The 54305-nt window shown below is 72.5% G+C and carries 54 protein-coding genes and 1 pseudogene (1 of these 55 only partly in view); 29 read left to right on the forward strand and 26 right to left on the reverse strand.

Going from position 1 to position 54305, the window contains the following annotated elements; translation table 11 throughout:
- Positions 1-399 carry the 3' portion of an esterase gene (locus D9598_RS06970; protein WP_232477002.1) on the forward strand. 654 nt of this gene lie to the left of the window's left edge, so 399 of the gene's 1053 nt are visible here — the last part of the coding sequence; its start codon lies beyond the left edge, outside the window; its stop codon occupies positions 397-399.
- A 22-nt stretch (positions 400-421) separates the two neighbouring features.
- Here D9598_RS06970 and D9598_RS06975 read toward each other — a convergent pair whose 3' ends face one another.
- Entirely contained in the window at positions 422-1996 is a 1575-nt protein-coding gene (locus D9598_RS06975) for an ABC transporter substrate-binding protein (protein ID WP_198365697.1), read from the reverse strand.
- 339 nt (positions 1997-2335) lie between these two features.
- Here D9598_RS06975 and D9598_RS06980 point away from each other — a divergent pair, with 339 nt between their 5' ends.
- The 3 genes from D9598_RS06980 (at position 2336) to D9598_RS06990 (ending at position 3287) form a co-directional block, all read left to right on the forward strand.
- Complete coding sequence (locus tag D9598_RS06980) at positions 2336-2542, forward strand: cold-shock protein (protein WP_198365698.1); 207 nt, start codon at positions 2336-2338, stop codon at positions 2540-2542.
- 181 nt (positions 2543-2723) lie between these two features.
- The gene (locus tag D9598_RS06985) at positions 2724-2951 is read left to right on the forward strand and encodes a hypothetical protein (protein WP_198365699.1); all 228 of its coding nucleotides are present in this window, start codon (positions 2724-2726) and stop codon (positions 2949-2951) included.
- A gap of 150 nt (positions 2952-3101) precedes the next feature.
- Entirely contained in the window at positions 3102-3287 is a 186-nt protein-coding gene (locus D9598_RS06990) for a hypothetical protein (RefSeq protein WP_198365700.1), read from the forward strand.
- 49 nt (positions 3288-3336) lie between these two features.
- On the opposite strand, the gene D9598_RS06995 is transcribed toward D9598_RS06990, so the two are convergent.
- The 3 genes from D9598_RS06995 to D9598_RS07005 form a co-directional block, all read right to left on the reverse strand.
- Positions 3337-3777 carry a PaaI family thioesterase gene (locus D9598_RS06995; RefSeq protein WP_198365701.1) on the reverse strand — a complete coding sequence of 147 codons (441 nt, stop codon included), beginning with the start codon at positions 3775-3777 and terminating at the stop codon, positions 3337-3339.
- Positions 3778-3870: 93 nt separating this feature from the next.
- Entirely contained in the window at positions 3871-5436 is a 1566-nt protein-coding gene (locus D9598_RS07000) for a TerC family protein (RefSeq protein WP_198365702.1), read from the reverse strand.
- 51 nt (positions 5437-5487) lie between these two features.
- Positions 5488-6138, reverse strand: a complete 651-nt coding sequence (locus D9598_RS07005; RefSeq protein ID WP_198365703.1) for a DedA family protein — start codon at positions 6136-6138, stop codon at positions 5488-5490.
- 336 nt (positions 6139-6474) lie between these two features.
- On the opposite strand from D9598_RS07005, the gene D9598_RS07010 reads away from it, so the two are divergent.
- Positions 6475-7209, forward strand: a complete 735-nt coding sequence (locus D9598_RS07010) for a phosphatase PAP2 family protein (RefSeq protein WP_198365704.1) — start codon at positions 6475-6477, stop codon at positions 7207-7209.
- Positions 7210-7252: 43 nt separating this feature from the next.
- Here D9598_RS07010 and D9598_RS07015 read toward each other — a convergent pair whose 3' ends face one another.
- The 8 genes from D9598_RS07015 to hrpB form a co-directional block, all read right to left on the reverse strand.
- Positions 7253-8254, reverse strand: coding sequence for a tripartite tricarboxylate transporter substrate binding protein (locus tag D9598_RS07015; RefSeq protein WP_198365705.1), 1002 nt, complete (start codon positions 8252-8254; stop codon positions 7253-7255).
- Positions 8255-8359: 105 nt separating this feature from the next.
- Positions 8360-9010: a thioredoxin family protein gene (locus D9598_RS07020; protein ID WP_198365706.1), complete on the reverse strand. Its 651-nt coding sequence runs from the start codon at positions 9008-9010 to the stop codon at positions 8360-8362.
- A gap of 55 nt (positions 9011-9065) precedes the next feature.
- Entirely contained in the window at positions 9066-11171 is a 2106-nt protein-coding gene (locus D9598_RS07025) for a protein-disulfide reductase DsbD (RefSeq protein ID WP_232477003.1), read from the reverse strand.
- Between the two features lie 104 nt (positions 11172-11275).
- Positions 11276-12292 carry a calcium-binding protein gene (locus D9598_RS07030; RefSeq protein ID WP_198365707.1) on the reverse strand — a complete coding sequence of 339 codons (1017 nt, stop codon included), beginning with the start codon at positions 12290-12292 and terminating at the stop codon, positions 11276-11278.
- 138 nt (positions 12293-12430) lie between these two features.
- Positions 12431-13252, reverse strand: coding sequence for an ABC transporter ATP-binding protein (locus tag D9598_RS07035; protein ID WP_198365708.1), 822 nt, complete (start codon positions 13250-13252; stop codon positions 12431-12433).
- Between the two features lie 44 nt (positions 13253-13296).
- The gene (locus D9598_RS07040) at positions 13297-14352 is read right to left on the reverse strand and encodes an iron ABC transporter permease (protein WP_198365709.1); all 1056 of its coding nucleotides are present in this window, start codon (positions 14350-14352) and stop codon (positions 13297-13299) included.
- A gap of 218 nt (positions 14353-14570) precedes the next feature.
- On the reverse strand, positions 14571-15656 hold the full coding sequence (locus D9598_RS07045) for a S1C family serine protease (RefSeq protein WP_198365710.1): 1086 nt from the start codon (positions 15654-15656) through the stop codon (positions 14571-14573).
- A gap of 125 nt (positions 15657-15781) precedes the next feature.
- Positions 15782-18280, reverse strand: coding sequence for an ATP-dependent helicase HrpB (gene hrpB, locus D9598_RS07050; protein ID WP_198365711.1), 2499 nt, complete (start codon positions 18278-18280; stop codon positions 15782-15784).
- A 233-nt stretch (positions 18281-18513) separates the two neighbouring features.
- On the opposite strand from hrpB, the gene D9598_RS07055 reads away from it, so the two are divergent.
- From D9598_RS07055 to D9598_RS07070, 4 genes are read left to right on the forward strand one after another with little or no spacing between them, the layout of a single operon-like run.
- Entirely contained in the window at positions 18514-19194 is a 681-nt protein-coding gene (locus D9598_RS07055; protein WP_198365712.1) for a response regulator transcription factor, read from the forward strand.
- 26 nt (positions 19195-19220) lie between these two features.
- Positions 19221-20672: a HAMP domain-containing sensor histidine kinase gene (locus D9598_RS07060; protein ID WP_198365713.1), complete on the forward strand. Its 1452-nt coding sequence runs from the start codon at positions 19221-19223 to the stop codon at positions 20670-20672.
- Positions 20673-20729: 57 nt separating this feature from the next.
- Positions 20730-21050, forward strand: a complete 321-nt coding sequence (locus tag D9598_RS07065) for a hypothetical protein (protein ID WP_198365714.1) — start codon at positions 20730-20732, stop codon at positions 21048-21050.
- A gap of 42 nt (positions 21051-21092) precedes the next feature.
- Positions 21093-22244 (forward strand): YbfB/YjiJ family MFS transporter, encoded by a 1152-nt coding sequence (locus tag D9598_RS07070; protein ID WP_198365715.1) that lies wholly within the window; start codon positions 21093-21095, stop codon positions 22242-22244.
- 43 nt (positions 22245-22287) lie between these two features.
- On the opposite strand, the gene D9598_RS07075 is transcribed toward D9598_RS07070, so the two are convergent.
- Positions 22288-23289 (reverse strand): enoyl-CoA hydratase/isomerase family protein, encoded by a 1002-nt coding sequence (locus D9598_RS07075; RefSeq protein WP_232477004.1) that lies wholly within the window; start codon positions 23287-23289, stop codon positions 22288-22290.
- Between the two features lie 115 nt (positions 23290-23404).
- Here D9598_RS07075 and D9598_RS07080 point away from each other — a divergent pair, with 115 nt between their 5' ends.
- From D9598_RS07080 to D9598_RS21605, 4 genes and pseudogenes are all read left to right on the forward strand, one after another.
- A complete protein-coding gene (locus D9598_RS07080) occupies positions 23405-24499 on the forward strand; it encodes an ABC transporter ATP-binding protein (protein WP_198365717.1) in 1095 nt (364 codons plus the stop codon).
- 137 nt (positions 24500-24636) lie between these two features.
- Positions 24637-25533 carry a dienelactone hydrolase family protein gene (locus tag D9598_RS07085; RefSeq protein ID WP_198365718.1) on the forward strand — a complete coding sequence of 299 codons (897 nt, stop codon included), beginning with the start codon at positions 24637-24639 and terminating at the stop codon, positions 25531-25533.
- Positions 25524-25859: pseudogene (locus tag D9598_RS21600) on the forward strand (hypothetical protein); the annotation flags it as partial. The gene D9598_RS07085 and the pseudogene D9598_RS21600, both read left to right, overlap by 10 nt.
- 106 nt (positions 25860-25965) lie before the next feature.
- Entirely contained in the window at positions 25966-26472 is a 507-nt protein-coding gene (locus tag D9598_RS21605) for a hypothetical protein (protein ID WP_370591979.1), read from the forward strand.
- A 44-nt stretch (positions 26473-26516) separates the two neighbouring features.
- Here D9598_RS21605 and D9598_RS07095 read toward each other — a convergent pair whose 3' ends face one another.
- The 4 genes from D9598_RS07095 to D9598_RS07110 all read right to left on the reverse strand — a co-directional run bounded on the left by D9598_RS07095 (position 26517) and on the right by D9598_RS07110 (position 30861).
- The gene (locus D9598_RS07095) at positions 26517-27920 is read right to left on the reverse strand and encodes an aspartate aminotransferase family protein (protein ID WP_198365719.1); all 1404 of its coding nucleotides are present in this window, start codon (positions 27918-27920) and stop codon (positions 26517-26519) included.
- Between the two features lie 95 nt (positions 27921-28015).
- Positions 28016-29317 (reverse strand): TRAP transporter large permease, encoded by a 1302-nt coding sequence (locus D9598_RS07100; protein ID WP_198365720.1) that lies wholly within the window; start codon positions 29315-29317, stop codon positions 28016-28018.
- A 13-nt stretch (positions 29318-29330) separates the two neighbouring features.
- Positions 29331-29861 (reverse strand): TRAP transporter small permease, encoded by a 531-nt coding sequence (locus D9598_RS07105; RefSeq protein ID WP_198365721.1) that lies wholly within the window; start codon positions 29859-29861, stop codon positions 29331-29333.
- Between the two features lie 10 nt (positions 29862-29871).
- Complete coding sequence (locus D9598_RS07110; protein WP_198365722.1) at positions 29872-30861, reverse strand: TRAP transporter substrate-binding protein; 990 nt, start codon at positions 30859-30861, stop codon at positions 29872-29874.
- A 295-nt stretch (positions 30862-31156) separates the two neighbouring features.
- Here D9598_RS07110 and D9598_RS07115 point away from each other — a divergent pair, with 295 nt between their 5' ends.
- The 3 genes from D9598_RS07115 to D9598_RS07125 are packed head-to-tail and all read left to right on the forward strand — an operon-like array spanning position 31157 to position 34190.
- Entirely contained in the window at positions 31157-32221 is a 1065-nt protein-coding gene (locus tag D9598_RS07115) for an ABC transporter substrate-binding protein (RefSeq protein ID WP_198365723.1), read from the forward strand.
- 2 nt (positions 32222-32223) lie between these two features.
- The gene (locus D9598_RS07120) at positions 32224-33417 is read left to right on the forward strand and encodes an ABC transporter permease (protein WP_232477007.1); all 1194 of its coding nucleotides are present in this window, start codon (positions 32224-32226) and stop codon (positions 33415-33417) included.
- Entirely contained in the window at positions 33414-34190 is a 777-nt protein-coding gene (locus tag D9598_RS07125; RefSeq protein WP_198365724.1) for an ABC transporter permease, read from the forward strand. Before D9598_RS07120 ends, D9598_RS07125 begins: the two co-directional genes overlap by 4 nt.
- 6 nt (positions 34191-34196) lie before the next feature.
- Here D9598_RS07125 and D9598_RS07130 read toward each other — a convergent pair whose 3' ends face one another.
- The gene (locus D9598_RS07130; RefSeq protein ID WP_198365725.1) at positions 34197-34526 is read right to left on the reverse strand and encodes a multidrug efflux SMR transporter; all 330 of its coding nucleotides are present in this window, start codon (positions 34524-34526) and stop codon (positions 34197-34199) included.
- Positions 34527-34630: 104 nt separating this feature from the next.
- Here D9598_RS07130 and D9598_RS07135 point away from each other — a divergent pair, with 104 nt between their 5' ends.
- Entirely contained in the window at positions 34631-35389 is a 759-nt protein-coding gene (locus D9598_RS07135) for a superoxide dismutase (protein ID WP_198365726.1), read from the forward strand.
- A 66-nt stretch (positions 35390-35455) separates the two neighbouring features.
- Here the strand turns inward: D9598_RS07135 and D9598_RS07140 are convergent, their stop codons facing one another.
- Together D9598_RS07140 and D9598_RS07145 are read right to left on the reverse strand one after the other, a co-directional pair.
- Positions 35456-36175: an LrgB family protein gene (locus tag D9598_RS07140; protein WP_198365727.1), complete on the reverse strand. Its 720-nt coding sequence runs from the start codon at positions 36173-36175 to the stop codon at positions 35456-35458.
- Positions 36175-36534 (reverse strand): CidA/LrgA family protein, encoded by a 360-nt coding sequence (locus tag D9598_RS07145; RefSeq protein WP_370591957.1) that lies wholly within the window; start codon positions 36532-36534, stop codon positions 36175-36177. Before D9598_RS07145 ends, D9598_RS07140 begins: the two co-directional genes overlap by 1 nt.
- A gap of 411 nt (positions 36535-36945) precedes the next feature.
- Here D9598_RS07145 and D9598_RS07150 point away from each other — a divergent pair, with 411 nt between their 5' ends.
- The 4 genes from D9598_RS07150 to D9598_RS07165 all read left to right on the forward strand — a co-directional run bounded on the left by D9598_RS07150 (position 36946) and on the right by D9598_RS07165 (position 40747).
- Entirely contained in the window at positions 36946-38166 is a 1221-nt protein-coding gene (locus tag D9598_RS07150; protein ID WP_198365729.1) for a CaiB/BaiF CoA-transferase family protein, read from the forward strand.
- The gene (locus D9598_RS07155) at positions 38163-39062 is read left to right on the forward strand and encodes a hydroxymethylglutaryl-CoA lyase (RefSeq protein ID WP_198365730.1); all 900 of its coding nucleotides are present in this window, start codon (positions 38163-38165) and stop codon (positions 39060-39062) included. Before D9598_RS07150 ends, D9598_RS07155 begins: the two co-directional genes overlap by 4 nt.
- A gap of 47 nt (positions 39063-39109) precedes the next feature.
- Complete coding sequence (locus tag D9598_RS07160; protein WP_198365731.1) at positions 39110-39628, forward strand: CHAP domain-containing protein; 519 nt, start codon at positions 39110-39112, stop codon at positions 39626-39628.
- A 132-nt stretch (positions 39629-39760) separates the two neighbouring features.
- Positions 39761-40747, forward strand: a complete 987-nt coding sequence (locus D9598_RS07165; protein ID WP_232477008.1) for a tripartite tricarboxylate transporter substrate binding protein — start codon at positions 39761-39763, stop codon at positions 40745-40747.
- Between the two features lie 52 nt (positions 40748-40799).
- Here D9598_RS07165 and D9598_RS07170 read toward each other — a convergent pair whose 3' ends face one another.
- Positions 40800-41789, reverse strand: a complete 990-nt coding sequence (locus tag D9598_RS07170; RefSeq protein WP_198365732.1) for a TerC family protein — start codon at positions 41787-41789, stop codon at positions 40800-40802.
- A 355-nt stretch (positions 41790-42144) separates the two neighbouring features.
- Here D9598_RS07170 and D9598_RS07175 point away from each other — a divergent pair, with 355 nt between their 5' ends.
- The 8 genes from D9598_RS07175 to D9598_RS07210 all read left to right on the forward strand — a co-directional run bounded on the left by D9598_RS07175 (position 42145) and on the right by D9598_RS07210 (position 49334).
- A complete protein-coding gene (locus D9598_RS07175) occupies positions 42145-42417 on the forward strand; it encodes a twin-arginine translocase TatA/TatE family subunit (protein ID WP_198366172.1) in 273 nt (90 codons plus the stop codon).
- A gap of 231 nt (positions 42418-42648) precedes the next feature.
- Positions 42649-43281 carry a methylthioribulose 1-phosphate dehydratase gene (locus tag D9598_RS07180; protein ID WP_198365733.1) on the forward strand — a complete coding sequence of 211 codons (633 nt, stop codon included), beginning with the start codon at positions 42649-42651 and terminating at the stop codon, positions 43279-43281.
- Positions 43278-43817 carry an acireductone dioxygenase gene (locus tag D9598_RS07185; RefSeq protein ID WP_198365734.1) on the forward strand — a complete coding sequence of 180 codons (540 nt, stop codon included), beginning with the start codon at positions 43278-43280 and terminating at the stop codon, positions 43815-43817. The genes D9598_RS07180 and D9598_RS07185 overlap by 4 nt, the downstream gene beginning before the upstream one ends.
- 2 nt (positions 43818-43819) lie before the next feature.
- Complete coding sequence (gene mtnC / locus D9598_RS07190) at positions 43820-44557, forward strand: acireductone synthase (protein ID WP_198365735.1); 738 nt, start codon at positions 43820-43822, stop codon at positions 44555-44557.
- Positions 44558-44600: 43 nt separating this feature from the next.
- Entirely contained in the window at positions 44601-45590 is a 990-nt protein-coding gene (locus D9598_RS07195) for a magnesium transporter CorA family protein (protein WP_198365736.1), read from the forward strand.
- 68 nt (positions 45591-45658) lie between these two features.
- The gene (locus D9598_RS07200) at positions 45659-47524 is read left to right on the forward strand and encodes an ABC transporter ATP-binding protein (protein ID WP_198365737.1); all 1866 of its coding nucleotides are present in this window, start codon (positions 45659-45661) and stop codon (positions 47522-47524) included.
- Positions 47525-47598: 74 nt separating this feature from the next.
- Positions 47599-48600: an acetamidase/formamidase family protein gene (locus D9598_RS07205; RefSeq protein ID WP_198365738.1), complete on the forward strand. Its 1002-nt coding sequence runs from the start codon at positions 47599-47601 to the stop codon at positions 48598-48600.
- A gap of 167 nt (positions 48601-48767) precedes the next feature.
- Entirely contained in the window at positions 48768-49334 is a 567-nt protein-coding gene (locus D9598_RS07210; protein ID WP_198365739.1) for a GcrA family cell cycle regulator, read from the forward strand.
- Between the two features lie 82 nt (positions 49335-49416).
- Here D9598_RS07210 and phnE (D9598_RS07215) read toward each other — a convergent pair whose 3' ends face one another.
- From phnE (D9598_RS07215) to phnC, 5 genes are all read right to left on the reverse strand, one after another.
- Positions 49417-50259 (reverse strand): phosphonate ABC transporter, permease protein PhnE, encoded by an 843-nt coding sequence (gene phnE, locus D9598_RS07215; protein WP_198365740.1) that lies wholly within the window; start codon positions 50257-50259, stop codon positions 49417-49419.
- 1 nt (position 50260) lies between these two features.
- Complete coding sequence (phnE, locus tag D9598_RS07220) at positions 50261-51157, reverse strand: phosphonate ABC transporter, permease protein PhnE (protein ID WP_198365741.1); 897 nt, start codon at positions 51155-51157, stop codon at positions 50261-50263.
- A gap of 1 nt (position 51158) precedes the next feature.
- Complete coding sequence (gene phnD, locus D9598_RS07225) at positions 51159-52145, reverse strand: phosphate/phosphite/phosphonate ABC transporter substrate-binding protein (protein ID WP_198365742.1); 987 nt, start codon at positions 52143-52145, stop codon at positions 51159-51161.
- A 159-nt stretch (positions 52146-52304) separates the two neighbouring features.
- Entirely contained in the window at positions 52305-53273 is a 969-nt protein-coding gene (gene phnD, locus D9598_RS07230; protein WP_198365743.1) for a phosphate/phosphite/phosphonate ABC transporter substrate-binding protein, read from the reverse strand.
- Between the two features lie 56 nt (positions 53274-53329).
- Positions 53330-54166 carry a phosphonate ABC transporter ATP-binding protein gene (gene phnC / locus D9598_RS07235; protein ID WP_198365744.1) on the reverse strand — a complete coding sequence of 279 codons (837 nt, stop codon included), beginning with the start codon at positions 54164-54166 and terminating at the stop codon, positions 53330-53332.
- Between the last annotated feature and the right edge of the window lie 139 nt (positions 54167-54305).

Here is a 54305-nt window from a genome sequence, read left to right on the forward strand (position 1 = left end):
GTCCGGGCGGTCTGCCCCTGTGTCATCATCGTGCACAGCCAGGGCGGCAACTTCGCCTTCAACGCGGCCCTCGCGGCGCCGGACAAGGTGCGCGCGGTGATCGCCATCGAACCCTCCGGCACGCCCGGTCCGGGGACGGACGCGGCGGGCCTGCGGGATGTCCCCCACCTGATCGTCTGGGGCGACCACTTCCAGGATTCGCCGTTCTGGCAGCGCATCCGCGGCAATGTGGAGCGCTGGGCCGGCACCATCCGCGCGGCGGGCGGCCGCGCCGATGTCCTGGACCTGCCGGCCGAGGGCATCCGCGGCAACAGCCACATGCTGATGATGGACCGCAACAGCGACGCCGTGGCGGCGCGCATCCAGGCCTGGATGGAGGCGCGCGGGCTGATGCGCTGAGCGCCGCTGCCGCCGGGCGCCGTCAGTTCGCCGGCGTGGCGAAGAGCGCGTTGGTGTACCAGCTGGGCGAGGGATCGTAGCGGACGCGGTGGCGCAGCCCGGCCCAGTTGACCTTCAGGTACAGGATGGGGATGACGGCGACATCCTCCATCGCGCTGCGCATGGCCTGGGCCGTCAGCGCGTCGCGCCGCGTCCGGTCCATCGTCCGCAGGGCCTCCTGCAGCAGCGCGTCCATCGCCGGGTTGCTGTAGTGCTGGCGGTTGAAGGGTCCCATCCGCAGGGTGGGGTTGCGCGTCGCCACCACCTGCTGGAGCGTGATCGCCGCCAGGTTCGAGGCATAGGTCGTCATGAACATGGCGAAGTCGCGGTTGGTCGCGCGGGTGAAGAAGGTCGCCGTCGGCAGCACTTCCACCCGCGTCTGCACGCCGATCCTGTTCAGCCCCTGCGCCACCGCCTGCAGCACGTCGGTATCGCCGGGGAACCACCCGCTCGGGCCATGCAGGGTCATGCGGAAGCCGTTCGGGTAGCCCGCCTCGGCCAGCAGGGCGCGGGCCCTGGCGACATCATGCGGGATGGGCGGCTGGTCGGGGATGCGGCCGATCGCGATGGGCGGGGCGAACTGCTCGGCCGGCGTGCCCTGGCCCGCCAGCAGCCGGTCGACGACGCCCTGCCGGTTGATGGCCATCGACATGGCCCGTCGCACCCGGACGTCCCGCAGCGGGTTGGGCACCAGCGGGCGGCCTTCGTGATCGGTGACGAAGGGCGCCTCTTCCCGCACCGTGTCCGGGAAGAGATAGGCGGTGCCGTTGCTCTCCGTGCCGAAGACGGCGATGCGCGGATCGGCTTCCAGGCGGGCGACATCCTGGGTCGGCACGGCGTCGATCAGGTCGACATCGCCGGCGCTCAGGGCGGCGACGCGGGAGCCGGCATTGCTCATGAAGCGGATCTGCACCCGCTCCCACGGCGCCGCATCGCCCCAGAAGGCCGGGTTGCGCGCGGCCTCCAGCCGGTTGCCCTGCTCGTAGGACAGATGCCGGTAGGCGCCGGTGCCGATCATCGCGCGGCCGTTGTTGAAATCCGCCGTGGTCGCCTGCCCGTGCAGGCGCCGGGATAGGATCAGCACGGCGGTGAGTTCCGCATCCAGGAAGGGCGTGGGCTCGCTGGTGGTGACACGGAGCGTCCGGCCATCGACGATCTCGACCCTCGAGACGGTGCGGACGGTGGAGGCGAAGGACCCCGGACTGTTCGGGACATCCGGCAGCCTGGCGAAGGAGAAGGCCACGTCCTCCGGCTGCAGCGGCGTGCCGTCATGGAACCGCACGCCCTCGCGCAGACGGAACTCCCAGGTCAGGTCATCGACGATGCGCCAGGATTCCGCCAGCCGCGGCATGATCTTCCCGGCATTGTCGAAATCGACCATCGGGTCGAAGACCTGCCGCAGGATCGCGTTGTTGCTGTTCGAACGATGGAAATGCGGGTCCATCGCCGTCGGCTCCGACTGCGTCGCGATCGTCAGCGTGTTCTGGCCCTGGGTGTTCTGGCCCTGGGCGGGAGCGCCCAGGAGGCAGCAGGCGAATCCCATGATGAATGCGCGCACCCGCAATCCTCCCGCTCCCGTCGCCCTCATCCTGCTGTGAGGGCTTCGGATCACTGTCCCGTGTCCGCGGCGGCACTGTCAATGCCGGTGGCCGGGCGCCGTTCCCGTTCGCGACGGAGGATGGAAGGCCAATGAAGGATGGAAACCCAGGAGCCAAGGAAACAGGGCTTGCGTCTCGCGCCCGCAATCTCCATGTTGGCGGGGTCAGCTCGTTAGTTCGGCCTGCTCTCCTTGCTCATGACTGAGCGCCGAGCCCGGTGTCCGTCTCCTCGCGAAGTTCGATCCTCCCTGCGATCCCGTGGGGTGGTTTTTCATTTTCATTCATGAATGGACAACACCATGGCTGTCGGTACTGTGAAGTGGTTCAACGCGACCAAGGGTTTCGGCTTCATCCAGCCGGATGACGGCTCCAAGGACGTCTTCCTGCACATCTCGGACGTCCAGCGTTCCGGCCTGCGCGAGCCGCGCGAGGGCGACAAGCTGGAGTACGACCTGCAGAAGGGCCAGCAGGGCAAGGTCTCTGCCGGCAACCTGCGCCAGGCCTAAGGCCTGAAGGTCCGGGACGGCCAGGCCGCCCCGGACCGCTGCCTGCCGCCGCGTGGCGGGCCCTGCGGCCCGGCCCCGGCATGGCGACCGGCGCGGCGGACACCCGTGTGATGGCCAGGGGCGAGCGGGCCGCTCCCCGCCGGATTCTTCCGGGAATCCTCCCGCTCCGCGGAGACCCTCCATGCCGCCCCACAGCCTTTCGGTCGGACAGACCGTCGAACTCTTCCCAGGCAAGCTCGAGGCCAGTGCCGCGCGGGGCACCTATACGGTGGTTCGCCTGCTGCCGAATGACGGCGCGGATCGCGAATATCGCGTGCGCAACGTGCAGGATGGGCATGAGCGCGTGGTGCGCGAGAGCCAGCTGCGCGCCGGGGCCCGAAGCCTGTTCCGCGAGCCGAAGCATCCCTGACCGGGCCGTCGGCCGCGATCAGGCGCCCAGGATCAGGTGACGGGACGGAGCGGCGGCCTGCCGGTGTGAACGGCGGGCCCGCGTCATTCCTGTCCGCGCGACCCCCTTTTGCAAAGACCTGTCGCCAGCCAGTCCTGGCAGGAGTGCGTGATGCTCGACAACAAGAAGAAATCCTCCCCCGCCCCGATGGAGCCGCCACCCGAAGCCGAGGTGGAGTATCTGTCCAAGCGGCATCGTGTCTCGCCCGCCATCATTCGTGAGATCATCCGCCGCATCGGCTCCAGCGAGCGCTCGGCGGTGGAGCGCGAGATCCGCAAGGGCATGACCCGCCGCTGAGGCGGGCCCGGCCGGGGCGGATCGCTCCGCCGGATCGGGGCCGCGCCGTTCAGGGGCGCGGATGCCTGATGAAGCAGGTGGCGGAGGCGCTGGCCAGCAGCCGCCCGGACGAATCGCGCAAGGTGCCCTCGGCCGCGCCGATGGAGCGCGACAAGTGCGTGACCAGCGCCTCGGCCACCAGATCCTCATCGACCGGAACCGGCCGCAGCATCTTGATGCCGAGATCGACCGTGGCGTAGCTGAAGCCCGGATCCAGCATGCTGTGCACCGCGCAACCCGTTACCGAATCGAGCACCGTTGCCGCGAAGCCGCCATGCACCCCTCCCATCGGGTTGAGATGCCGCCGGTCGGCGCGTGCGTGCAGGATCACCCGGCCCTTCGCGACCTCCATCTCCTTCAGCCCCATCGTCTCGGCCATGGAGGCGCGCGGCAGGGTGCCGGCGGCCGTGGCCTGGAGAAGCTCCAGGCCGGAGAGCGCGGCGGGGTTCATGGACGCCTCCTGGGTTCGCCGCGCCAGTAGACCGGCTTGCCGGCCCCCTGCCAAGAGGGCGGCGCCCCGAACCGATCCCCGGGAGGAGCGGCCCTACTCGTGGGGGGGCTCGTCCGGGGAAGGGGCCGGCGCGGGACGGACACGGACCCGCTCGAGGCGGAAGCCCTGCGCGGCCACCACCTCGAAAGTCAGGCCCCCGGCTTCCACCTGGTCGCCCAGATGCGGCAGGCGGCGCAACCGGTCCATCAGCAGGCCGGAGACGGTGGCATAGCCGCCGGCCGAATCCGCCAGCCGGGTGCCGAGGCGCTGGTCCAGCGCGTGCAGGTCGAGATGCGCATCGACCAGCAGCGCGCCATCCTCCTCCGCCTCCAGCCGGGCGTGGTCGTCATCCTCGTCCTGGAAGTCGCCGGCGATGGCCTCGAAGATGTCGGTCGGCGTCGCCACGCCCTCCAGCGTGCCGTACTCGTCGATCACCAGGGCCATCTGCACGCGCGAGCCGCGCAACTGCTCCATCAGCCGCAGCACGTCGAGCTGGTCGTGCACCAGCAGGGGCGGGCGCACCGAGGCGGTGAAGTCGATCCGGCCCTCCTGCATCAGATCCCGCAACAGATCCTTGGCGAGCGCCACGCCGACGATCTCCTCGATCTGCCCGCGGGCGATCAGGTAGCGCGAATGGCCGGTGCGGAGCATGATCTCGCGGTGCTGCTCGGGCGTGCCGTCCGCGTCCAGCCAGATCACCTCGTTGCGCGGCGTCATGATCGAGCGGACGCTGCGCTCGCCGAGCGCCATGACGCCCTGGACCATGGAGCGTTCCTCCGGCTTGAAGACCTGCTCGGGCGCCTCGCCGTGCGTGCCGCCGGGCGCCGCGTTCTCCTCGGCCTGGCCGCCGCCGAGCAGGCGCAGCACCGCCATGGCCGTGCGGTCCCGCAGGTCGCCGGTGGCCAGGCGCTTGGCATGGCCGCGCCGGGCGAGCTGGTTGAAGGCCTCGATCAGCACCGAGAAGCCGATGGCGGCGTAGAGGTAGCCCTTGGGGATATGGAAGCCGAGGCCTTCCGCGATCAGGCTGAAGCCGATCATCAGCAGGAAGCCGAGGCAGAGGATGATGACGGTCGGATGCGCCGAGACGAAGCGCATCAGCGGGCGGGAGGCCGCGATCATCACCACGATGGCGAAGGTCACGGCGATGTACATGATGGAGAGATGCTCCACCATGCCGACCGCCGTGATGACGCTGTCGAGCGAGAAGACCGCGTCGAGCACGACGATCTGCGCGACCACCTGCCAGAAGCTGGCATAGACCCTGGTCTCGCCCTTCGCGCCGTGGCCGCCCTCCAGCCGCTCGTGCAACTCGGTGGTCGCCTTGAACAGCAGGAAGAGGCCGCCGGTGACCAGGATCAGGCCCCGGCCGGTGATCTCCATCCCCGCCACGCTGAACAGCGGCGCCGTCAGCCCGACGATCCAGGAGATGCCCGCGAGCAGGCCGAGGCGCATGAGCAGCGCCAGGGTGAGGCCAATGATGCGGGCCTTGTTGCGCTGCTCGGGCGGCAGCTTGTCGGCCAGGATGGCAATGAAGATCAGGTTGTCGATGCCGAGCACCAGCTCGAGCACGATCAACGTCCCAAGGCCCAGCCAGGCGGTGGGATCGGCGATCCATTCCATGGTTCAGCGCGGTTCCGTCATAAAGGGAAGGGCGGGAGGGGGACGGGCGGCTCAGCCCCGGCCCAGGGCGAGGCGCTGGCGCATCCAGGCGCTGACCAGGGGGCGCAGGCGCTGATAGCCGATCCAGGCGAAGAGCGCGGCGCCGAACAGGGCGGCCAGGGTGAGGGGGTCGGGGTTCGGCCCGATCTGCCGCGCCAGCCAGCCGCCGACGGAGCCCGGCATCAGGATCAGCGGCGCCCAGACCAGGGCGGAGAGAATATTGGCGCTCTGGAAGGCGCTGTTGCGCATGCCGACGACGCCGGCGGCGAGCGGCGTCACGGCGCGCATCGGGCCGATGAAGCGGCCGAAGAAGACCGCCCACCAGCCCCAGCGGCGGAACACGACGACGGACCAGGCGTAGATCCGCCGGCAGGACCGGGGCAGGCGGCGGCGCACGGCATGCGGCCCGACCCAGCGGGCCAGCCAGTAGCCGGCCGCGTCGCCCAGGACGCCGCCGATGACGCAGCCGAGCAGCACCGGCCAGGGCGAGACGAGGCCGCTGCCGAGCAGGGCGCCGATGCCGAGCAGCAGGGCGGTGGAGGGCACCAGGATGCTGACGACCGGAAAGGATTCCAGAAAGGCGATGAGGAAGGTCGCGGGCGCCGCCCAGGCGGCATTCGCGGTCACCCAGGCCCCGAAGGCCGCGCTCCAATCGTCCAGCATGGCTGCTCGGTATCAGCTTCGCGAGGGCCATGCCAATGGTTTCGCTGTGAGCGCTGGGACGCAGGGTCGGCCCTGGGCAAGGCAAGGCCTTATTCAACCTGTGATTGCCGATCCGGCCGATGTTGCGGGGCACGGCCGGATCACGGGCCTTTGCGGCGGGCCGGATTGTGCCCGGTCGGCTTCCGCATTGCCGGGCCATGAAGAGTGTGCAACATTTCAATTTAATGACACTTGTTCGCCGCGGGAGACAGGCGCGCCTCGGGGGCCCGCTCCACGGCAACGGGAGAGAAATGTTCGGCGCCCCCTCCGGGAGCGCCGGTGCAAGGACTTCACGGCATGCTTGCAGCGCTCGACCTTCAGCTTTTCCAGGCCTTCAATGGCTGGGCGGGCCGAAGCTATGCTTTCGACCGCGCGGTGGTCAGCCTGACCAACATGCATCTGGTCAAGACGGCGCCGCTGATCGCCGCCTTCTGCTGGTACTGGTTCAATCCCGACAGACGGCGCGGCGGGCCGGATGAGACGGAGCTGCGCCACAACCGCCATTTCCTGATCTTCTCCAGCCTGGCGGCGGCGGTGCTCGCCTGCGGCCTGTCGCGGCTGGTCCAGAACGTGATGTGGGAGCGGCCGCGGCCGATCAACGATCCCACCCTCGGCGCCATCCGCCCGCTCGGGCTAAGCGAGGACTACCTCGCCAACTACAGCTCCTTTCCGAGCGACAACGCGGCGATGACCTTCGCCCTGGCCACGGGGCTGTTCCTCATCGCGCGCGGGCCGGGCATCGCCGCCTTCCTCTGGGCCCTTCTCGTCGCCTGCCTGCCGCGCGTCTTCGCCGGCTTCCACTATCCGAGCGACATCCTGGGCGGCGCGGTGCTGGGCGTGGCCGTGACCCTCCTGGTGGTGCGGCGGGCGTGGCTCCGGCGGCCCTATGAATGGGCCATCGGGCTGCACGACCGGCGCCCCGGCCTGTTCTACGCCGCCGGCTTCATCGCGGCCTACCAGATGACCACCTTCTTCGGCGACCTGCGGGAACTGGGCGAGAAGACCGCGATCTTCCTCCGCGCCACCCTCTGAGCCCGGCCGGGCGGGCGGTCCCCGCCCCCCCCGCCCCCGCGCCTCAGCGGGAAGCGGCGCCGGTCAGGCGGACCAGCCGCTCCATCAGGGTGACGTCGTCCCGCTGCAGCCGTGCCATCTCGGCGGCGCTGCCGCCGGCCGGCAGGTAGCCCAGCTCCTCCATCCGCCGCCGCGTCGCCGGCGCGCGCACCGCCTCCGCGACCGCGGCGGAGACGCGCTCGACGATGGGCTCGGGCATCCGCGCCGGGCCGAACAGGCCGATCCAGCTGTTGAACTCATAGCCGCCGACCGTCTCGGCGATCGGCGGAACCTCCGGCAGGGCCGGCATGGGCCGCGTCCGGCTCACGCCCAGCGGGCGGATCTGGCCGCTGGCGATATAGGGCATGGCCTCGGCCAGGGGGGAGAAGATCACCTGCACCCGGCCGGCCAGCAGGTCGGCCATGGCCGGCGCGCCGCCGCGATAGGGAACATGGGTGAAGGAGACGCCGGCCTGTTCCTCGAACAGCGCGCCGGCGAAATGCTGCGTGCCGCCGGCGCCGCTGGTGCCCATGTCGAGAGCGCCGGGACGGGCCCGGGCCAGCGCGATCAGCTCGGCCACGCTGGTGGCCGGGAGGGAGGGATGGACGACCAGGACGCAGCCGCTGACCAGCACCAGCGAGACCGGCGTGAAGTCGTCGACCACGTGGAACGGGATGTCTGGGTAGAGGAACTGATTGGTCGCATGCGTGCCCACCGAGGCGACGACGAAGGTGTGGCCATCCGGCGCGCTGCGCGCCACCGCCTCGGAGGCGAGGTTGCCGGCGGCGCCGACGCGGTTCTCGACGACGACCGGCTGCCCCAGCGGGGCGGCGATCGCATCGGCGATGAGCCGGGCGGAGATGTCGGTGCTGCCACCCGGCGCGAAGCTTACCATCAGGCGAACCGGCCGGCCGGGCGACCAGCGCGCGGGGGAGGCGGGCTGCGCCCGCGCCAGGCCAGACCATGCCAGGGGAGAGCCTGCCAAGGGGGCGAGAGCCAGCGCCCGCGCGGCGTCGCGTCGTTTCATGGGTCGTTTCCTCCTGTCGCGGCTTATGGCGCCGCGACAGGACTATCCGACAGGCGGGCGGTGGGGAGAAGCCCTGCCCCGCCCGGGGACGCTACCCGGGGACGCTCAGGCCTCCGGCGCGTACTTGATGGCGCAGCCGTAGTTGCGCGTCACGGGCTGGGCCACCGGCCGGCCCTCGGCCACCGCCAGCATGGCGTCGCGCGCGAGCGGCTGCGCCTTCGGCACGTCCGCCACCTTGCTGGAGGGGATGCTGTCGATGCCGCCCATGTAGCGCAGCACGCCCTCGGCATCGATGACGTACATATGCGGCGTCGTGGTGGCGGCATAGGCGCGGGCGATGCGGCTCATCGGGTCGAGCAGCACGGCGGCGGGCGCGGCCTCGCGGCTGGCGGTCAGCGCCCTGGCCTGCTCCGGCGTGACATGCCCCTGCGCGCCCTCGGGCGAGGAGGCGATGGAGAGCCAGGCCACCCCCTTCCCGGCGGCGAGGCGCTGGATCTGCTGCATGTTGCCGCTCTCATAGTGCTTCCGCACGAAGGGGCAGTCGTGGTTGGTCCATTCCAGCACCACCACCTTGCCGCGGTAGTCGGCCAGGCTATGGGTCCTGCCGTCCTGATCCGGCGCCGAGAAGGCGGGGGCCGGGGCGCCGATGCTCGGCGCGGCCAGGGCCTGGCGGGACAGGAAGGGCAGGCTGGCGATGGCGGCGCTGGCCAGGCCGAGACGGGACAGGGCGGCGCGGCGGGGGATCGGCATCGTCATGACGGGTCGTCCTCTCTTCGGGTGCGTCGTCGGTTCGGTGGTGCTCCGGCCGGGATCAGCCCCGGCCGGAGGCGGAAGGTCCGGGCAGGGCCCGCAGCACGATCGCCTCGGTCAGGATCTGCGGCAGCACCTCCGGCTCGCCGCCACCGGGCGGATAGACGAGATAGAGCGGCACGCCCTCGCGCCCATGCCGGCGGAGCTGCGCGGCGATGGCCGGGCCGCCATCGGTCCAGTCGCCCTTCAGATAGGCGATGCCACGCTCCTGGAAGGCCTGGCGCACCGCGGCGCTGTCCAGCGCCACCCGCTCATTGACCTTGCAGGTGATGCACCAGGCGGCGGTCATGTTGACGAAGACCGGCCGCCCCTCGGCGCGCAGTGCGGCCAGCCGCGCCTCGGACCAGGGCTCGGCCGCCTCCGTGGCGGCGGCCGCCGCGGCGGGGGCGGGGCGCGCGCCGAGCTGCGGCAGCAGCGCCAGGGCGCCGAGGAGGGCCAGCGCGGCGCCGCCCCGGCCCAGCCAGTGCCCGCGCCGGCTCCGCGCCTGCTGCGCCGCGCCCAGGGCCCAGGCGCCGAAGCCGATGGCGAGCCCGCCCGCCAGCGCCGCCGCCAGCGCCGCGGGCCCGACCATCTGCGCCAGCACCCAGAGCAGCCAGAGCGCGGCGCCATACATCGGGAAGGCCAGGACCTGCTTCAGCCGCTCCATCCAGAGGCCGGGACGGGGCAGCAGCCGGGCGAGGCCGGGGGCCAGGGCCAGCAGCGCATAGGGCGCCGCCATGCCGAACCCCATGGCGGCGAAGACGGCGAGCGTCGCGGCCGGCGGCATGGCCATGGCGGCGCCGATGGCGGCGGCCATGAAGGGCGCGGTGCAGGGGGTGGCGACCAGCACGGCGAGGCCGCCGGTGGCGAAGCTGCCCAGATGCCCCCCGCGCGCGGCGAGGCCCGATCCGGCGCCCACCGGCCCGCCGATCTGGAACACGCCGGAGAGGTTGAGCCCGACCGCCAGCATCAGCCACCCCATGAGGGCCACGAAGACCGGCGAGGTGAACTGGAAGCCCCAGCCGGCCACGCCGCCGGCGGCGCGCAGCGCGATCATCGCCCCGGCCAGAACCAGGAAGGACAGCACCACCCCGGCGGTGTAGCTGGCGGCATGGCCGCGCACCGTGCCGCGCGCCGCGCCCGAGAGCTTCGCCACGGCCATGGCCTTCATCGCCAGGATCGGGAAGACGCAGGGCATCAGGTTCAGGATCAGCCCGCCCAGCGCCGCCGAGAGCAGCACCTGCCAGAGCGGCCACCCGGCCAGGGCCGGAGCCGCGCCGCCCAGGGCGGCCGGAACCGCGCCGGGCACGGCGGACACCGTGAAGGCGCTGCGCGTCCCCGCGGTGTCGGTGATCGTCACCACCCCCGCGAGCGGCCCCTCGGCCAGCGGCGCCGCGCCGCGCGTCAGGCCGAGGCGCAGCGATCCTTCCGCCACCTCCATCGGCTGCGGCCCGGCATGATCCAGCACGCCCCATTCGGCGGGGAAGAACCAGGCCGCCTTCACCGTGGCCGGCGAGAGGTCGGGGCCGTCCAGCCGCAGCGCGCCCTGCCGGTCCTCGAAGCCCAGGCTGGCGGCCCAGGGGCTGGGGCGGGGCAGGGCGGCCTCGGCCTCCCGGAAGGCGCCGGCCAGGGCGGGGTCGGGGCGCGGCGCCGCCTCCACCGGCAGGTCCAGGCGGAAGACGCCCTCCTCGGGGATGCAGACCTGCTCGCAGACCAGCCAGCTCGCCGTCGCCTCGAGGGTCAGGACATCGCCCGGCCGCAGATCCGCCGGCGGCGTCACCGTCAGCGGCAGCAGCACCTGATTCTCGTAGCCGTAGTTGACCAGCGGGCCGAAGGGAATGCGGTCCGGCGCCGGCCAGTCGAAGCCGGTGGCGACGGTGCCCTCCGGCCCCGTCAGCGCCAGCTCCGGCGGCGTGCCGGCATCGCCCGGATTGATCCAGTAGGTGTGCCAGCCGGGCGCCAGCACCTGCTTTAGGCCGAGGCGGAAGGGCTGGCCGGGCGCCACCGCCGAGAGCTCGGCGGCCAGGCTCATGGCGGTGCGCTCGCTGCGGACCGGCGCGCTCTCCAGCGCCAGCGCGGGCGTGCCGAGCGCCAGGAGCGCGGCCAGGGTCAGGGCGGGACGGAACATGACGGGATGGAAAGCCAATTCCGGCCCCGAAGGAAAGGGGCAAGAGGTGACGAAAGGTTGCGCCGCATCGCGACGCCCCTCCCGACGCCTCGTCCCGCCGCCTCTCAGGCGATCAGCACGCTGTCCTCCGACCAGCCCAGGAAGGCCACCGCGCCGGTCTGCGGCGTGTCGGTCCCGTCGGGCCGGTCATAGATCAGCAGCAGGTCCTCGCCCTCCGCGCCGATGGTGAAGCGGCCGGCGCCGGTCAGCGCGCCGCGCAGATAGGCATAGTCCCCGTCATGCAGCAGCGGCGCGCGCCCGCCGCCGGTGCCGGGCCAGGTGATGCCGGCCAGGTGAACCGGCGCCTCGCGCAGCGCCGCCTCCCCGCCGCCGCCGAGGATGACCCGCTCCCCGGCCTGGTAGTCGGTGATGACGTCGATCACGCCGCTGAGCGCGTCGCCCTCGGAAAGCGCGCCGTCGGTGTCGCCATGGGCCAGCAGGACGCTCTGGTTGTGCAGGGCGAAGCGGTCGGCGCCGCTGCCGCCCGTCAGGGTCACGCCGCTCTCGACGAGATGCGTGCGGGCCGGACCGGCGCTGAAGGACATCAGCAGGTCGTTGCCGCTGCCGCCATCCAGCGTGGTGCGCCGGCTGTGCGAGGTCAGGGTGTCGTTGCCGCTGCCGCCGAAGGCGGCGTTGTCCAGGCCGATCGGGCCGCCCAGGATCAGCGTGTCGTTGCCGCCATCGCCGTAGATGCGGTGGTTGCTGCCGAAGGCCGAGATGCGGTCGTCCCCGGAGCCGCCGAAGGCGATGCCGTGGTGGCTCTCGCCAGGCTGGAACCGGTCGCCCAGGGTCAGCGTGTCATGGCCCTGATCGCCGAGCAGGGCGTTGCGGCCGCCGAGGGCGGTGAGCTGGTCGTCGCCCTGCCCGCCCATCAGCAGGTTGCCCAGCGCCTTCGCGGAGCCGGCGCCGGTGTCGGACAGGACGAGGTCGTTGCCACGGCCGGCGAAGACCACCTTCATCCGGCCCTGGACCTCGATCTCGTCGGCGCCGGCGGTGCCGAGGACGAGCGTGCCGTCCAGCCAGTCCCGCAACGGGTCGAGATCGGGCAGAAGGTCGATGGGGCGGAGCCGGGGAAGCGCCATGTCGGGAATCCTCCTCTGGGCCGGGTCCGCCTTCCATCGGGCGGCGAACCCGGCCGGTGATGAAGAGAATTCTAATTCAGCAATCCATGATTGTGGAAGTCGATAGGAATACAATTACACGTCAAGGTTGTGATGCCGTCATCCCGCCAGGGGAGAGTCCGCCAGGACCTGCAGATGGCCCAGCGAGCAGCGCTCCACCCGCGCCGCGACACCATAGACCTCAGCCAGGAGCGCCGGGGTGAGGGTGGCCTCCGGCGAGCCCTCGGCGTGCACCGTGCCGCCGGCGATGGCGATGACATGATCCGCGAACCGCGCGGCCAGGCCGAGATCGTGCACGACGATGATGGTGACGAGGCCCTTCTCCCAGGTCAGCGCCTGCACCAGCTGCATGACCTGGAGCTGGAAGCGCAGGTCGAGCGCGCTGGTCGGCTCGTCCAGCAGCAGCACCTCGGGCTGCCGCACCAGGGCCTGCGCCAGGCCGGCGAGCTGGCGCTGGCCGCCGGAGAGCCGGTCCAGCCCGGTCAGCGCCAGGTGGCCGATGCCGATCCGCTCCAGCAGGTCCAGCGCCCGCTCCGCCGCCAGCTTGGCGGAGATCAGCCCCTCGCCGCCGGCGGGACTGGCCTTCAGCGCGCTGACCAGCGTCTCGAGCACGGTCAGCGCCACGCCCTGCGGCAGGCTCTGCGGCATGTAGGCGATGTGCCGGGCGCGGCGCTCCAGCCGCTGCCCCACCATCTCCTGGCCGTTCAGCTTCACCGAGCCGCGCGCCGGCAGCAGTCCGGCCAGGCCGCGCAGCAGGGTCGACTTGCCGGCGCCGTTGGGGCCGACCAGGGCGGTGATATGGCCGCCCCGGAGCGGCTTCAGCGACACGTCCTGCAGGATGACGCGACGGCCATAGCCGAGGGTCAGGCGCTCGATCTCCAGCCGCAGGGGCGGGGCGGCGGGCCGCTCCGGCGCGGTCATGCCTGGGTTCTCCGGCCCACTCACGCGAGGGTTCTCCCGCGCGCTCACGCGCGACGCCCCCGGGTGAAGACCAGCGCGACGAAGACCGGCACGCCGACCAGCGCGGTGACGATGCCGATCGGCACCAGCAGCCCGGGCACCAGCATCTTGCTGGCCAGGGAGGAGAGCGAGAGCAGCAGCGCGCCGCAGAGCGCGCTGGCCGGCAGGAAGAAGCGGTGATCCTCCCCCACCATCAGCCGCGCCGCATGCGGCCCGACCAGCCCGATGAAGCCGATGGTGCCGACGAAGGCGACCGAGACGCCGGAGAGCACGCTGACCCGGAACAGCGCCCCGTCGCGCAGCCGGTTGGCATCGACACCGAAGGAGAGCGCCCGCTCCTCGCCCAGCCGCAGGGCGGTGAGCTTCCAGCTCGCCCGGGCGCAGAAGGGGATGGTGACGGCCAGCGCCAGGGCCATGACGCCGATCTTCGGCCAGGTGGCGCGCGCCAGGCTGCCCATGGACCAGAAGACCAGCTGCTGCAGCGCCTGCTCGGTGGCGATGAACTGCAGCAGGGCGACGGCCGCGTTGAAGGCGAAGACGAGCGCGATGCCGAAGAGCACCAGCGCCTCGACCCCCGCCCCGCGCAGCCTCGACAGGCTGCGCAGCAGCAGCACCGAGCCGAAGGCGAAGAGGAAGGCGTTGCCCGGCAGCAGCCAGCTCTGCGGCAGCCAGGGAATGCCGACGCCGATGACGATGGCTAGCGCCGCGCCCAGCGAGGCGGCGGAGGAGACGCCCAGGGTGAAGGGGCTGGCCAGCGGATTGTTCAGCACCGTCTGCATCTCCGCCCCGGCCAGCGCCAGGGCGGCGCCGACCAGCACGGCCATGACCGCGTAGGGCAGCCGCACGTCCCAGACGATGACGGAGACCGGCCCGGTCGCCGAGCCGGGGTCCAGCAGCACGCCCAGCACATCCGAGAGACCCAGGCGCGAGGGGCCGGTGGCGACATCGAGCAGCAGCGAGGCCAGCGTCAGCAGCGCCAGCAGCACGAGCAGCGCCGTGCGGCGCCAGAGCAGGGCGCGGTAGCCATCCGAGGCCGCGGTCGCCGTCACGGCGGCGCTCATCGCCGGCTCATCCGGATGGCGCCCGGGCGCGGCGGCGGCACGGGGTCCGGGCGGCGGGGGAGCGGCCGGGTGCGGCGGGGGCTGGGCGGCAAGAGCGCATCCTTCGGAGTGAGGCGGGGCCGGCGGCCTGATGGCGGGAGTCCCGGCAATCCATAATCATTCGCAACCGCCGCACCAAGCCCCATCGGCGGGCGGGGCGGCCGCGCGGCCGGCCCGGTTCAGCCGGCCTGGGGCGGCCGGCGGCCGACCTGCACCGCCAGATCCCGCTGCCGCCCCTCGCGCAGCAGGGTGATGCGGATGGTCTGGCCCGGCGGGGTGATGGCGACGCCGCGCGTCAGGGCGCGCACCGTCTCGACCCGCTCGCCGTTCAGCGCGGTGATGATGTCGCCGGGGCGCAGCCCGGCGCGGGCGGCGGGACTGTTGCGCTCCAGGCTCTGCACCTGCACGCCGCGGTTGCGCCCGCCCGGCGTCGTCTCGCCGCCGACATCCTGGACCGCCACGCCGAGCCAGCCACGCTCCACCCGCCCGTCGCGCCGCAGCTGGTCGATCACGCCGCGCGCCAGGTCGGAGGGGGTGGCGAAGCCGATGCCGGCCGAGGCGCCGGAGGGCGAGTAGATGGCGGTGTTGATGCCGATCACCTCGCCGGCCGCGTTGAACAGCGGCCCGCCGGAATTGCCCGGGTTGATGGCGGCGTCGGTCTGGATGAAGTCATCGAAGGGCCCGGCGCCGATCTCGCGCCCGCGTGCCGAGACGATGCCGGAGGTGACGGTGCCGCCGAGGCCGAAGGGGTTGCCCGCCGCCAGCACCCACTGGCCCACGCGGATGCTGCCCGAGGCCCCCCAGGGGACGGCGGCGAGCGGCGCGCGCGGCTCGACGCGGAGCAGGGCGAGGTCGGTCAGCTCGTCCGTGCCGACGACCCGGGCCGGCAGCTCGGTGCCATCCTGCAGCGAGACGACGACCCGCGCGGCCTCGCCCACCACATGGTTGTTGGTGACGATATAGCCCGCCGGGTCGATGACGAAGCCGGAGCCCGCCCCCTGCACCTGCTGCCGCCCGCGGCGTTCGCGGAAGTAGCGCTCGAAGGGGGTGCCGCGCAGTTCGGGCGGGATCTGCGTCGTGGTCTGCTCGGTGAGCACGGCGATGTTCACCACCGCCGGCAGCACCCGCTCGGCCAGGTCGGCGAAATCGGGCATCAGGCCGCGCTGGGCCTGGGCCGGCACGCGGGCGCAGGCGGTGAGCAGGGCCAGGCTGGAGAGGCCGGCGAGGACGAGGCGGCGGGAGGCGGCGGGCTGGGGGGTGATCATCGTCTCATCCCTGGTGGCGGGCGCGGTGGGGGCTGCGGCTCTGACGTCACATTGAGCAAGGCAGGGCGTAAGGCAAGCCCGCGCGGGCGCGGCCGCCGCAAACCGCCCGCCTCGAACCACTTGTCTCAGACCGCCGCCCGCTGTCCCGGCTGCTCCGGCCAGTCGTGCCTGGGGTAGCGGCCGCGCATCTCCTTGCGCACCTCGGCCCAGGCGCCGCGCCAGAAGCCGGCGAGGTCGGCGGTGACGGCGATCGGCCGCCCGGCCGGGGAGAGCAGCGCCACCTGCAGCGGGATGCGCCCGCCGGCCAGCGGCGGCAGGCGCTCCAGGCCGAAGAGGTGCTGCGCCCGCGCCTCCAGCCGCGGCACCTCGCCGGTATAGTCGATGGCGGCCGAGCGCCCGCCGGGCAGGTCGAGGCGCGGCGGCAGCTCGGCATCGAGGCGCCGGGTCAGCGGGTGCGGCGGCAGGGCGCGCAGCATCGCCACCACGTCCAGGGCCTTCAGCTGCGACAGCCTGTTCAGCCCGGCGAGCCAGGGGACCAGCCAGGCGCCGCCCTCGCGGGCCAGCGCCTCGTCCGAGACCTCCGGCCAGGGCTCGCCCTCGGCGCGGCGCATCCAGGCGAGGCGGGCGCGGGTCTGCTCGGCGGCCTTGCTCCAGTCCAGGTCGCGCAGGCCGCGCGAAGCCGCCGCCCCGGCCAGGGCCGTCGCCACCGCGTCCGGGTCGGCCTGGGGCAGCGTCGCCTCCTCCAGCACCAGCGGGCCGAGGCGCAGCCGCCGCCGCGCCACCACGGCGTTCGTCCGGGGGTCGAAGGCGGCGCCCTCCTCGCGCACCAGGCGCTCGGGGAAGGCGGCCTCCAGCGCGGCGCGGGTCAGCGGCGCGGCCATGCGGATGCGCGCCTCGGTGCCGGCCAGCTCCAGGTCGGCCACCGCCAGCAGCGGCGCCCTGCCCAGCGGGTCGCTCGCCGGCAGCCGCGCGCCCTGCCCGCCGCTGGCGCCGGCGGCGGACAGGCCGGCGAGGCGGAAGGCGCCGTCCATGCCGCCGCGCTTCGCCGCCACGCGGTCGGGGAAGCCGGCGGCCAGCAGCAGGCCAGGGTCGCCATCCGGCGGCTCGGCGGCGGCCAGGCCGAGGCGGCGGCGGTGCAGCGCCAGGGCGCGGCGGATGCGGCCGAGCGCGGCGCGGTCCGCCTGCGGGTCGTCGGCGCCTTCGAGGAGGTCAAGCCGCAGGCGGATATCGGCCGGCGCCTCGCGGCCACGGATCGGGTCGCGCTCCTCCAGCAGGGCGGCGAGGGCGGCGGCCAGCGCGGCCTCGCCGGGCGTGGCGGCGGCGGCCATCATCCGGGCGAGGCGCGGATGCGTGCCCAGCCGCGCCATGCGCCGGCCCATGGGGGTGATGCGACCCTCGGCGTCCAGCGCATCGAGCTCGCGCAGCAGGGCGCGGGCGGCGGCCATGGCGCCGGCGGGCGGCGGGTCCAGGAAGGCCATCGCCGCCGGATCGGCGCCCCAGGCGGCGCAGTCCAGCGCCAGCCCCGACAGCTCGGATTCCAGGATCTCCGGCCGGTCCGCCGGCGGCAGGCCGCGATGCAGCGCCTCCGACCAGAGCCGGATGGCGAGGCCGGGCGCGGTGCGGCCGGCGCGGCCGGCGCGCTGCTCGGCGCTCGCGCGGGAGATGCGCAGCGTGGCCAGCCGCGACAGCCCGGTCGCGGGATCGAGGCGCGGCGCGCGGCGGAAGCCGCCATCGACGACGATCCGCACCCCCGGCACGGTCAGCGAGGTCTCGGCGATCGAGGTGGCCAGCACCACCTTGCGTCCGCCGCCGGGCCGGTGATCCGGGTCCAGCGCCTTGTCCTGCTCGGCGGGCGGCAATTCGCCATGCAGCGGCAGCACGTCGGCGCCGAGGCCGCCCAGCCGCTCCATCGTGCGGCGGATCTCGCCCCAGCCGGGCAGGAAGGCCAGCACATCGCCCGGATGCGCCGCCAGCGCCTCGCGGATGGCCGCGGCCATCGCCTCGGGCAGGTCGCGCGGCTCGCGCAGATCCCGCTGGCGATACCGCACCGTGACGGGGAAGGCGCGGCCCAGGCTCTCGATCACCGGGGCCGGGCCGCCCTCACCGCCCAGCAGCCGGGCGAAGCCCTCGGCCTCCAGCGTCGCGGACATGGCGAGCAGCCGCAACTCCGGCCGCAGCGCGCGTTGCAGGTCGAGGCAGAGCGCCAGGGCCAGGTCGGTGTCGAGGTTGCGCTCATGCGCCTCGTCGAACAGCACCGCGGCCACGCCCTCGAGGCCCGGGTCGGATTGCAGCCGCCGCACCAGCAGGCCCTCCGTCACCACCTCGATCCGCGTCGCCGCGGAGACGGCGCGGTCCAGCCGGGTGACGACGCCGGCCGTCTGCCCGAGCGGCTCGCCCAGCAGCTCGGCCATGCGGCGGGCGGCGGCACGGGCGGCGACGCGGCGCGGCTCCAGCACCAGGATCCGCTGCCCCGAAGCCCAGGGCTCGTCCAGCAGCCGCAGCGGCACGAGGGTCGTCTTGCCCGCGCCGGGGGGCGCCACCAGCACGGCATTGCCGCCGGCGCGCAGGGCCTCCGCCAGGCGCGGCAGGGCTTCGGAGACGGGAAGTTCGGGCAGGGGGGGCATGGCGGGCGGGCTTACCACGCGCCGCCGTGGCGCCCCAGCCCGGAGCGGCGCCATGCGGCGCGGGAGGGCCTCCCCCCGCTCTTCCGCTCCCCGTCCTGGAGCCCCCGCCCTCAAGCCCCCCCTTCCAGCCCCCCTGGCGCGAGCCTCGCCGAGGCGTCAATCTGTCCGGCCCTCATGGTCTGCCCGCGTGGCCTGCCGGCGGGGAAACACAGAGACTTGGGGACGTAGACACCATGCGCATTCTGCTGGTGGAGGATGATGCCGAGGTCAGCCGCTTCGTGAAGAAGGGGTTGCAGGAGGCCGGGCATACGGTGGAGCACGCGTCCAGCGGGCGCGACGGCCTGTTCCTCGCGGCCGGGGAGAGTTTCGATCTCCTGGTCCTGGACCGCATGCTGCCCGGTGGCGTCGATGGCGTCCGGCTCGTCGAGACGCTGCGGGGCCAGGGCAACCACACGCCCGTGCTGTTCCTCTCGGCCCTGGCCGGGGTGGACGAGCGGGTGAAGGGGCTGAAGGCCGGCGGTGACGACTATCTGGTCAAGCCCTTCGCCTTCGCCGAGCTGCTGGCGCGGGTCGAGGCGCTGGGCCGCCGGCCGGCGGTCGACGCGCCGGCGACGCGGCTCAAGGTGGCCGATCTGGAGCTCGACCTGCTGTCCCGCACGGTGACGCGGGCCGGCAAGAAGATCGACATCCAGCCGCGCGAGTTCCGCCTGCTGGAGCACCTGATGCGCCATGCCGGACAGGTGGTGACGCGCACCATGCTGCTGGAGAAGGTCTGGGACTACCATTTCGACCCGCAGACCAACGTGATCGACGTGCATGTCTCCCGCCTGCGCCAGAAGCTGGACAAGGGGCACGACAAGCCGCTGATCCACACCGTGCGCAACGCCGGCTACATGATCCGCGCCGAGGGCTGACGAACGAAACCCAAGGCTTGAAGGTCATGCCGCACAACCGCCGGCGGCCGCAGCATCCGGGGCCGCTCTGGCGGCTGCTGTCCTCCGCCGGCTTCCGCTTCGCGCTGCTGTTCGCCACCCTGTTCCTCGGCGCCTGCCTCGCCTTCGCCGGCGTGCTCTGGTGGGGCACCGCAGGGACGCTGGAGCGGCAGACCGACGCGGCCATCCGCGCCGATGCCTCCGCCCTGCTCGAGCGCTGGCGCGATGCCGGCCCGCAGGCGGTGGCGGAGACCATCGAGGAGCGCCTGGCGCTCGATGCCGAGGCCCAGGCGCTGTACCGGCTGGAGACGCCGCGGGGCGAGCGGCTGGCCGGTAATCTCGCCACCCTGCCCGCCCAGGGGCCCGGCGAGGCGAGCTGGCACAGCCTGACCCTGGAGCATGACGACGACCCGCCCGGCGAGGCGCGGCTCTTCGTGCAGGCGCTGCCCGATGGCAGCCAGCTGGCGGTGGGGCGCGAGGTGGGCGAGAAGCAGCGGCTGCGCGCCCTGCTGACCGAGGGGCTGGCCTGGGCCGCCGGCGCCGCCCTGGTCTTCGCCGTGATCGGGGCGATGCTGATGCGCCGCGCGCTGGAGCGGCGCCTGGCCCCGGCCAGCCTGACCGCGGCCCGCATCGCCAACGGCGACCTGACGCAGCGCGTGCCGATCTCCCTGCATGACGACGAGTTCGACCGGCTCGGCGCCAGCATGAACGCCATGCTCGACCGCATCGCGCATCTCATGGAGGGGGTGCGCGGCGTCTCGGACGCCATCGCCCACGACCTGCGCACGCCGATCTCCCGGGCCCGCAGCGGCCTGGAGGAAACCCTCCTGGGCGAGAGCAGCGACGCCGAGGCGCTGCGCGGCGCGATCGAGCGCGGCATCGCCGACCTCGACAACGTCACCCGGGTGTTCCAGGCGGTGCTGCGCATCGCCGAGGTGGAGGCGGGCGCGCGCCGCGCCGCCTTCGCCCCGCTCGACCTCGCGGCGCTGCTGGCCGACGCGGCGGAGCTCTACGGTGCCTCGGCGGAGGCGCGCGGCCAGACGCTGCACACCGCCTGGCCATCCAGCCTGCCGATGACCGGCGACCGCGACCTGCTGCTGCAGCTGGTGGCCAATCTGCTGGACAACGCGGTGAAGTTCACCCCGCCGGGCGGCGCCATCAGCCTGACGGCCGAGCCGGACGGGGAGGAGGTGCTGCTGCGCGTGGCCGATGAGGGACCCGGCCTCGCGCCGCAGGACCGGGCCCGGGTGGGCGAGCGCTTCTTCCGCACCGATACCGCCCGCGCCACGCCCGGCTCCGGCCTCGGCCTCTCCCTGGTGCGCGCGGTGGCGACGCTGCATGGCGGGCGGCTGTGGTTCGAGGATGCCGGCGGGCCGCCGGAACAGCCTGGCCTCGCCGTCCTGCTGCGCCTGCCGCTGGACGGGCCCCACCCCGCCACCTCCGGCGCGGTGGCGGCATGACGCTGGCTTCATGCCGCGCCCATCGGCGCGCAGGGCCGGTGGGCGCAGCATGGCGTCATGGTCCCGCGCCTGCCTCTGCTGATGACCGTCTGGCTGGCCGCCGCGCCGGGCGCGCTGGCGGCGGCGGAGCTTCGCCTGCTGCCGGTCAGCCAGGCGGATTGCGAGTCCCTGGCCGGCCGCTTCGACCGCCAGCCCGGCGCCGGGCGGGACGAGCCTCGGGACCTGGCGGAGGAGGGGCTGCGGCTGTGCCGCGCCGGCCAGTTCCGCGCCGGGGCGCTGAAGCTGCGGCGCGCCATCCGTGCCGCGCATGCGCCGGCGCCCTCCGTCGACCGGCGCCTGCCCGAGGCCGCCCTGCGGCCGGCGACCGAGCTGCGCTGATCCCACCCCTGCCGGATCGTCACCGCCCAGGGGACCACGACCATGGGCATTGAGCGGACCGCCCCGCTGGCCGGCGCGGCCGCGCTCTGCTCCGGCATCGGCCTGGCCCGCTTCGCCTATGTTCCGGCCTTCCCCGCCATGGTCGCCGCCGGCTGGGTGGATGGCGGCGGCGCCGGCCTGCTCGGCGCGCTGAACCTCACCGGCTATCTGATGGGGGCGCTGGGCGGGCGGCGCCTCGCCGGACGCCTCGGCGTGCCGGCCGCGCTCGACCTCGGCATGGCGCTGGTGGTGCTGTCCTGCCTGGCCTGCGCCTGGCCGGGTGGCCTGGCCTGGCTCGGACCCTGGCGCGGCCTCGCGGGTTTCGCCGGCGGCGTGCTGATGGCGCTGGCCGGGCCGGCGGTGCAGGCGGTGGTGCCGCCGGCGCGCCGCCCGGCGGCGGCGGGCACCGTGGTCTCCGGCGTCGGCGGGGGGGTGGTCCTGGGCGCCCTGGCGGTACCGGCGCTGCTGCCGCTCGGCGTCTCGTCGATCTGGCTGGGGCTGGGGCTGATGAGCCTGCTGCTCTGGCTGCCCCTGCGCCGCTACTGGCCCGCCCCGCCGACGGAGGAGGTGGCGGCCGGGCCGGGCGCGGCGGCCCCGCCACGCCGCTGGCCGGGCGTGACCGGGCTGATGGTCGTCTACGGGCTGTCCGCCGCCGGCATGGTGCCGCCGATGATCTATCTCGCCGATCTCGGCATGCGCGGGCGCGGCCTCGGCGCCGCGGCCGTGGCGCTGCTCTGGGCGCTGTTCGGCCTCGGCGCCATGGCGGGCACGCTGCTGGGCGGGCGGATCGCCGGCCGGGCCGGGGGCATGCGGACCCTGGCGCTGTGGATGGGCGTGCAGGCCCTCGCCCTCGGGGCCGCCCTGCTGCCCGGTGGCGCGGCCGTGCTGCTGGCGGCGCCGCTCAGCGGCTTCGCGGGCGTCGGCGCCAGCGCGGTGGCGCTGGCGGCCGCCCGCGAGCTGGCGGGGCCGGGGGCGGGCCTGGTCTGGAGCCGCGCGACGGTGCTCTACGCCCTGGCCCAGGCGGCCACCGGCTTCGTCCTGGCGGCCCTGTTCCGCGCCAGCGGGGAGGCGCATGCGGCGGTCTTCGGCGCCGGGCTGGGCCTGTCCCTGTTGGCCCTGCTCGCCGCCGCCCGGCTGGCCCGGAAGCGGGCCTGAGGGGCGCCGGGGCGGCGGAGGGCGCCTCCCGGGATCGGCTGTCTCAGTCGCCGAACAGCCTCCGCAGGTCGCCCACCGGCTGCCAGCGGGGCGACTGGTCCTTGTCCACCAGCACGGCCCGAACGCCCTCGGCGAAATCCGGGTGCTGCGTGATGGTCCGGGTCAGGATCAGCTCCTGCTCCAGGCAGGCCGGCAGGTCCTGGGCGGCGCCGCGCCGCAGCAGTTCGATGGTCACCGCCACGCTGGTCGGCGAGACGCGGCGCAGGGTGGCGAGCTGCTCGCGCGCCCAGTCGGTGCCCTCGGCCTCCAGCGCGGCCTCGATGGCGGCGCGGTCGCCGGCGCCGAAGCAGCGCTCGATGGCCGGGCGCAGCGCCGTGACGCGACCCGGCGGCGGCGCCTCGGCGAATTCGTCCACCACGCCGGCCTCGCCCTTCTCCAGCAGGGCCTGGCGCAGCGCCGGCAGCTTCGCGCGCGGCACGAAATGCGTCGCCAGCCCGGCCTCCACCGCCTCGGCGCCCTTCAGCCGCGCGCCGGTCAACGCGATCCACAGACCCATGCCCGGGCTGCCCGGCAGGCGCGGCAGGACATAGCTGGTGCCGACGTCGGGGAAGAGGGCGATCGCCGTCTCCGGCATGGCCAGCAGGGCGTGCTCCGTCACCACCCGGTGGCTGCCATGCACCGAGACGCCGAGGCCGCCGCCCATGCAGATGCCGTCGATCAGGCTGATCCAGGGCTTGGGGAAGGTGGCGATGCCGCTGTTCACCGCGTATTCGCGCGAGAAGAAGGCCTCCACCGCCGCCGTGTCGCCGGCCAGCACGTCGCTCCGCACCTGCCGCACGTCGCCGCCGGCGCAGAAGGCCTTCTCACCCGCGCCCTCCAGCAGCACCAGCCGCACCGCCGGGTCCTCCCGCCAGGCGTCGATGGCCTCGGCGAAGCCGTCGATCATGGCGAGGTCGAGCGCGTTCAGCGCGCGCGGGCGGTTCATCGTCAGGTGGCCCACGACGCCCTCGCGGCGGCGGATCAGGCTGGGCTCGGCTGTGCTCATCGGCATGTCTCCTCGGCGGTTTCCTCGCCACAGCTTCGGGGCCGGGGCGGCAGTTGACAACCCGCCCCCCGCCCCGCGATGCAGGACGGGGAAGCCTGGTCGGGGGAATTGGGGAATGGCGGAGGCGCTGGTTCGCTTCGAGGGCGTGCGCAAGGCCTATGGGCCGGCCGCCTCGGGCTATGCGGTGCGGCATCTGGACCTGGAGGTGGCGAAGGGCGAGCTGCTGACGCTGCTCGGCCCCTCCGGCTCCGGCAAGACCACCACGCTGATGATGCTGGCCGGCTTCGAGCTGCCCAGCGAGGGCCGCATCCTGCTGGAGGGGCGCGACATCGCCCGGCTGCCGCCGCACCGGCGCGGCATCGGCGTGGTGTTCCAGTCCTACGCGCTGTTCCCGCACATGTCGGTGGCGGAGAATGTCGCCTTCCCGCTCGAGGTGCGCGGCGTGCCGCGGCCGGAGCGGGCCGAGCGGGTGAAGCGCGCACTGGCCATGGTGCGGCTGGAGGGCTTCGGGGACCGCCGCCCGGCGCAGCTCTCGGGCGGCCAGCAGCAGCGCATCGCGCTGGCCCGCGCCATGGTCTTCGAACCGCCCATCGTGCTGCTGGACGAGCCGCTGGGCGCGCTCGACAAGGCGCTGCGCGAGGAGATGCAGTACGAGATCCGCGGCATCCACCAGCGGCTCGGCGTCACCATGATGTATGTCACGCACGACCAGCAGGAGGCGCTGACGCTGTCGGACCGCATCGCCGTCTTCGAGGGCGGCGAGATCCGCCAGCTGGCCAGCCCGCGCCGCATCTACGAGGAGCCGGCCAATGCCTTCGTCGCCGGCTTCGTCGGCGAGAACAACCGCCTGCCCGGCCGTGTGCTGGCGCGGCAGGAGGGCGCCGTGCGGGTGGCGCTGGATTGCGGCGCCGAGGTGCTGGCGCGGCCGGTGGACTGCGAGGCGCCCGGCAGCCGCTGCGTCGTCGCGGTGCGGCCGGAGCGGGTGGCGGTGGCGCCGGTGGACGCCGAGGATCTGGGCGGGGATGCCCTGCCGGCGCGGCTGCTGGAGGCGATCTTCCAGGGCGACCATGTCCGGCTGCGCCTCTCGCTGGGCAGCGGCGGCGGGGAGATCCTGGCCAAGCGCGTCGTCGGCGGCGCCCGGCTGCCCGAGCCCGGGGAGACAGCGGCGGTGGCCTGGGACGCCGCACACGCCCACGCCTTCGCGGCCTGACCACGCCCCCCCACCCGGGGTCCTGGCCGGCTCCCTTCGGGCGCGGCGAAGGCTCGCTTCCGCGGAGTCGAATTGTGACGCGGTGATGCGCGCGCGATGGTCAGGGGGATATCCCCTGGCATGGAGGGCGCGGGATCATGTTCGGATGGCTGATACTGGCTGCCCTGTCCTTGGCCCTGCCCCTGCCTCCGGCCCTGCCCCTGGCCCCGATCGGCGCGCCGCCCGCGCGCGCCGAGGATCGCGCCGGGAATAGGGGGCCGGAACCCCGCCTGTTGGCGGCCATGCCCGCCGCCCGGCCGGGCGAGCCGACGCTGACGCTGTTTCTCCCCGGCGGTCCGCACCGCGCGCCTTTTCCGCTGGTCGTGGCGGTTTCGGATTCGCTCGGTCCCGACGGCCGGGCGGACCGCATCACCGCCCTGCTGCTGGCGCGGGGCGTCGCGGTTCTCGATCTCGACCCCTTCATCGTCACCGATGGCCCCGGGCAGGCCCGGCGCCGCGACAGGGTGCCCGAGGCGGTCTCTCAGGCGGCGGACCTCGCCGCCCAGCACCCCGCCATCGACCCGGACAGGGTCGCCCTGCTGGGGTTCGGGGCGGGGGGCCGCGCCGCCTGGCTGGCGCGGCCTGGATCGGACACCATCCCCCGCTTCGTCGCCCGGGCCATTCTCTATCCGGGCTGCCGGGACCTGGTGGCGCAGGGACAGGCCGGCGCACCGGCTGATGCCTCGGCGGGCCTGTTGCTGATGCATGGAAGCCTGGACACGGAGAACGGCACCGAGGCCTGCGCGCGGCTGGTGCAGGGCCTGCCCGACCGGGGGCGGCTGCGGCATGTCAGCCTTCGTGGGGCGGGCTATGCCTGGGATCGTCCGGCGCCGCTGGGGGAGGGCGGCACGCTGCTGCCCGCGCCCGGCGGCGAGGGCCGTGTGCCGGCGGCGCCATGGACCTACATGGCGCAGTGCTCGGCGCGGATGGTGGCCGCCTGGCTGTCCGACGCGCTGGGTGCGCGTGGCGCGGTGGCCGCCGCCGCATGTCCCTGAACGCGCATGACCGGCCCGGGGCGCAGGCGGCGGCGCTGCGGCCGGAGCCTGCCGAATTCGCCTGCGAGGACGGGGTCGGGCTGCGCGGGCATCTTTGGCGCGCCGCCGGCGCCGGAGAGGGCGGCGCCATCCTCGTCAACGCGGCGACCGGCGTCCTGGCCCGCTACTATCACCGCTACGCCCGGTTCCTGGCCGGGCACGGCTTCGATGTCCTGACCTATGACTATCGTGGCATCGGCCTGTCGCGGCCGGAGCGCCTGAAGGGCTGCGGCTACCGCTGGCGCGACTGGGGGATGCAGGATTTCGCCGCCGCCCTGCGCTTCCTGCACGAGGCGACCGGCTGCCCCCGCCCGATGGTGGTGGGCCACAGCATCGGTGGCTTCCTGCCGGGCCTCGCCCCGAATGCGGCGATGATCGGCCGCATGCTGACGGGTGGGGGCGCAGTATGCCTGGTGGGGCGATTACGCGCCGGAGCGCCGCCTGCGGCTTCTGCTCAAATGGCACGTCGCCATGCCCGTCGCGACGGCGCTCTGCGGCTACTTCCCCGGCCGCCGCCTCGGGTGGCTGGAGGACCTGCCGGCCGGCGTGGCGCAGGAGTGGAGCTTCCGCGGCCCCTGCTTCACGCGGAGCCACCCGCGCGCGGAGCGCCGCGACATCCTGGCCCGCATGGCCGCTGTGCAGGCACCGATCCTCGCCATCGCCGTGACGGATGACGAACTCGGCACGGTGCCGGCGGTGTGCCGCGCGCTCGGCTACTATACGGGCGCCGCCCGACGGCTGGCGGTGCTGGACCCCGCCGGCTACGGCCGGACCGCCATCGGCCATTTCAGCCTTTTCCACGACCGGCATGCCGCCGACTTCTGGCCGGACACCCTGGCCTGGCTGCGCCACGGTGTCGATCCCTGGCCGGGTCGGACCATGGGCTTCCGGGCGCCCTGAGGCGCGACCGCGCGCGACGGGGCGTCGGGCGCGGCGCCGCCCCCTCAGCCCGCCAGCCCCTCCCGCCGCAGCTCCGCCGTCAGCCGCTCCACGGCGCGGCCGAAGCGCTCCAGCATCTCCTCCACCTCGGCGGCGGCGATGACCAGGGGCGGCGAGAAGGCGATGGAGTCGTTCATCAGCGCGCGCAGGATCAGCCCCTCCTCCTCGGCCATCCGCACCAGGCGCGGACCCACCTTCAGCGCGGGGTCGAAGCTGCGCTTCGCGGCCTTGTCGGCGGCGAATTCGACCGCCGCCACGAGGCCGACGCCGCGCACCTCGCCGACCAGCGGATGGCCGGCGAAGCGCTCGCGCAGGCCGCGCTGCATCAGCGCGCCCATCGTGGCGGCGTGCTCGATGAGGTTCTCCTCGTCATAGATGCGCAGCGTCTCCAGCGCGACCGCGGCGGCGACCGGGTGGCCGGAATAGGTGAAGCCATGGCCCCAGGTGCCGACCTGGTCGCTGCCCTCGGCCAGGGCCTCATAGACGCGCTCGTTCACCATCACCGCCGAGATCGGCAGGAAGGAGGCCGAGAGCGCCTTGGCGCAGGTCAGGATGTCCGGCCGCAGGCCGAAGCTCTGGCTGCCCCAGTAGCGCCCGGTGCGGCCGAAGCCGCAGATCACCTCATCGGCCACCAGCAGCACGTCATGCTTGCGGAGCACCGCCTGGATCTTCTCGAAATAGGTCTCGGGCGGCACGATGCAGCCGCCCGCGCCCATCACCGGCTCGGCGAAGAAGGCGCCGACGGTCTCCGGCCCCTCCGCCTCGATCAGCGCGTCCAGCTCGGCGGCGAGGCGGCTCGCGAAATCGGCCTCGCTCTCGCCGGGCTCGGCGAAGTGGTAGTGGTGTGGCGTGCCGACATGCAGGAAGCCCGGCAGCGGCAGGCCGAACAGCCTGTGGTTGGCCGGCAGGCCGGTCAGGCTGGCGGCGGCGGCGGTGATGCCGTGATAGGCGCGCTGCCGGGCGATGATCTTGCGCTTCTGCGGCCGGCCCAGCACGGTGTTGACATACCAGACCATCTTGATCGCGGTGTCGTTCGCCTCCGAGCCGGAATTGGCGAAGAACACCTTGCTCATCGGCACCGGCGCGCGCGCCAGCAGCGCCTCGGCCAGTTCGATATCCGGCATGTTCGAGCGGCCGGTGAAGCTGTGATACCAGGGCAGCCTGCGCATCTGCTCGGTGGCGGCGCGCAGCAGGCGCTCGTTGGAGAAGCCGAGCGAGGCGCACCAGAGCCCGGCCACCGCCTCCAGATACTCCCGGCCGGACTCGTCACGGATGCGGATGCCCTCGCCGCCGGTGATGATCAGCGGGCCCTGCTCGCGATGCGCCTTGTGATTGGTCATCGGGTGCAGCAGCGAGGCGATATCCCGCGCGGCCGCGGAATTGGCGCCATGGGTGTCGGGCGGGGTCATGCGGGGTCTCTCCTGCGCTTCCACGGCAGGCTAGGCCAGTTCTTCCGCCCTGGCGACGGGGGGGCCATCCGCTCCCCCCCCGGTGGTTCAGTGGCTCAGCGGCTCAGCAGCACGTCCGGCAGCCAGGTGGCGATGGCGGGAAACACCGTCACCAGCGCCACGGCCAGCACCAGCATCAGGAAGAAGGGCAGGGTCGCCCAGGCCACCTCGGTCTGTTCCCGCCCCGTCATGCTTTGCATGACGAACAGATTGAAGCCGACCGGGGGGGTGATCTGCGCCATCTCGACCAGCAGGACGATGAAGATGCCGAACCAGACCAGGTCGAAGCCGGCATGCTGCACCATCGGCACCACAATGGTCGTGGTCAGCACGATCATCGAGACGCCGTCCAGCGCCATGCCGAGGATGATGTAGATGATGGTGAGCATGGCGATCAGGCCGTAGGGGCCGAGGTTCATCGCCGCGACGGCTTCCGCCAGGGCCGCCGGGATGCCGGTCAGGGCCATCGCCTTGGTCAGGTAGGCGGCGCCGGCGAGGATGAACATGATCATGCAGGAGACGCGCGTGGCACCGGTCAGGCTCACGATGAAGCTCTTCCAGGTCAGGCAGCGCGTCGCGGCGGCGAGCGCGAGCGCGCCGGCCACGCCGCAGGCCGCGGCTTCCGTCGCCGTCGCCCAGCCGGCGAACATCGAGCCGATCACGGCGAGGATCAGCAGGACGCAGGGGATCAGCTGGCTGGATTGCCGAAGCTTCTCGAGCAACGAGGTCGAGGGCTCGCGCGGCGGCTGCCGGGACGGATTGAGAAGCGCCCAGACGGCGATATAGGCGGAGAACAGCCCCATCACCAGCAGGCCAGGCAGGAAGCCGGCGAGGAAGACCCGCACCACCGAGGTCTCGGCCGCCACGGCATAGACCACCATGATGATGGAGGGCGGGATCATGATGCCCAGCGTGCCCGAGGTGGCGAGGCTGCCGATGGCAACGCGGTCGTCATAGCCGCGCCGGCGCAGCTCGGGCAGGGCGATGCGGGAGACGGTGGCACAGGTCGCGGCGGAGGAGCCAGAGACGGCACCGAAGATCCCGCAGGCCAGCACGTTGACGTGCATCAGCCGGCCCGGAATCCGCCGTACCCAGGGCGAGAGCCCGCTGAACAGCTCCTCTGAGATGCGGGTGCGGAACAGGATCTCGCCCATCCAGACGAACATCGGCAGCGCCGCCAGCGTCCAGGAGCCGGTGGCCTCCCAGAAGGCGCTGGCGAGATAGGTGCCCGGCTGGGGATGGACGAAGGTGATGGCGACGAAACCGAGGGCGGCCAGCGCCATGCCGATCCAGAGCCCGCCGGCGAGCAGCAGGCCGAGCAGCAGCAGCAGCAGCCCGGAGAGTTGCAGAAGATCCATGGGAATGCCGCCTTCAGCTCGAGTAATCGCCCTGCGCCATGCGGGCTTCCGCCTCGATGGCGTAGTTCGGCTTGCCGCCGCGCAACACGGTGAACAACTCATCGGCCACGGCGATCAGCAGGAGGGCGATGCCGATCGGCATGGAGAGCTTCGGCACCCAGAGCAGCACCGGAAGGGCACCCTGCGCGCGGTCCTCGATCTCGTAGGAGAAGAGGACGTCGTCGATGGTCCAGTACAGCGCATAGGCGCAGCCGATCGCGGCGAGGCTCAGCGCCAGCAGCTCCGCCACCCGGCGCGGGCCCGGTGCGAGCGTATTGATCAGCAGGCCGACGCGGATCAGCTCGCCACGGCGGAAGGTGTGCGCCAGGGCGAAGAAGGTGGTGGCCACGCAGAGATAGGCACTGATGTCGTCGGCACCCGGGAACTGGATCGACAGTTCGCGCAGCACCACCTGCGTGATCATGATGAGGAAGATGCCCAGCAGGGAGGCGGCGGCAAGTGCCGCCGCCATCCGGTAGAGCGCATCGAGCGCCTGTCGCAGCATCTCTGCCGCCTCAGCCGGCGCGATAGGCGGCGATCAGCTTCTGGCCGTCCTCGCCGGTGCGGGAGACCCATTCGTCGGTCATGACGGCGCTGATCTTCTGCAGCCCCTCGATCAGCGCCGGCGTCGGCTGCTCGACCTTCAGGCCCCGCTTCTCCAGCGTGTCCTGCGCGATCTGCGTCGCCTCCTTCGACATCGCGAAGCCACGCTCCTCGGCGGCCGCGGCGGCGTCCTGGATCGCCTTCTGCTGCGCGGCCGGCAGGGCCTCGAAGGCGCGCCGGCCGATAAAGACGTGGTTCTGCGTGTAGGTGAAGTTCACCGGCGTGAAGACGCGCGCGTAGTCCCAGGCCTGCGTGTCCACGCCGGTGGCGGCGCTGGTCACCTGGGCGTTGATGACGCCGGTGGCGAAGGCCTGCGCCACCTCCGCCGACTGCACCAGGGTCGGCGTCGCCTGCAGCAGGGCCGCGAAGCGGTTCGTCATCGCGTTGAAGGCGCGGAAGCGGCTGCCCTTCAGCGCATCCAGGCTCGGCAGCGACTGGTTGCTGTAGAAGCCGCCCGGCGGCCAGGGCACGGCGTAGAGCGGCACCAGGCCGCTGCGCCTGAAGCGCGCCTCGATATAGGGGCGCGCCAGGTTGCGCAGCTTGCGCGCCGCCTCGAAGCTCGGCGCCAGCAGCGGAATGCCGTCCACCTCGAAGAAGGGGTCCTCGTTGCCATAGGCGGAGATCAGGATCTCGCCGAGCTGCACCTGACCCTGCTGCACGCCACGCTTGATCTGTGGCATGGGCAGCAGCGACCCGTTGGTGTGCAACTGGACCTGCAACGCGCCGCCGGTGGCCTTCTGCACCTCCTCCACGAACTGGCGGATGTTGCGGGTGTGGAAGTTGGTGTCCGGGTAGGCCGTGGCGAACTGCCATTTGGCCTGGGCGGACGCCCCGCGCGGGGCCAGGCCGGCCATCGCGGCGCCGGTGGCGGCCAGCAGGAGGCTGCGGCGCGTGGTCGTCATGCTGTGGTCTCCCGTGGTCATTGGGCCAGGATGCGGCGGGAAACTATCCGACCGCCGGCGCGCGGCAGGCAAGGGGCGATGCGGCGGTATTCCACCGCCGCCAGGCCGGCGGCGCCCACCGAAGCGCCATTTCCGGGAGGGATTGCCCGCCCGGCGGCCAGCCGGCGCGGCGGGACGGGCAGCGCCGGGAGCCTGCCGCTCCGCACCCTCTCAACAGGGCCGGCGATCTGCTCTAGGCTCGACTCCGGGCAGGCCGGCGCCGCGCCGGCCGCCCCCATCAGGAAGGGTCCAAAGAATGTTGCGGAGACATCTGGGCGCCATCGGGCTGTTCGCCGCGGGCCTGGCGCTTTTCCCGGCCCTGTCGACCGGCCCGGCCCTGGCGCAGGGGCGCGACCTGACCATCGTCTCCTGGGGCGGCGCCTATCAGGACGCGCAGCGGGAGATCTTCTTCCGCCCCTTCCAGCAGCAGAGCGGCGCGCGCCTCCTGGAGGAGACCTGGGACGGCGGTGTCGGTGTGCTGCGCGCCAAGATCCAGTCCGGCGCCAACAACTGGGACCTCGTTCAGGTGGAGAGCGAGGAGCTCCTGATCGGCTGCGAGGAAGGGCTGTTCGAGAAGATGGACTTCGCCGCCATCGGCGGCCGGGACCGCTACATCCCGCAGGCGGTCAGCGAATGCGGCGTCGGCAACATCCTCTATTCCTTCGTCCTCGCCTATGACCGGGCGCGCACCGCCGAGGGGCCCAAGAGCTGGGCCGAGTTCTTCGACACGAAGCTGTTCCCCGGCAAGCGCGGGCTGCGGCGCGGCCCCAAGACCACGCTGGAGATCGCCCTCCTGGCCGATGGCGTGGCGCCGGGCGAGGTCTACAAGCTGCTCGGCACCAATGCCGGGGTGGACCGCGCCTTCCGCAAGCTGGATTCGATCAAGCAGGACATCGTCTGGTGGGAGCGCGGCAGCCAGCCGGCGCAACTGCTGGCCAGCGGCGAGGTCGCCATGACCAACGCGTACAACGGCCGCATCACCGCCGCCAACCAGAATGACGGCCGCAATTTCGGCATCGCCTGGGCGCAGAATCTCTACACCCTGGATTCCTGGGTCATCATGAAGGACAGCCCGAACAAATCGCGGGCCCAGGCCTTCCTGAAGTTCGTCGGCGAGCCCCGGGTCGCGGCCGAGCTGCCGCCGCGCATTGCCTATGGCCCGACGGTGAAGGGCGCCAACGAGCTGGTCTCCCCGGAGGTGCTGGCCAACCTGCCGACGGCGCCGGCGAATGCCGCCAGCGCGCTCGAGATCAGTGACCGGTTCTGGCTCGACAATCTCGACAAGCTGAGTCAGCGCTTCAACAACTGGCTGTCGCGCTGACCTTGTCCGCGCGCTGGAAGGCGGCGGCGCTGGTCGCGCCGCTGCTGCTGTTCCTCCTGGCGGTCTTCATCCTGCCAATCGGCGCTTTTCTCCTGCGCGCCGTGCAGGAGAGCGATGTCGCGCCCGTGCTGCCGCGCACCGTCTCCGCCCTCGCCGGCTGGGACGGGGCGGGGCTGCCCGGCAACGACGCCTTCGCCGCCGTGATCGAGGATCTGCGCGAGGCGCGCGAGCGCGACCGGGCGGCGGGGGGCGGCGAGATCGCCCGCGCCTCGGCCCGGCTGAACGCCGACTGGCCGGGCTTCCGCAGCCTGCTGCCGATGACGGCGCGCCGTGTCGCGCAGGAGCTTGAGGGCGCCCCGCGCGAGGCCCTCGCCGGCATCAGCGAGGACTGGGCCACGCCCGAGCCCTGGGCCGCGATCCGCCGCGCCGGCGGGCCGGTCTCGGACTTCAACCTGCTGGCCGTGCTCGATCTGAAGCGGGACGCGGCGGGCCACATCGCCGCCGCGCCGCCGGACCAGGCGATCTTCCGCGGCATCCTGTGGCGCACCCTCTGGATCGGCGCCCTGGCGACGCTGCTCTGTCTCGCCATCGGCTATCCGCTGGCCTGGCTGATCGCGACGGCGCCGCCGCGCCTGGTGCCCTGGCTGCTGGCCGGCGTGCTGCTGCCCTTCTGGACCAGCCTGATCGTCCGCACCGCCGCCTGGATGGTGCTGCTGCAGCGCGAGGGCGTGCTGAACGCCGCGCTGCAGGCGCTGCGGCTGACCTCGGAGCCGCTGCCGCTGCTGTTCAACCGGGGCTCGGTGCTGCTGGCCATGGTGCATATCCTGCTGCCGTTCATGGTGCTGCCGATCTATGCCAGCCTGAAGGCGCTGGACTGGCGCCTGCCCCGCGCCGCGCGCTCGCTCGGCGCCTCGCCCCTGCGGGCCTTCCTGCGGGTCTCGCTGCCGCTCTCCCTGCCGGGGGTGGGGGCGGGCTGCCTGCTGGTCTTCATCCAGGCGCTGGGCTTCTACGTGACCCCGGCGCTGCTCGGCGGGGCCAATGACCAGATGCTGCCCTATTTCGTCGCCTTCTATGCCTCGCGCACCGTCAACTGGGGCATGGCGGCGGCGCTCTCCTGCCTGATCCTGCTCGCCGTCGCCGTCATCCTGGCGGTCTATGGAAAGCTGATCGGCTTCTCGCGGATGCGTCCCGCATGATAGCGACCTCACGCCTCGCGCTCTGGATCTTCGGCCTGCTGGCGCTGGTCTTCCTGCTGGCGCCGGTGCTGCTGATCCTGCCGCTCTCCTTCTCGGCCGGGTCCTTCCTCTACTATCCGCTGCCCGGCCTGTCCTTCCGCTGGTACGCCGATTTCTGGACCTCCGGCTTCTGGCTGCCGGCGCTGTGGAACAGCCTGCGCCTCGGCACGGTGGCGGCGCTGCTCGCGGGCGTGCTCGGCACCCTGGCCGCCTTCGGCCTCTGGCGCGGCAACTTCCCCGGCCAGCGCCTGGTGATGGCGGTGCTGCTGGCGCCGATGGTGGTGCCGGTGGTCATCGTCGCCGTGGCGCTGCTGCTGGCCTTCGGGCCGCTGGGCCTGACCAACAGCTTCCTCGGCCTGGTGCTGGGTCACGCCGCGCTGGGCGCGCCCTTCGTCCTCGTCACCGTGCTGGCCGCGCTGCAGCAGTTCGACGCGGTGCAGCTCCGCGCCGCCGCCGCCTGCGGCGCCTCGCCGCTGCGGGCCTTCCTGCGCGTCTGCCTGCCGCAGATCATGCCCGGCGTGGCGGCCGGCGCCATCTTCGCCTTCGCCACCTCGCTCGACGAGGTGGTGGTGACGCTCTTTCTCGCCGGTCCGGCGCAGCGCACCCTGCCGCGGCAGATGTTCTCCGGGCTGAACGATTCCATCAGCCTGACCATCATGGCGGCGGCCATGGTGATGGTGCTGCTCTCGGCCCTGCTGCTGCTGGCGGTCACGCTGCTGCGCCGCAAGCGGTAGGCGCGCTCAATGCCCGGTGCCGGAGAGCAGGTTGATGACCAGCACCCCGGCCAGGATGAGCCCGATCCCGGCCAGGGCCGCGGCGTCCAGCCGCTGCCCGAAGCCGATCCAGCCGACCAGCGCGATCAGCACGATGCCGATGCCGGACCAGAGGGCATAGGCGATGCCCATCGGCAGGCCGCGCGTCAGGGCCTGCGCCAGGAACCAGAAGGCGCCGGCATAGCCCAGCACCACCACCACCGAGGGCCACGGCCGGGTGAAGCCGCGCGAGGCGTTGAGGGCGGAGGTGGCGATGACCTCGAGCAGGATGGCGAGGCCCAGATACAGGTGCTGCATGCCCCGCTCCTGCCGGCGCCACCCGGGGCGGTCAAGTTGCGGAGGCGGGTGCATCCCCTCCGGCGGCGGCGAGTTACGGCCCTGTCATCCCTGGGAGAAGCACCATGACCCTCGCACCTCCGAGTCTCGGACCGAACCGTCGGGGCGCCCTGGCGCTGGGCGCCGCCCTGCTGGCCGCCGGCACCCTGGCCGCCCCACGGCGCCTCTTCGCCCAGGCCGCGACCCCGCCGGCCTCCGGCCCCTATTCCTTGCCGGCGCTGCCCTATGCCGCCAATGCGCTGGAGCCGCATATCGACGCCGCCACCATGGAGCTTCATCACGGCAAGCATCACGCGGCCTATGTGACCAATCTGAACAACGCGCTGAAGGACCATGGCCAGCTCGCCGGCATGAAGCTGGAGGAGCTGCTCACCAAGCTTCCCGAGGCGCCCGAGGCGGTGCGCACGGCGCTGCGCAACAATGGTGGCGGCCATGCCAACCACGCCATGTTCTGGCAGATCATGGGCCCCGGCGGCGGCACGCCCTCCGGCGAGCTGGCCCAGGCGATCGACCGCGACCTGGGCGGGCTCGACAAGATGAAGACCGATTTCAACGCCGCCGGCGGACGCGTGTTCGGCTCGGGCTGGGTCTTCGTCACCGTCGACCGCGAGGGCAAGCTGGCCCTGACCTCGCGCCCGAACCAGGACACGCCGCTGATGGACGGCCAGCGGGTGCTGATGGGCAACGACGTCTGGGAGCACGCCTACTACCTGAAGTACAACAACCGCCGGCCCGAATATCTGGCGGCGTGGTGGAACGTGGTGGACTGGGCCAAGGTCGGGCAGCGCTACGCCGCCGCCAAGGCCGGCACGCTGGCGATCTAGGCCGGAGCGGGAACCGGGCGGGATCGGCCCCGGCCGGGTGGTCGGCGCCGATTCCGATGGAACGCCTCAGCCGAGGAAGAAGCGCCAGAGCAAGGGCAGCAGGAGCGCGCTGATCAGCGCGTTCAGCCCCATGGCCATGCCGCTGAAGGCCCCGGCGGTGGCGTTCACCGAGATCGCGCGCGCCGTGCCGATGCCGTGCGCGGCGGTGCCCATGGCCAGGCCCCGGGCGCGCCAGTCCCGCACCCGGGCAAGGTTCAGCATCGCCGGGCCAAGCGTCGCCCCGGTCACGCCCGAGCCCAGCACCACCGCCGCCGTCAGCCCCGGCAGGCCACCGATCTGCTCGGCGATGCCCATGGCCACCGGCATGGTGACGGAGCGGGGCGCCAGGCTGGCGGTCACCTCCGGCGCGGCCCGCAGCAGCAGCGCGAAGGCCACGCCGGAGAAGGCGGCGGCCAGTCCGCCGCAGGCGATCGCCAGCAGCGCGGCGAGGGCGGAGCTGCGCACATGGTGCCATTGCCGGTAGAGCGGCACGGCCAGCGCCACGGTGGCGGGCCCGAGCAGGAAGTGCACAAACTGCGCGCCCTGGAAATAGGCGCGGTAATCCACCCCGGCGGCGAGCAGCAGACCGGCGAGCAGGATGACGGCCAGCAGCACCGGATTGGCCACCGGATGCCAGCGGCACAGCGCGGCGAGGCGCAGCCCGGCCAGCCAGGCGAGGAGGGTGGCGGTCAGCGCCGCCAGCGGATCGCGCGCCAGATAGACCCAGATCTCGGTAAGGTCGACCATCAGCCGAGCCGCCGCATCAGAAGCTGGGCCAGCAGCCCGGTGACGGCGATGCCGATCAGCGTGCCGGCCAGGATCGCCAGGGCCAGCGGCGCCCAGTCCCGCGCCAGCTGCGGCAGGAAGACCACGATGCCGACCCCGGCGGGCACGAAGAGCAGGCCGAGATGGCGCAGCACCGCATCTGCCGTGCCGCCGAGACCGGGCGCGCCGGGATCGGTGCCGCCGGCGCCGGGGGACCAGCGGTCGCGCAGCAGCAACCCGGCGAAGAGCAGGGCCATGCCGAGGACCGGGCCGGGCACGGGCAGGTGCAGCGCGCGGGCCAGCAACTCGCCGAGCAACTGGCAGAGGAGGAGGATGGTCATGCCGCCGATCATGGCGCGGCACTCCATCGCAGGACGGCAGGCGGGCGCAGGACGGCAGGCTGGACAGGCACGGGCAGGCTCCCCGGTTGATGGTGCACTGCGCCTAGACTTCCTCCCCGCCCGCCTGGAACGCCATCCCCGCTTTGCGCGGGGCGGCGTCAAGAAAAACGGCAGGCTCCGGGGGGAGCCTGCCGTGAAGGTGGCCGTGCCGGGGAGGGGGCACGGCGTGGTGCCAGGGAGAGTGTGGCACCGAGGAGGAGGACAGGGCCGGGGGGGCGGCCCTGGCGCCATCATGGCGGGAACAGCCTGCCATTCCCTTAAGACGCGGCGGGAAATTGGCCGCGCCCCCTTGCCGGACGGCGCCGTCTCGCCAACCCTCCGGCGGGACAGGATCGGGAGGAGAGCAAGGTCATGACATCGCCGGCCAAGCCGCCAGCAACGCGGCTGCCGCTCACGGGGCTGCCGCTCACGGGACTAAAGGTGCTGGAACTCGGGCACTACATCGCGGGGCCCTTCGCCACCCGCCTGCTGGCCGACATGGGCGCCGAGGTGGTGAAGGTGGAGCCGCCCGAGGGCGACCCCATCCGCGGCTGGGGCAGCCGGCACAACGGGCATCCGGTCTGGTTCAGCATCCATGGCCGCAACAAGCTCTCCGTCACCCTCGACCTCAAGAACCCGCGCGACCAGGCGCGGCTGCTGAAGCTCGCCGCCCGCGCGGACGCGCTGGTGGAGAACTTCCGCCCCGGCTACCTGGAGCGCATCGGCCTCGGCCCCGACCGCCTGCGGGAGGCCAACCCGCGCCTCGTCATCGCCCGCGTCTCCGGCTACGGGCAGGACGGGCCCTATCGCGACAAGCCCGCCTTCGGCGCCATCGGGGAGGCCATGGGGGGTCTGCGGCACCTCACCGCCAATCCCGGCCAGACCGAGCTGCCGCCGCCGCGCTGCGGCCTCTCGATCAGCGACGACCTGGCCGGGATGTATGCCGCCATGGCCGTGGTCTCGGCCTGCTGGGGGCGGGATGCGGGCGAGGGGGGCGGCGGGCGCACCATCGACATCAACCTGGTCGACAGCGTCTTCAGCCTGAGCGAGGGCATCCTTCCGGAATACGGGCTGACCGGGAAGATCCGGCAACCGGCGGGCGCCGCCATCCCGACCGCGGCGCCGACCAACACCTATCCCTGCGCCGACGGCAAGTGGCTCTGCGTCGCCGGCAATTCGGACTTCATCTTCCGCCGGCTGATGGCCGCCATCGGCCGGCCGGATCTCGCCGACGATCCGCGCATGGCCGACAATGGCGGGCGTTGCGCCCATGCGGCGGAGCTGGACGCCGCCATCGCCGACTGGACCCGCACCCTGCCCGCCCGCGAGGCGCAGGAGCGGCTGGAGGCGGTGGACGTGCCCTGCTCGCGCCTCTTCGATATCCGCGACATCGCCGAGGACCCGCATTTCCTCGCCCGCGATTCGGTGATGCCGGTCGATGACCCGCTGCTCGGCCCCGTGCTGCACCCGGCGGCGCCCTTCCGCTTCGACGGCGTCACCCCGCGCGAGATGGTGCGCTGGACGGGACCGGCCGCCGGGGCGCACAACGAACAGGTTTTCCAGGACTGGCTCGGGGAGGAGCAGCAGGCATGACGGACAGCGTCACCATCAGCGAGGTCGCCCCGCGCGACGGGCTGCAATCCATCGGCCCCTTCGTGCCGACCGAACGCAAGATCGAGATGGTCCGCGCGCTGCACGCGGCCGGGTTGCGGCGCATGGAGGTGGGCAGCTTCGTCAGCCCCCGCCACGTGCCGCAGATGGCCGACACGGCGGAGGTGCTGAAGGCGGCCAAGGCGCTGCCCGGCCTCGAATGCACCGTGCTGGTGCCGAACCGCAAGGGCTTCGACCTGGCCATGGCGGCGGGCGCCGACCGGCTCGGCTTCTTCATGTCCGTCACCGAGGCGCACAACAAGGCCAACCTGAACCGCAGCCGGGCCGAGAGCCTGGCCGAGCTCTCGGAGCTGGTGCGCGAGGGCGCGGCGGCGGGTGTGGCGATGCGCTTCAACCTCTCCTGCGCCTTCCACTGCCCCTTCGAGGGGGTGGTGCCGCAGGCGGCGGCGCTGGAGATGGTCGGGCGCGCCGCCGCGCTCGATCCGGGGATGGAGATCGGCATCGCCGACACCACCGGAAACGCCGCGCCCGATCAGGTGGCGGAGGTCTTCCGGCAGGCGCTGGCGCGGCACGGCAACCCGCTCGCCTACCACGGCCACGACACCTATGGCCTGGGCGTCGCCAATGCGCTGGCCGCCTTCGAGGCCGGCTGCCGGGTCTTCGACGGTGCCGCCGGCGGCCTGGGCGGCTGCCCCTTCGCCCCCGGCGCGACCGGCAACACCGCGACGGAGGACCTCGTCTGGATGTTCCACCGGATGGGCGTCGCGACCGGCATCGACTGGACGAGGCTGCTCGTCGCGGCCGATCTCTGCGCCGCCGTGCCCGGTGGCACGCCGGGCGGGCGGATGCGCGGCGTGCCGGCGGCGCGGGCGGCGTGACGCGGCGCCCCGCGGCGGGCCAGGGGTGGCGGTAGGCGGCCCGCGCGATGGCTGACAGGCGCCGTCCCGGCCTCCGCCGGCTCTGGCCGCTCATCCTGCCTCTCCTGCTCATGGCCTGCGGCGGTTCCCCTTCCGGCCCGGTGCTGGGCGCGGCGGCGCTGCGCGAGCCGGTCACCTGCGTGCCCTATGCCCGGGCGCGCTCCGGCATCGACCTGCGCGGCGATGCCTGGGAGTGGTGGGGGGCGGCCGCAGGGCGCTACGGGCGCGGCCGGGCCCCGCGGCCGGGCAGCATCCTGGTGATCGACCGCTCGGCCCGGCTGCGGGATGGGCATCTGGCGGTGGTCAGCCGCGTCCTCTCGGCGCGGGAGATCCGGGTGGACCACGCCAACTGGGCCAGCGGCCGGCTGAAGGGCCGCATCATGCGCGACCAACCGGTGCGCGACGTCTCGGCGGCGAATGACTGGTCCCTGGTCCGGGTCTGGTATCCGCCGGCCGACGGCTACGGCGTCACCAGCTATCCCGCCGCCGGCTTCATCCATCCCGCCGGCGCCTGGGCGGCGCGCTGAGGCGCGGGCTCCCAGGGTGATGGGGGAGGGCGGCGGCCCGCGCAGGGGCGCCCCGCGCCGATCCGGCTGGACGCTGGGGCGGGACCATGCTGCAAGCGGTGCGACGACCGTTCCACCGGAGAGATCATTCCCATGCCGCGCCGCCGTTCCCTCCTCGCCCTGGGCACCGCCGCCTCGGCCGCCTCGCTGGCCTCATTCCCGATGGCGCGGGCGCAGTCCGGCTGGCCCGACCGGCCGGTGCGCTTCATCGTCCCCTTTCCCGGCGGCTCCTCGCCGGACCTGACGGGCCGGCTGGTGGCGCAGCACCTGGCCGATGTGCTGGGGCAGCCGGTGGTGGTGGAGAACAAGGCCGGCGCGGGCGGCAATATCGGCACCGACACGGTCGCCAAGGCGACGGACGGGCTGACCCTCGGGCTCTCGATCAACGGCCCGCTCTCCACCGCGCCCGCGCTCTACCGCGGCCTGCCCTACGACCCGCAGAAGGACCTGGCGATGATCTCGCTGCTGGTGCGGGGCGGCCAGGTCCTGGCGGTGAACCGGGATCTCCCGGTGACGGATTTCGCCGGCTTCGTCGCCCATGCCAGGGCCAATCCCGGAAAGCTCACCTTCGGCTCGGTCGGCGCCGGTTCGGGCGGGCATCTGGCCATGGAGGACATCAAGGGCCGGCTCGGCCTGACGCTGGAGCACGTGCCCTATCGCGGCTTCCCGCCCGCCGTGCTCGACCTGACGGCCGGGCGCATCAGCGCCATGGTGGTGACCGCGGCGGCCATCCTGCCGCAGCTCCGCGAGGGCACCGCCCGCGCTTTGGCGGTGACGACCGAGGCGCGCATGCCGCAGCTTCCCGAGGTGCCGACGCTGGTCGAGCTCGGGCTGGACGGCGCGGTCTCCTACGGATGGCAGGTGATGATCGCGCCGACGGGGACGCCGGCCGAGCGGGTCGCGCTGCTGGCGCGGGAGGCCCGCCGCGCCCTCTCCACCGAGCGGGCCCGGCAAGTCATGGAGGCGGCCGCCTTCGAGGTGGTGGCGGGGACGCCGGAGGAGGCGGCCGCCTATGTCGCCGCGGAGGCGGCCCGCTGGGGCGGGCTGATCCGCGATCTCGGCCTGAGCCTGGAGGGCTGAAGCCGCTGCGGGCGCCCATCGGGGAGGGGGCGGACCCCCTCCCGCGGGCCGCTCAGTGCGTGCGCTCGGCCGGGTATTCCGGGGCCTTCTGGCCGCGGGTCTTCCACAGCGACAGCGCCACCGAGCCGGCGATGATGCCCGCCGTCGCCATCAGGGCATATTCCACCGGCACCGCCTTGCCGCCGGCGAACCAGTTGGCCAGCATCTTGGCGCCGACGATCATCAGCACGATCGACAGCCCGTGCTTGAGGTAGTGGAAGCGGTGGATGACGCCGGCCAGCGCGAAGTACATGGCGCGCAGGCCGAGGATGGCGAAGACATTGGCCGTGTAGACGATGAAGGGGTCGGTCGAGACGGCGAAGATCGCCGGGATGCTGTCGAGGGCGAAGAGCAGGTCCGTCAGCTCGACCAGGATCAGCACCAGCAGCAGCGGCGTGACCATCAGCTTGCCGCCCTCGCGCACGGTGAAGGCCTTGCCGCGGAAGCCTTCCGTCACCGGCAGGCGGCGGCGCAGCCAGGCGAGGACCGGGCTCTCCGTGGGATCGGGCTCCTCATCGGCCGCGCGCAGCATCTTCCAGCCGCTCCAGATCAGGAACAGGCCGAAGAGCACCATGATCCAGTCGAACTCGCGCATCAGCGCGGTGCCCACCAGGATCATCACGCCGCGCATCACCAGCGCGCCCAGGATGCCCCAGAACAGCACCCGGTGCTGATAGGCCGGCGGCACGCCGAACTTGGCGAAGAGCAGGACGAAGACGAAGATGTTATCGACCGAGAGCGACCACTCGATGACATAGCCGGTGAGGAATTCCAGCGCCTTGGTGCTGCGCTCCTCCGGCGTCGCGCCATAGCTCATCCAGAGCCAGCCGAAGAACAGCAGGGCCAGCCCGATATAGGCGGCCGACTTGATCAGGGCGGTGCGGACCGGCACCGGGGCGGGGTCGCCATTGGCGTCCTTGCGGGCGAACAGACCGAGGTCGAGCGCCAGAAGCCCGAGCACGGCGGCGTTGAAGATCACCCAGAACCAGATTGAAGCTTCCACGTGGGACGGCTCCTCAGGAAAGGGGGCCCGTCCGGCGGCCGCAGATCATCCGCGGTCACAAGGGAAGATGCGCGTCCGGGCCCGATTGCGCGAGAAGTCGATCCGACATCGCGAAGGCGGCTGTTCGCCGCCAGGTCGCCAGAGGGGCCCGGATCCGTCTCCATGGATGAAGGAAAATTCACCTCAAGGCAAGCCTGATTTGTTTCCGCAGTTGTTTCCCGGCGCGAATCACGCCATCTCCCGGTTTGCGTGAGGCCGGTGCCGACACTACTGTCGGACACTGAGGAGACGCGGTCAGGCCGGCGGGGAGCATCCCTTCAGGTCGGTGGCCGCCCAAATGGATCGAGGCGTGGCTATGGGTTCCTTCAGCATCTGGCACTGGCTCGTTGTGCTGCTCGTCATCCTGCTGCTGTTCGGCGGCGGCAAGATCAGCGGTCTGATGGGCGACCTCGCGAAGGGCATCAAGTCCTTCAAGCAGAACATGAAGGAGGATGACGACAAGGATGCCTCCATGGCCGCCGATGCGCCCTCCCGGCCGGCCGGCAACCTCTCGGGCCCCGGTGTGAACCAGGCGCGCAACACCAGCACCGAGCCGAACACCTCCAACTCCTCGCACCCCGCCGCCTGATCCCGGGGCGGGGGCGGCCCGCCCCCACCGGCGGCACGAGGCCCGATCGCGGGGCCAGGCACGGATGCCCTCCGGCCTGGCCCTTGGGCTTTTCCGGCCGCCTGCCGCCTGTCCGGAAAGCGCCGGATATCCCGAAAACGTCATTCCTCCGCCATCCTCCGGCAGGCTTCGCCGCTTTATGCGGCGCCGTGCCCGATCACGATCGCAGCCGACTCCGGGAGCCCATGCCCGATGCCCGTCTCCGCCCCTTCCGAGAGCGTCGTCCAGGATATCCTCCGCGCCGGCCGGCGCATGGACAGCCGCAACTGGGTGCCCGCCACGGCCGGCAATCTCTCCGTCCGGCTGGAGGGGGGGCGGGTCGCGGTGACGCGCTCGGGCTTCCACAAGGGCTTCCTCACGCCGGACGCGGTCATGGTGGTCGGCCTGGATGGCGCCGCGGAGGACCCGACGCTCCGGCCCTCGGCCGAGACCCTGCTGCATTGCGGCCTCTACCGCCGCTTTCCCGAGGCCGGGGCCGCGCTGCACGGCCATTCCATCGCCGCGACGGTGCTGTCGCGCCAGGCCGGCGAGGCGATCCGGCTGGAGGGCTACGAACTGCTGAAGGCCTTCCCCGGCCTCTCCACCCATGACGCCGCGGTCGAGCTGCCGGTCCTGGACAACGACCAGGACATCGCGCGGCTGCAGCGGGCGGTGGAGGCGCGGTGGGATCGCCTCTCGGGAATCGCCGCCGCCATTCCGCCGGGCTATTTGATCCGCGGGCACGGCGTCTATGTATGGGCGGACGGCATGGAGGCGGCTCTGGCGCGGCTGGAGGCGCTCGAATTCATGCTTGAGTGCGAACTGCAAGCCCGGAGGGTCCGATGAGCCTGTTGACCATCAAGGATGCCGAGACCGGCGCCGAACTCCTGCGCTCCAGCGATCCGGCCGAGATCGCGGCGGCACTGGCCCCGATCCAAGTCCGCTTCGAGCGCTGGGAGGTGGCGCCGCTGCCGGAGGGCGCCTCGGCCGAGGCCGTGCTGGAAGCCTATCGCCCGCAGCTCGACACCCTCATGGCCGGCACCGGCGCGGGCACGGCGGATGTCATCCGGCTCACCGCCGACCATCCGCAGAAGGAGGCGCTGCGCAGCAAGTTCCTCTCGGAGCATATCCACACCGAGGACGAGGTCCGCTTCTTCCACGAGGGCAGCGGCAACTTCATCATGCATGTCGACGGCAAGGTCTATGACGCCCATTGCACCCGGGGCGACCTGATCAGCGTGCCGGCCAACACCCGGCACTGGTTCGACGCCGGCACCGAGCCGCATGTCACGGCGCTGCGGATCTTCACCGACACCACCGGCTGGACGCCCCACTACACCGGCGCCGACATCGCCGAGCGCTTTCCCGCCGTGACCGGTTGAGCATGACCGCCGTCCTGCCACGTGGCCCGGTCTCGGCCGTCCTGACCGATATCGAGGGCACCACCAGCGCCATCGCCTTCGTCAAGGAGACGCTGTTCCCCTATGCCGAGGCCCGGCTCGACGCCTTCCTGGACGCGCAGGAGGGCGAGCCGGAGGTGGCGGCCGCGCTCGCCGCCGCCGCCCGGGCCGCCGCGCCGGGCGAGCCGGTGCGCGCCGCGCTGCGCCGCTGGATGGCCGAGGACGCCAAGGTCGCCCCGCTCAAGACGCTGCAGGGGATGATCTGGCGGCAAGGCTACCTGGACGGCGAGATCCAGGGCCATCTCTGGCCGGATGTGGCGCCCTGCCTGCGGGCCTGGGCGCGGGCGGGCATCCTGCTCAACGTCTATTCCTCCGGATCGGTGGCGGCGCAGAAGCTGCTCTTCGCCCATTCCGTCGCCGGCGATCTGATGCCGCTGCTCAACGGCCTGTTCGACACCGCCGTGGGGGGCAAGCGGGAGGCCGCGAGCTACGCCGCCATCGCCCAGCGGTTGCAGATGCCGCCGGGCGAGATCCTGTTCCTCTCGGATGTGGCCGAGGAACTGGACGCGGCGGCGACGGCGGGGTTCGCCACCTGCCAGCTGGTGCGGCCGCGGGACGGCACCCGGCCCAGCGGCCGCCACGCCGAGGCGCCCGACTTCCCCGGCGTCGCCGGCCTTTTCGGCCTGCCGGTGCCGCGCCACCTGACCGGCGAAGCCGCCTGACCGCAGTCCTTCAGCAAGCCCTCGGGCGGGAGCCTTCCCCGGCATGATGACCATCTACACCGTGCTGGAGGGACGCGCCGTGCGGCGCGAGGGCATTCCGGAGCCGGCGGCGTTGCGCGCCGCGGTCTGGATCGACCTGCTCTCGCCGACGCCGGAGGAGGAGCAGGCCGTGCAGGCCGCCCTCGACCTCGAGATCCCGACGCGTGAGGAGATGCAGGAGATCGAGAGTTCCTCGCGCCTCTACAAGGAGGGGGAGGCCCTCTTCCTCACCGCCAACTTCCTCTATGGCGTGGACGAGGGGGAATATGGCTCGACCGCCATCAGCTTCGTGCTGGCGGAGAGCAATCTGGTCACCGTGCGCTATGCCACGCCCAAGGCCTTCACCCTGTTCGCCAACCGGGTGCTACGCGCGCCGGCGCTGCTGGCCAGCCCGGACAGCGTGATGATCCATCTGTTCGAGCAGGTGGTCGACCGCCTGGCCGATGTGCTGGAGCGGATCGGCGCCGACATGGACCGGGCCAGTAAGGCCGCCTTCCGCAATGCCAACAGCGCGCAGCGCGTGAAGGTCAAGGCGCGCGACGCGGTGCTGAAGGACGTGCTGATCGCGCTCGGCCAGGTGGGCGAGGTCACCAGCCGCGCCAACGAGACCCTGCTCGGCCTCTCGCGCATCCTGACCTTCGTCGGCGCCGAGAAATCCTCGGCCGTGCGGAAGGAGAACCGGGTCGGCATCAAGACGCTGATGCGCGACGTCCGCTCGCTGATCGAGCACGCCGGCTTCCAGAACAACAAGGCCAACTTCCTGCTCGATGCGGTGCTCGGCATCATCAACATCGATCAGAACGGCATCATCAAGACCTTCACCGTGGCCAGCGTGGCGCTGATGCCGCCGACGCTGGTCGCCAGCATCTACGGCATGAACTTCGCCGAGATGCCCGAGCTGAAGCTGGCCTTCGGCTATCCGCTGGCCCTGCTGATCATGATCATCAGCGCGCTGCTGCCGGTGTTCTACTTCAAGCGCAAGGGCTGGCTCTGACGCGGCGTCGCCGAAGCGTCATCCTCCGCCGGCTTGACAGGAGGGGCGGCCCGGTCCTGCCTCGCTGCATGGTCGCGAATCCCTTCGAGCGCTTCATCGACCCCGTGGCGCCTCCCGGGGCGCCCGCCAGCCGCTGGCTCGGCACGCCGGTGCCGGAGGCGCCGCCGCCGCCCGGGCTGCTCGGCTTCTACTGGTACTTCGTCCGCCAGGCGCGTCTGCTCTTCGCCCTTCTCTTCGGGGCCGGCCTGGCGGTGGCGCTGCTCGACGCGCTGATCCCGGTCTTCATCGGCCGCGTCGTGGGTCTTCTGGCGGAGCACGAGCCGGGGCGGCTCTTCGCGGAAAGCTGGCCCGCGCTGCTCGGCATGGCGGCCGTGCTGCTGATCGGCCGGCCGCTGGCCATCCTGGCGCAGAACCTGGTCGGGCAGATGGCGATCAATGCCGGCGTCACCAGCATGATCCGCTGGCAGAGCCACTGGCACGTGGTGCGCCAGGGCTGGGCCTTCTTCCAGGAGGATTTCGCCGGCCGCATCGCCAACCGCGTCATGCAGGCCGGGCCGGCGCTGCGGGAGAGCGTGGTGCAGTCGGTCAACGCGGTCTGGTACATCCTGGTCTACGGGACCGGCGCGGTGATCTACCTGGCCACCGCCGACCTCTGGCTGGCGCTGCCGATCCTGGTCTGGTTCGCCGCCTATTGCGCCCTGCTGCGCTTCATCGTGCCGCGCCTGCGCGACCGCGCCAGGGCGGCCTCCGAGCAGCGCAGCCTGCTCACCGGCCGCATCGTCGACAGCTACACCAATATCCTGACCCTGAAGCTCTTCGCCCGCGCCGAGGACGAGGACGCCTTCGTGCGCGAGGGCGTGCTCGGGCTGAACGCCGCCTTCCAGCGCCAGATGCGGCTGATCACCCTGAACGGTCTGCTGCTCTCCAGCCTGAACGCCGCCATGCTGGTGGCCATGGCGGCGATCGCGCTGACGCTGTGGGACCGCGGCGTCATCACCGTGGGGCTGGTGGCGGCGGCGCTGCCCATGGCCTGGCAGATCGCCAATATCTCCGGCTGGGTCGCCTTCAACGTCGCCGGCATCTTCGAGAACCTGGGCGTGGTGCAGGAGGCGAGCGGCAGCATCGCGGTGCCGCCCACCGCCGCCGACGCGCCCGATGCGCGGCCGCTCGTGGTGGCGCGGGGCGAGATCCGCTTCGAGCATGTGCGCTTCGCCTATGGCGGCACGCGCGGCGTGCTGCGCGACTTCGATCTGACGGTGCGGGCCGGCGAGCGGGTCGGGCTGGTCGGGCATTCCGGCGCCGGCAAGACGACGGCGATCAACCTGCTGCTGCGCTTCTTCGCGCCCGAGGGCGGGCGCATCCTGATCGACGGGCAGGACATCGCCGGCGTCACGCAGGAGAGCCTGCGCGGCGCCATCGGCGTGGTGACGCAGGACACCGCCCTGCTGCACCGCTCGATCCGCGACAACATCCGCTACGGCCGGCCGCGCGCCAGCCAGGCCGAGGTGGAGGCCGCGGCGCGCCTGGCCGAGGCGGACGGCTTCATCCGCGACCTGCGCGACTGGCGGGGCCGCAGCGGCTACGACGCGCATGCCGGCGAGCGCGGCGTGAAGCTCTCGGGCGGGCAGCGGCAGCGCGTGGCCATCGCCCGCGTGCTGCTCAAGGATGCGCCGATCCTGGTGCTGGACGAGGCCACCAGCGCCCTCGATTCCGAGGTGGAGGCGGCGATCCAGGGCCAGCTGGCGCGGCTCATGGCGGGCAAGACGGTGATCGCCATCGCCCATCGCCTGTCCACGCTGGCCAGCATGGACAGGCTGGTGGTGCTGGAGGAGGGGCGCGTGGTCGAGCAGGGCAGCCACGACGAACTGCTGGCCCGGGACGGTGCCTATGCCCGGCTGTGGAAGCGCCAGTCGGGCGGCTTCCTGGAGGGGTAGTCTTTACGGGCCCGGGGCCGGTTGACCGCGAGGCGGCCCGCCCGGAAGCTGCGGTGCCGCAGAGGAGCCCCGCCATGCCCGCCACCCATCATCTCGACGCCAGTCCGGAGACGGTCCGCTTCGGCGCCTTCGATGCCGCCTTCGCGCCGGTGCTGACCGTCGCCTCGGGCGATCTGGTCGTCATGCAATGCGTCTCCGGCCCGGCCGAGGTGATGCCGCCCGCGCGGAGCGGCCTGGAGATCCCGCCGGCGCTGCGGGCGATCCACGCGGCGGTGGCGGAGGGCCGCCTGCCGCGCCTCGGTCCGCACCTCGTCACCGGGCCGGTGGCGGTGGAGGGCGCCGAGCCGGGCGATTGCCTGCGTATCGACATCGAGGCGATCGAGCTGGGCGCGGACTGGGGCTACAACCACTTCCGGCCGCTGGTCGGCACCCTGCCGGAGGATTTCCCCTATCGCCGCCTGGTGCACATCCCGGTGGACCGCGCCGCGATGACCTGCCGCCTTCCCTTCGGGCCCGAGCCGGATGCCGCGGGGCAGGGCGGCCTGACCCTGCCGCTCTCGCCCTTCTTCGGCGTCATGGGCGTGGCGCCGCCGGGCGAATGGGGGCAGATCTCGACCAAGGAGCCGCGCGCGCATGGCGGCAACCTGGACAACAAGGAACTGGTGGCGGGCAGCACCCTCTACCTGCCGGTGCACCGCCCGGGCGCGCTGTTCAGCGCCGGTGACGGCCACGGCGTGCAGGGCGATGGCGAGGTCTGCGTGACGGCCCTGGAGATGTGCCTGACGGGGCATTTCCGGCTGTCCCTGCTGAAGGGGGGCGGGCAGCGGGCCCCGGTCCTGGGCTTCCCGCGCGCCGAGACGCCGACGCATTTCATCAGCATGGGCATCCATGAGGATCTGGATCTGGCGATGAAGCAGGCCTTGCGCGAGATGATCGCCTTCATTACCTCGCGCAGTCGCCTAAGTGCGGCCGATGCGTATCAATTTTGCTCCCTGGCTGTCGATTTTCACGTCACTCAGACAGTAAATGGGGAGAAAGGCGTGCATGGACTTCTGCGCAAAGGCCTCCTGTTCTGATCGTGCGGGCGCGATTTCTGGCGCCGGCGACGGGATAACATCGTCGGGATTGGCGCCTTTTCACTTGCGCACGTGGTTTTCCACAAGTTTTCGGAGTCGTTCGCCAATCCGCATCTTGTGCCGCCCCCCTGGGTTTCACTACCGTATCTGGTAGTAGGAGGCCGGTAATGGACTGGACAGCGGAAGCGATCGATGCCTTGCGCGCCCTTTGGGCGGAGGGCCATTCGACGGCCGAGATCGGCCGGCGGATGGGGATCTCCAAGAATGCCGTGGTCGGCAAGGCGCATCGCCTGAACCTGCCGGCGCGCCCGAGCCCGATCCGCCGCGAAGCGACGGAAGCCTCCCCGGCGCGCTCCCAGGTTGTCGCGGCCGCGCCGGTGCAGCCGCCCGTGGCCGAAAGGCCCGCGCCGCCGCCGCCCGCGCCGCCCCCCGCTCCCACGCCTCTCATGGCAACGACCACCCTGGCTCCGGCCACCCGTCCGCTGGTGGCCGCACCGGAACTGGCGGTGCCCCGTGCCGCCCCGCCGCGCCGCGCGGTGCCGGCTCCCGCCACCGCGGTCGTGCGGCCCTTCCAGCGCAGCGGCGGCCGCAGCTGCTGCTGGCCCATCGGCGAGCCGGGCACGCCGGAGTTCCGCTTCTGCACGGCCGAGGCCATCCCCGGGAAGCCCTATTGCCCCGAGCATGCCGCCGTCGCCTATGTGAAGGCGCGTGACCGCCGTGAGGATGCCGCCTGACGCGAGCCCACCCTGGGAGAGGATGCGCGAAGGGCCCGGGAGCCGTCCTCCCGGGCCCTTCGCCGTTCCGGGGCGGGCGGGCTCAGCCCACCGCCGCCTCGCGCCGGCCGATCAGCCGGCGCCGCACCATGCCGGAGAGCGCGTCGATGGCGGCGACGGTCAGCACCATCAGGATGATGATGAAGGCCACCTCGTCCCAGTGCCGCACCTTGATGCGCTCGGCGATCTGCAGGCCGATGCCGCCGGCGCCGACCACGCCGAGGATGGCCGCCGAGCGGGTGTTGCTCTCGAAGAAGTAGAGCGCCTGCGCCAGCATCACCGGCAGCACCTGCGGCAGCACGCCATAGCGCAGGGCATGCAGCCGCCCGCCGCCGGCGGCGATGACGCCCTCGCTCTGCCGCTTCTCGGCATTCTCGATCGCCTCGGCGTAGAGCTTGGCCAGCACGGCGAGGTCGCTGGTGAAGATGGCCAGCACGCCGGCCAGCGGGCCGAGGCCCACGGCGCGCACATAGGCCAGCGCCCAGATCAGCTGGTCGACGCCGCGGATGCCGTCGAAGACGCGGCGCAGCGAGAAGCGCAGCAGGGTCACGGTGATGACGTTGCGCGCGCCGAGGAAGCCGAGCGGCACGGCGACCAGCGCGGCCAGGACGGTGCCGAGGAAGGCCATGGCGACGCTTTCCGCCATGCCCTTCAGGATGTCGAGCCAGAGCTCGCCGGGGCTCGGCGGCACCATCAGCCGCAGGATGGTGAAGAGGCCGGACAGGCCGTTCCACAGCCGCGCGGGCGTGATGTCGAACAGCCAGAGGCTCCAGGCGAGCCAGGCCAGGAAGGCGGCGCCGCCCGCCCAGCGCAGCGTCCGGCCCATCGGCGTCGGCCCGAAGGCGCGGGGGTGGCTGCGTTTCCAGTCGGCGATCGAGGCGGACATCTCAGCGCTCTCCCGCGGTATCGATGAGGCGGTGGCGGAGCCGCTCGGAGACCAGGTCGATCAGCATGACGGTGAGGACGATGAGCAGCACGATGGCGCTGATCTCCTCGTAGTAGTTGAAGGCGATCACCTGATAGAGCTCCTGCCCGATGCCGCCGGCGCCGACGAAGCCGATGACGCTGGCGCCGCGCACATTGATCTCGAAGCGCAGCAGCGCGTAGCTGACGAGGTTCGGCGCGACCTGCGGCAGCACGGCGTAGCGGCAGGCCTGGGCCCAGTTGGCGCCGGAGGCGCGCAGCCCGTCCCAGGCCTGCATCTCGGTGTTCTCGATCACCTCCGAGAACAGCTTGCCCAGCGCGCCGGCGGTGTGGATGGCGATCGCCAGGATGCCGGCCAGGGGCCCGACGCCGAAGGCCCAGACGAAGATCAGCGCGTAGACGATCTCGGGGATGGTGCGCGTCGCCTCCAGCCCGCGCCGGGTGATCTGGTGCGCCCAGGCGTTGGGCGCGATGTTGCGCGCCGCCGGGAAGGCCAGCAGCAGCGCCACCGCGGCGCCGGAGAGCGTCGCCAGGGCCGCCATCTGCGCCGTCTGCAGCAGCAGCAGCGCCCAGGTGTCGAGGCGGTAGAACCAGAAGGCCAGGCTGCCCTCCGTCTCCACGCCGGAGAACAGCGCGTCCCAGCGCAGCGTGGGCAGGATGCGGCCGAAATACTCGCCGATGCGCGGCAGGCCGGCGAGCAGGGTGGCGGGATGGAACTCGCTCATCCAGCCCGCCGCCAGCAGGCCGGCGAGGAGAAGGGCGAGGCCGAGGGCGGTCCGGACGCGGCGCTGGCGGCGGAGGTCACGATAGGCCTCCTCCCCGCGTCGCACCGCCGGCAGATGGGCGGCGATGGCGTGCATGCTATCCGCGGCGGCGCCGGGCCGCCGCCTCCTCCTGTCTGAGGTCGATGAAGAGCTGGTAGTCGGCGTGCCGCGCCTCGCGGTAGCCGGTGCCCTCGCCACGGCTGATCTGGCGGTAGATCTCGGGATGCGCGCGGGGCAGGGCGAGAAAGAATTGCAGCAGGTCGCGCTTCAGCGCGTCCGGCAGGTCGGCGCGGACGGTGATCGGCCCGGTGGCGATCGGCTCGGAGCGCCAGATGAGGCGGACGTCGCGCATGTCGAGCATGCCCTTGTCCACCATGGCGCGGAGATTGCCGCGGGTGAAGCCGCGCGCCGCATCGCCCTGGCCCGAGGCCCAGGTGCAGCAGGCGTCATACTGCTTCTGCAGCACGGCGACGACGGCCTGCTCGTGCCCGCCGGCGAAGCCGGTGCGGGAGAAATAGCGGTCGATATCGATGCCCTGGCGGCGCAGCGCGGCGCGCGGCAGCAGGTAGCCGCTGGCGGAATTCGGATCGGCCCAGGCGAGCGAGCGGCCCCGCATGCCGGCGAGGTCCTGGATGCCGGCATCGGCCCGCGCCACCATCACGGCGAGATAGCCGATGGAGCCGTCCTCCTGCTCCGGCACCACCAGCGGCTCGACGCCGCCCTTCGTGTCGAGCCAGGCGCCGGCATAGGCGGAGGCGCCGAGCGAGGCGATCTCCACCTGTCCCGCCGCGAAGGCCTGCATGACACCGGCATAGTCGCCCGAGGGATAGACCCGCACCGGCACGCCGAAGGTCGCCTCCATCAGCGCGCGGTAGCCGTCGAAGCGCGCCAGGCGGTCCACCTCGTTCTCGCCGCCCATCAGCGCGATGCCGAGGCGTGGCACCTGCCCGGCCCAGGGCCGGCGGCCGGGGGCGGGGAAGGCGACATCGCCATCCGCGCTCCTCCGCTGCGCCCGCGCGGAGCGGGGCGAGGCCAGCAGCGCGGCGGCGGCGAGGGCGGTGAGGTGGCGTCGGCTGGGCTGCATGTCTCGGCTCCGCTGCGGCGCCCCGGAGGATGGAGGAAGGATCGGAAGGGCGCCCGAGCGGATGGTTGTAGGTCAGATGGTGTCCGGGCGGCATCGCGCTTCCGGCGATGCCGCCCGGCCCCTGGCGGGGAGGCGAGGGGCCGGCGGCCCCGCGCGGGATCAGCTCCGGCGGCGGCGCTCGGCGGCCTCGTCGCGGCGCAGCTGGACGATCGGCGCGAACATCTCGTGCGTGACGCGGACATAGCCCTTGCCGCCGCCGCGCTCGATGTCGGCGTAGATCTTCGGGTGGCTGTCGGGCAGCGCCAGGTGGAAGTTGGTGAAGTCCTCCCTGAAGGCGGCCGGCAGGGCCTTGCGCACCACCAGCGGGCCGTTCGGGATCGGGCGCGACTTCCAGATCAGGTTGAGGTCGGCCATGTTCAGCATGCCCTTCTCCACCATCGCCTGGAGGTTGCCGCGGGAGAAGCCCTTGCTCTGGTCGCCGATGCCCGAGGCCCAGGTGCAGCAGGCGTCGTACTGCTTCTGCAGCACCGCGACGACACCCTGCTCATGCCCGCCGGCGAAGCCGGTGCGGGAGAAGAAGCTGTTGATGTCGATGCCGTCGTTGCGCAACTCCGACCGCGGGATGAGGTAGCCGGAGGTCGAGTTCGGATCGGCCCAGGCCAGCGACCGGCCCTTCATCTGTTCGAGCGAGGTGATGCCGGAATCCTTCCGCGTCACCATCACCGAGATGTAGGAGGAGGAGCCGTCGCTCTCCAGCGGCACCACCAGCGGCTCCACCGCGCCATTGGTGTCGAGCCAGACGCCGGCATAGCCGGAGGCGCCCATGGAGGAGGCCTCGATCTGCCCGGCCGAGAAGGCCTGCATCACGCCGGCATAATCGGCCGCCGGGAAGAGGCGGGTCGGCACCTTGAAGGTGTCCTCGATCAGCTTGCGATAGGCATCGAAGCGGCCCAGGCGGTCGGATTCGTTCTCGCCGCCGAGCAGGCCGATGCGGATCTGCGGGACCTCCTTCGCCCAGGGGCGCTCGCCGGTGGCGGGCATGGCGACGGGCGCCTGCTGGGCGCGCAGGGCAGCGGGCAGCAGGGCGGTGCCGGCCACGAGGCCGGCCAGCGTGCGACGCGTGATCATCATCGGTCTCCTTGGGGGGCGTCCGGCCTTCCCGGCGGGAAGGCGGCGCGGATCTCTCAGGCGGTGAAGGCGGCCGCCTGGCTGGTTTCAGGCCCGTGCGCTGGCCTGCGTGCCGGCTCCATCAGGCTCTGCTCATCGAACTCGGCCTCGGACACGCCGTAGATCTCCCGCAGCTTCGCGGCGGTGAGGCCGGCGGGCGGCCCGTCGAACATCACCCGGCCGGCCTGCATGGCGATGATCCGGTCGCAATAGTCGCGGGCGATCTCGAGGTGGTGCAGATTGCAGAGCACGGTGATGCCGTCGCGCCGGTTCACGTCGCGCAGGGCCTCCATGACGGTGCGGGAATTGCGCGGATCCAGGCTGGCCACCGGCTCGTCGGCCAGGATCAGGCGCGGCTCCTGCATCAGCACGCGCGCGATGGCGACGCGCTGCTGCTGGCCGCCCGAGAGGGTGTCGGCGCGCTGCAGCGCCTGGTCAGCCAGATCGAAGCGATCCAGCGCGGCGAGCGCCATGGCGCGCTCCTCGGCCGGGAAATGCTTGAACAGGGTGGTCAGCGTGCCGAGCAGGCCGGGATGGTGGTTGAGCCGGCCCACCAGCACGTTGGTCAGCACGTCGAGCCGCTGCACGAGGTTGAACTGCTGGAAGATCATGCCGCAGCGGGTGCGCCAGTCGCGCAGCGCCTGGCCGCGCAACGCCGTGACATCGGCGCCGTCATGCAGGATGCGGCCGCTGGAGGGTTCGGTCAGCCGGTTGATCATGCGCAGCAGGGTGGACTTGCCGGCGCCCGAGCGGCCTATGACGCCGACCATCTGACCAGCCGGAATCGTCAGGCTCACATCCTGCACCGCCGCCGTGGCGCCGAAGCGGCGCGAGAGGTTTTCCAGCTGAAGCATCCGTCGCCCTATCGCAATGCGGCGGCGTATAGAGGGCACCCGTGACAGCGGAATGACAAGGGAATGACATCCGCATGTCGAATCCCCCGCGGCCACGGCAGATCCCGATCGGGCGGAATCGCCGGATCGGGTGAAGATG

Origin of the sequence: Roseomonas sp. KE0001, assembly GCF_016107285.1 — a bacterium.
Lineage (GTDB): Bacteria > Pseudomonadota > Alphaproteobacteria > Acetobacterales > Acetobacteraceae > Pseudoroseomonas.

What these genes read in the sequence shown, in the direction of transcription:
- D9598_RS07000 (WP_198365702.1), bottom strand. Translation starts at nt 5,436, where the DNA reads ATGGAATGGATCGCCGATCCCACCGCCTGGCTGGGCCTTGGGACGTTG.
- D9598_RS07200 (WP_198365737.1), top strand. Translation starts at nt 45,659, where the DNA reads ATGGTCGCGAATCCCTTCGAGCGCTTCATCGACCCCGTGGCGCCTCCC.
- D9598_RS07205 (WP_198365738.1), top strand. Translation starts at nt 47,599, where the DNA reads ATGCCCGCCACCCATCATCTCGACGCCAGTCCGGAGACGGTCCGCTTC.
- D9598_RS07145 (WP_370591957.1), bottom strand. Translation starts at nt 36,534, where the DNA reads ATGACCATCCTCCTCCTCTGCCAGTTGCTCGGCGAGTTGCTGGCCCGC.
- D9598_RS06980 (WP_198365698.1), top strand. Translation starts at nt 2,336, where the DNA reads ATGGCTGTCGGTACTGTGAAGTGGTTCAACGCGACCAAGGGTTTCGGC.
- D9598_RS07075 (WP_232477004.1), bottom strand. Translation starts at nt 23,289, where the DNA reads ATGAGCACAGCCGAGCCCAGCCTGATCCGCCGCCGCGAGGGCGTCGTG.
- D9598_RS07150 (WP_198365729.1), top strand. Translation starts at nt 36,946, where the DNA reads ATGACATCGCCGGCCAAGCCGCCAGCAACGCGGCTGCCGCTCACGGGG.
- D9598_RS07010 (WP_198365704.1), top strand. Translation starts at nt 6,475, where the DNA reads ATGCTTGCAGCGCTCGACCTTCAGCTTTTCCAGGCCTTCAATGGCTGG.
- D9598_RS07195 (WP_198365736.1), top strand. Translation starts at nt 44,601, where the DNA reads ATGATGACCATCTACACCGTGCTGGAGGGACGCGCCGTGCGGCGCGAG.
- mtnC (WP_198365735.1), top strand. Translation starts at nt 43,820, where the DNA reads ATGACCGCCGTCCTGCCACGTGGCCCGGTCTCGGCCGTCCTGACCGAT.
- D9598_RS07155 (WP_198365730.1), top strand. Translation starts at nt 38,163, where the DNA reads ATGACGGACAGCGTCACCATCAGCGAGGTCGCCCCGCGCGACGGGCTG.
- D9598_RS07180 (WP_198365733.1), top strand. Translation starts at nt 42,649, where the DNA reads ATGCCCGTCTCCGCCCCTTCCGAGAGCGTCGTCCAGGATATCCTCCGC.
- D9598_RS07025 (WP_232477003.1), bottom strand. Translation starts at nt 11,171, where the DNA reads ATGTTCCGTCCCGCCCTGACCCTGGCCGCGCTCCTGGCGCTCGGCACG.
- D9598_RS07065 (WP_198365714.1), top strand. Translation starts at nt 20,730, where the DNA reads ATGGTCCCGCGCCTGCCTCTGCTGATGACCGTCTGGCTGGCCGCCGCG.
- D9598_RS07165 (WP_232477008.1), top strand. Translation starts at nt 39,761, where the DNA reads ATGCCGCGCCGCCGTTCCCTCCTCGCCCTGGGCACCGCCGCCTCGGCC.
- D9598_RS07030 (WP_198365707.1), bottom strand. Translation starts at nt 12,292, where the DNA reads ATGGCGCTTCCCCGGCTCCGCCCCATCGACCTTCTGCCCGATCTCGAC.
- D9598_RS06990 (WP_198365700.1), top strand. Translation starts at nt 3,102, where the DNA reads ATGCTCGACAACAAGAAGAAATCCTCCCCCGCCCCGATGGAGCCGCCA.
- D9598_RS07140 (WP_198365727.1), bottom strand. Translation starts at nt 36,175, where the DNA reads ATGGTCGACCTTACCGAGATCTGGGTCTATCTGGCGCGCGATCCGCTG.
- D9598_RS07085 (WP_198365718.1), top strand. Translation starts at nt 24,637, where the DNA reads ATGTTCGGATGGCTGATACTGGCTGCCCTGTCCTTGGCCCTGCCCCTG.
- hrpB (WP_198365711.1), bottom strand. Translation starts at nt 18,280, where the DNA reads ATGCCCCCCCTGCCCGAACTTCCCGTCTCCGAAGCCCTGCCGCGCCTG.
- D9598_RS07045 (WP_198365710.1), bottom strand. Translation starts at nt 15,656, where the DNA reads ATGATCACCCCCCAGCCCGCCGCCTCCCGCCGCCTCGTCCTCGCCGGC.
- D9598_RS07070 (WP_198365715.1), top strand. Translation starts at nt 21,093, where the DNA reads ATGGGCATTGAGCGGACCGCCCCGCTGGCCGGCGCGGCCGCGCTCTGC.
- D9598_RS07060 (WP_198365713.1), top strand. Translation starts at nt 19,221, where the DNA reads ATGCCGCACAACCGCCGGCGGCCGCAGCATCCGGGGCCGCTCTGGCGG.
- D9598_RS07210 (WP_198365739.1), top strand. Translation starts at nt 48,768, where the DNA reads ATGGACTGGACAGCGGAAGCGATCGATGCCTTGCGCGCCCTTTGGGCG.
- D9598_RS06985 (WP_198365699.1), top strand. Translation starts at nt 2,724, where the DNA reads ATGCCGCCCCACAGCCTTTCGGTCGGACAGACCGTCGAACTCTTCCCA.
- D9598_RS07130 (WP_198365725.1), bottom strand. Translation starts at nt 34,526, where the DNA reads ATGCAGCACCTGTATCTGGGCCTCGCCATCCTGCTCGAGGTCATCGCC.
- phnD (WP_198365742.1), bottom strand. Translation starts at nt 52,145, where the DNA reads ATGCAGCCCAGCCGACGCCACCTCACCGCCCTCGCCGCCGCCGCGCTG.
- D9598_RS07135 (WP_198365726.1), top strand. Translation starts at nt 34,631, where the DNA reads ATGACCCTCGCACCTCCGAGTCTCGGACCGAACCGTCGGGGCGCCCTG.
- D9598_RS07020 (WP_198365706.1), bottom strand. Translation starts at nt 9,010, where the DNA reads ATGACGATGCCGATCCCCCGCCGCGCCGCCCTGTCCCGTCTCGGCCTG.
- D9598_RS06995 (WP_198365701.1), bottom strand. Translation starts at nt 3,777, where the DNA reads ATGAACCCCGCCGCGCTCTCCGGCCTGGAGCTTCTCCAGGCCACGGCC.
- D9598_RS07095 (WP_198365719.1), bottom strand. Translation starts at nt 27,920, where the DNA reads ATGACCCCGCCCGACACCCATGGCGCCAATTCCGCGGCCGCGCGGGAT.
- D9598_RS07035 (WP_198365708.1), bottom strand. Translation starts at nt 13,252, where the DNA reads ATGACCGCGCCGGAGCGGCCCGCCGCCCCGCCCCTGCGGCTGGAGATC.
- D9598_RS07115 (WP_198365723.1), top strand. Translation starts at nt 31,157, where the DNA reads ATGTTGCGGAGACATCTGGGCGCCATCGGGCTGTTCGCCGCGGGCCTG.
- D9598_RS07005 (WP_198365703.1), bottom strand. Translation starts at nt 6,138, where the DNA reads ATGCTGGACGATTGGAGCGCGGCCTTCGGGGCCTGGGTGACCGCGAAT.
- phnC (WP_198365744.1), bottom strand. Translation starts at nt 54,166, where the DNA reads ATGCTTCAGCTGGAAAACCTCTCGCGCCGCTTCGGCGCCACGGCGGCG.
- D9598_RS07185 (WP_198365734.1), top strand. Translation starts at nt 43,278, where the DNA reads ATGAGCCTGTTGACCATCAAGGATGCCGAGACCGGCGCCGAACTCCTG.
- D9598_RS07055 (WP_198365712.1), top strand. Translation starts at nt 18,514, where the DNA reads ATGCGCATTCTGCTGGTGGAGGATGATGCCGAGGTCAGCCGCTTCGTG.
- phnE (WP_198365740.1), bottom strand. Translation starts at nt 50,259, where the DNA reads ATGTCCGCCTCGATCGCCGACTGGAAACGCAGCCACCCCCGCGCCTTC.
- D9598_RS07160 (WP_198365731.1), top strand. Translation starts at nt 39,110, where the DNA reads ATGGCTGACAGGCGCCGTCCCGGCCTCCGCCGGCTCTGGCCGCTCATC.
- D9598_RS07015 (WP_198365705.1), bottom strand. Translation starts at nt 8,254, where the DNA reads ATGAAACGACGCGACGCCGCGCGGGCGCTGGCTCTCGCCCCCTTGGCA.
- D9598_RS07125 (WP_198365724.1), top strand. Translation starts at nt 33,414, where the DNA reads ATGATAGCGACCTCACGCCTCGCGCTCTGGATCTTCGGCCTGCTGGCG.
- D9598_RS07040 (WP_198365709.1), bottom strand. Translation starts at nt 14,352, where the DNA reads ATGAGCGCCGCCGTGACGGCGACCGCGGCCTCGGATGGCTACCGCGCC.
- D9598_RS07080 (WP_198365717.1), top strand. Translation starts at nt 23,405, where the DNA reads ATGGCGGAGGCGCTGGTTCGCTTCGAGGGCGTGCGCAAGGCCTATGGG.
- D9598_RS07105 (WP_198365721.1), bottom strand. Translation starts at nt 29,861, where the DNA reads ATGCTGCGACAGGCGCTCGATGCGCTCTACCGGATGGCGGCGGCACTT.
- phnD (WP_198365743.1), bottom strand. Translation starts at nt 53,273, where the DNA reads ATGATCACGCGTCGCACGCTGGCCGGCCTCGTGGCCGGCACCGCCCTG.
- D9598_RS07110 (WP_198365722.1), bottom strand. Translation starts at nt 30,861, where the DNA reads ATGACGACCACGCGCCGCAGCCTCCTGCTGGCCGCCACCGGCGCCGCG.
- D9598_RS07100 (WP_198365720.1), bottom strand. Translation starts at nt 29,317, where the DNA reads ATGGATCTTCTGCAACTCTCCGGGCTGCTGCTGCTGCTGCTCGGCCTG.
- D9598_RS07175 (WP_198366172.1), top strand. Translation starts at nt 42,145, where the DNA reads ATGGGTTCCTTCAGCATCTGGCACTGGCTCGTTGTGCTGCTCGTCATC.
- phnE (WP_198365741.1), bottom strand. Translation starts at nt 51,157, where the DNA reads ATGCACGCCATCGCCGCCCATCTGCCGGCGGTGCGACGCGGGGAGGAG.